Raw genomic sequence first — 53327 nt, 5'->3', positions numbered from 1 at the left:
GCCGCCGGATCCGACCAATGAGGACCAGCCATGACGACTGTCACCATGCCCGGCGGTGCCCGCCGCACTGCGGGGCGCCTGCCGGATCGCCGCCGCAGCGGGCCTGGTCGCCGACGCCTACGTCCACGCGAAACTCGCCGACCAGTACGACGCTGTGACGGCGACCATCAGCCAAGGCGCCTTGTTCCGAGTCGAGGCGGGCCTTGCTTCATTGGCCGCCCTGCTCGTCCTTGCCTGGCGGCGCCCGCCCGCCGACATCTTCGCGTGGCTCGTCGCCGCAGGCGGGCTCGCCGCCCTCTTGCTGTACCGCTACGTCGATGTCGGTGGGCTCGGACCATTGCCCGACATGTACGAACCCATCTGGTCGTACGACAAGAAACTCAGCGCGGCCGCCCAGCTCATCACCATCGTCGGCCACCACCGTCCTCCTGCTCACCCACCGCCTCCGTTCGGCCTCGACACCCACCTCCGAGTGACGGTCAGAACCTTGAGGCCTTGGCGACGCAAACGCCATCGGTCCCCGCGCCATAGCGACCTGCGGCTCCCGGAAGCCGCAGTATCGGTGACCTCGCGCTCGCATGTCCCGGTCGACCTCGCACGAGCTGCGAGCGGCGGCCTTGGCCGGCTGACGCGGCGGCGGGACCGGGACGGCACCGCGAGCGTTCCGCGGCAGGTGACCACGCCGACGGCGGCCCGAGCACAGGATCAGCGCACAGCGCGCCAACCACCATGCCGGAAGCGGGCGACGGACAGGACGAGAGCGGCAACCAGCACTTCGATGACAGCAGGTGGAACAGTCCGTGAGCGACCGCGCCGAGATCGCCGAGCGCGATCGCCAGCAGGATCAGCAGCAGCGCCCAGACCATCACGGAGGGCTCCAGCCGTGTCAGCGACCCGCCATGCACTCAGTGTGGGCGCGGACGGTCGCTGGGCTGTCACCAGCGGTACCAGCGGGCCCTGCCGGAACCGGAGCCGCTGCGGACCAGGAAGCCGATCAGCCACAGGACCAATGCGGCCAGCGCGATCCACCACAGCACGTGGACGGCGAATCCGACGCCGAAGAGGACGACGACGATGAGCAGGACGAATAGAAGAGCAAGCATTGCGTTCACCTCTCTGGGAAGCGAGTGCCCAGATTCTGTGCTGATATGCGGAAATACCGATGTCTCGCGTGGTTTGTCGTGCGGCCGCGAGATCGGGAAATCCGCACGGCCGGCACCGGACGGGGCCCTGCCGAGCGGCGCCCAGCCGGATGCGCACGTATCCAGCGCACGACCGCGCCGTCGCCGAGGCCACCGCCCGGTATCAGGGCCACACGGTTGTCGGAGAACCATGGTCCGCACCACCGGCCGGAGTGTCCCCGGGGCCGAGGACGATGGCGCTGATCGCCTGATGCCATTCGTTGAGAGTGTCGGCCTGTTCTCGGGCCCGCTCCGCGAGGCGGTCCAGCTCTTCCGGGTTCAGGCGGTCGTCTTCGTCGGCAAGGGAGCGCAGCGCCCGCCACACCGCGATCTTGCCCTCGACGCCGGTGCGCATCATTTCCAGCTCGATCAGGTCGCTCAGCGGTGAGCGGCGTATCAGGGTCCCGTTGGGCTTGAGACGGCCGAGCCGCTCACCCGCGAGGCCGAGCCAGGTGCGGTAGCGGCGTACGGGCACGCCGAGGCGGTTCATGAGCCGGATGAGGTCGTCCCGGTCCTCCTCGACATCGCGGGCCAGTCGTCGGAGCTCGGCGGCGCGGCCACTGTCGGCGTGGGTGTCGGCCATGCGGTGGGCGAGCGCAGCGCCGCCGAAGGCGCCGGTCAGGTGATCGTTCAGGTAGATGCTCAGAGGCTCGACCAAGAGTTGGGGAGACATCGTGGGCCCTCCGATAGAGCGGGCTGATCAGGACTGCCGAGTGGCCGGCATGGGCGGGGGATACCGGGAGTCCGAGCGGCATTGTGGTGTTCTTCCATCGTGCCTTGCACCGCCTGTGGCCGCCCGCCCAGCGGCGCCCGGTGCCCGGCCGCGGGCATGCTTGGCGTCGTGGGTTCAGCCCCTTACTGCCCAGGAGGAAGCAGGTGCGCACCGGTCACGTCTGCCCAGAGGGCGGAAGCAGGGTGCCGAGGGGGCCGAGGTCCAGGTTGAGGTCTTCCATGGTCAGGCCGTAACGGGTGCAGAGCTCGGACATGCGGTTGTGCAGGGCCATGAGCGTTGCTCCCAGCCGCTCTTCCTGTTCGTCCGTGAGGTCGCCGACATCGACGCGGTGGAGGGCCTGGCGCTCCATGAGTTGGCGGAGGAGTTCGACGATGGTCAGGACGAGTTTCATCAGGTCCCGCTCGACCGTTTCTTCGTCGGTGGTGATCCTGTGCGGTGCCCCGGTGGATGCATGCGTGGCCGGGAACGGGTTGTTCCGCGGGGTTGTCGGCAGCAGCTGGAACGCGCGGGTTGCCGCGTCGGCGACTTCGTCGAGGCGGTTCGCGGGCCGGCGGCTGTCATCGGTCATGGGCGTCTCGCCGTGGGGGCGCCCCGGCGTTCCAGGGGGCGGGGTTCTGTTCGCTGATGGACACGATGAGCGCCCTGAGTGAGACGCGGACGAGGTCGATGTCCGCGATGGACAGGACGATGTCTCCGGTGAGGACCACGCCGTCGCTGAGCAACCGGTCCAGCAGATCGATGAGTGCTACCTGCCGTTGGGGCATCGGCGCTGCGGATCGTGCCTGCATGGCATCGGGTGTGGTCACGGTGCCGTCTCCTGTGCCTGGTAGGTCGTGAAGGAGTACGGGGCCCATGGACCGGTGACTTCGACATGGACACCGGTCAGGCCGTCGGTCGCGTGCCGGACAGCGGTGCGGAATGGCTCGGTGCGGTCCAGAGGTACGAGGTAGGCGTCGTTGGCGACATTCACGCCCGGGCCGACGGCGAGCTGGCCTTCCTGCGGCCTGTGGCGTACACGGTCGACGGCATAGGCGCGGGCAGCCGTTTCGATCCGTTCGGCAGCCCGCTCAGCCGTCTGGTAGGCGTCCTGTCGTGAGTCCCGTTGTGCCCGTTTCTGATGCAGGTAGGCGCGCCCGGAACTGGGCTCCGGGTCGGGAGGAGGTGAGGGCGTCGTCGGTGGGTCGACATAGAGCTTGACGCCCCACTCCATGTGATCGGCCAGGTGCGACAACTGCTCGTCGAACACGGCCTGCCGGTCGTCGAGCATGCTGCGGACCCGATGGTCGTCGAGGTACACCGTCGCCAGGCGCAGGGGGAGGACGGTGGTGCAGGCCGCGATCGCCTCGACCACGTTATGGTGCGCGCGGGCGAGGCCCTCCAGCCACGCAAGGTCTTCGAGATGCCGACGAAGCGCGCCTTCCTCGAAGTCCTCCTCGGGCACGGGACTGACAACGGCCACCACTTCTCCGCCAGGCATCGCCTCCACGAGGTGCACGGGAGATCCGGCCACGCCGACGACCCCGCGCAGCGTGTCCGCCAAGCCACCGGCATTCCTGGCCACGGCATATGTGTACGTGACCGGCTCGGTCATTCCTCACCTCCCGCGGCAGGCCGGGAGCGGGGCGCCGCCCTCTTGTTGCGCCCTGCGCGGCGGGCGGCGGGGCGCTCGTTCGTGTCCTCACCCGTGGTCAGGGCCGCGGTGCCGGAACGTAGCGATTCGATCTCCTCGCGAAGACGCCGGTTCTCGGCCTCGAGCGAGGGCGCGCGCTCGGCACGGGAGGAGAGCGAGGGATCATGCTCCCACCAGTCGATGCCCATCTCCTTGGCCTTGTCGACCGAGGCGATCAGCAAGCGCAGCTTGATCGTGAGCAATTCGATGTCGAGAAGGTTGATCTGGATGTCGCCGGCGATGACGATTCCCTTGTCCAGGACGCGTTCCAGTATGTCGGCGAGGCTGGACGAGGACTGGCCGTAGGGCGGGGCGGACCGGGAAGGAAAGGAGCCAAGCCGGTTGGCGATGGGATCTGTCACGGCTTGTCGGCCTCCTTCTGTCGGGCTGACAGCGGGTGCTCGGCGATGCTGGTCAGCTCTCCGTGCTGTTCCGGTGGGCTCTGATCTCGTCGAGGCGGTCGAGGAGCTCGTCCTCGCGACGGTCGAAGGTTTCCTCGTCGATCTCTCCGGCGAGGAGCGCCTTCTCCAGTTCGGCGAGTTCCCGTTCGATGGGCGCAGGATCGTAGTACTCGTCCTCGGCGACTTCAACGACGCGTTCCATGACCCAGATGGTGCCGCGAACGGGTGCCAGGGGAAGGGTCAGGATCTGAGTGAGCAGGCCCACGAGGATTCCCTCCTTCACACGAAGCTGTAGACGGGCAGCGGGCCGTGCATGCGGAAGTCGAACTCGTCGCCCAGTTCGTTGGTGATCCCCTTCTCAGCGGCGAGAAACTGCTTCTGGTGTTGCTGGTCAACCAGGAAGGAGATGTTCAGGAAGTCGTCTCCGGTCGGATCGGAAGATCGCTCCTGGCGGGCGTACGGGCTCAATGCCTCGGTGATTCCGGCCGCCAGAGCCTGGTGGCGGGCCTGGACCTCTTGGTGGACGAGTTCGCCGAGGGCCAGTGGCAGGTCGGGGCTGGTGTCACCGGCCTTGATGGCGTCGTTGAGCCGCTGGGCTTCGGGCGATTCCGCGAGGATCTGACGTAGCAGCACATCTTCGTCGATGGCTGCTCTGAGGTGGTACTCGGCACAACCTTCCAACTCCGTCAGGCGTTGCCCGTACTCCTCGCGCCGCTCCTCGAGCGCCGACCGCACAGAGTCGTCGTCCGGGGCGGTGAGGCCGAAGCGCAGCGGAAGGACCGTGCCGCCAGCCATGAGTCGTTCCTGGACGGCTTGGTGGGCGGCGAGGTCGCGGCGTTTGGGCCGCAGGCCATCGGGCGCGTTGCTCACGATGGCGCTGAGCGGACCGGCTCCCACCGAGCGCAGCTGAGCCGGAGGATCGCCGACACCTGTGAGACCGTCCAGCGGCTTGGGGTGGGTGGCGGCGGTGATGGAGTAGACGTACACGGCCATGTCATTCCTCCCGTCGCCGGGTGGGCCGCCGGGTGGGCCTCTTGCGTCTCGGCGCGGGCTCCTTGTCCTCGTCGTCCTCTTCGCGCCCCCCCTTGAGGGAGTCGGTGACGGCCTCGACGGCGCCGCTGAGCGCACCCTTGCTCTTGCCCCGTGCTCCGTCTTCGGTGATTTCTCCGACCACGTCGGTGAGCTGGGCCGGTTGTTTGTTTCCGGATTCCAGGTCGAGACGGTTGCACGCCTCGGCGAAGCGCAGATAGGTGTCGACGCTGGCGACGACGATCCGAATGTCGATCTTGAGGATTTCGATGCCGACCAGGGACACGCGGACGAAGACGTCGATGACCAGGCCGCGGTCCAGGATCAGTTCGAGAACGTCATAGAGATTTCCGGTGTTCCCGCTCCTGGAAACACCTGCTGTGCTCTGCGGCACCACAGTCACGGTGACTCCCTTCGCCGGCCCGCGGCTGTGACGGGGGTGACCGTCTGCCCGTCGGCCGCTGGGCCCTCACATACGCCGATCGATCTGCCCACGGGTGTAGCGGCGGAGCCGCTCGTACCCGACGAGCTCGCCATCCTCGTCGAGGGTCACCCGGTAGCTGGCCATCACACTGGTCGTATCGGGGATGCGTTCCAGTTCAACCACCTCCACGTCTGCCTCCCAGCCGTCCTCGGTGGGCTTCAGCGCCGACACGGATTCCGGCTCGCGACCCAAGAGTTCCGACAGCTGCCCGGCCGCGTAGCGCATGGCTTTCGGTGCCGAGACCCGACGGTGTGGGCGCCGTACCTCGCTGGACCTGCGGCTGCCCTCGCTTGTGCGGGCCGCGGACGTACGTCTGGAACCAGACGTAGATTTCCGGGCGCCACTGCCACTGTCCTTCGCTGCGGCCATGTTCCCTCTCCGGACTCGGAGACGTACTTCTGACGTGCTGCGTGTACTGGGCTGCTGTCGGCGCAGCTTTTATCATAATATCAGGCGGTTTGTGCTCGTCGAGGTGAGGATCTAAGACGCTCTGCCGCGTCATCTGCTGGATCCGAGCACGGGGACGCACACGCCGTCCCTCCGCCTCTGGACCGCCTCGGCGGTGGGACGGTGGGCCGGCGCCCGTGAGGTTGGCCGCCCCGCATGCGCCTACGTCCGCGTTGAGCCAAACTGGTGGTACGGAGCGCCAGTGCGGAAACCGCGCGGAGGGTGCTCGCGGCCGTACGGTGTGCGCCGCCTGCGGATTTTCGTGCGGTGCCATGCAATCGAGGCGGCACATAGTCGCTCGGGTGGCAACTGGTCGGGTCGCTTGTGGGCGCAGTTCGCCGTGGTTCCCGGCCGTTCCGGGTTTGGCGTCAGACCCCTCCGTGTTGTGCGTAAGGCACCTCCGTGTTGTGCCCCTCCGGCCGAAGGGGCACTGGGCCCGGAAGGAATGACCTCATGAAAGACACCGCCAAAGTCGCCCTCGCGGCCGCCGTCGCTGGCGGTTACGTGCTCGGACGTGCAAAGAAGGGGCGGCTAGCGTTCGCCGTTGCGACCTATCTCGCGGGCCGCCGGTTCGGGCTCGATCCGCGTCAGCTCGCCACCGAGGGGCTCCGTCGACTCGGCGAGGTGCCGCAGGTGGCGGAGCTGAACGAACAGGTCCGGGGAGAATTGCTCGAAGCCGGTAAGCACGCGGTGGCGGCCGCGGCCGACCGCCGTATCGGGGAGTTCGCGGACACACTGAGAGAACGCAGCCTCAACATCGGCAAACCGAAGCCCCAGGACGAGGAGGAAGAGGAAGAGGAGGAGCCGTACGACGAGGAGGAGGACTACGAGCCGCAGGATGAGGAGGCGGAAGAGGACGAAGAGGAGCAAGGCCTGGACGAGGAGGAACCGGAAGAGGACGAAACCGAGGCCGAGGAGGAACCGCGCAGCGAGCGGCCGACCCGACGACGCCGCGCCGGTCCCAAGGCTGACGAGGACCGTCCTCGCCGACGTTCCACCGCCCCGCAGGCCGCGTCGAAGAAGTCCCCGGCCGCGCGTAAGCCGGCGAAGAAGGCCACACCAGCGAAGAAGGCAACTTCAGGGGCGAAGAAGGCCCCGGCAAAGAAGGCCCCGGCAAAGAAGGCCCCGGCAAAGAAGGCGCCCCCCGCCAAACGGTCGACGGCCCGCTCCGCCCCGTCCAAAACCGCAGCATCCAAGGGCACGAGAAAGAAGACGGCAGCACCGGCGAAGAAGGCCCCGGCCAAGAAGGGCCCGGCGAAGAAGGCCTCGGCCAAGAGGGCCTCATCGAGCAAGACCGCCGCAGCCAAGACATCCACGCGGTCCACTCGGCGGAGGTAGATCATGGCCAGGACGAAACAGGAGCCCCCCGAGGTCTCAGGTATCGACCGACTGCGGGAAGAAGCCGTCAACTACCTCGGCGCCCAGCTGGAACACCTGGTGGAGAAGGCAGGCGACAAGGTATCCGACCTCACCGACCAACTCGACGATGTCGTGGAGAACGGCGGAGCCCTGCCCAAGGTGGGCGCTCGCGTCCTGCAGGGCGACTCACCGCTCAAGGCGCTCGTCGGTGAGAAGGCGAAGAGCGTCAAGGACAACGTCGTTGGCAAGGTGAGTGAGACCTTCGGAGGCGGGGGCAAATCCGGCCGCAAGGCCGGAAAGAAGGTCATCAACATCGTCGAGACCCTCGACATCGGTATGCCCGTGCGGACTGTGTACGACCATTGGACGCAGTACGAGGAGTTCAGCGAATTCACCAAAGGCGTGCGCAGTGTCTCGCAGGGCGACGAAGTGACCACCGACTGGAAGGTCAAGGTCGGGCCCTCGACCCGCAGCTGGAAAGCGACTGTCCAGGAGCAGGTACCCGACGAACGAATCGTCTGGACGTCCGAAGGTGCCAAGGGCGCCACCCACGGGGCGGTGAGCTTCCACGAACTGGCCCCGACTCTCACCCGCGTCGTCCTCGTGGTCGAGTACTACCCCTCGGGATTCTTTGAGAAGACCGGGAACATCTGGCGAGCCCAGGGCCGCCGTATGCGTCTGGACTTCAAGAACTTCCAGCGGCACGTATCCCTTACCGACGATGAGGCGGAGGGCTGGCGCGGTGAGATCCGCGACGGCGAGGTCGTCCGCACCCACGAAGAGGCGATCGAGGAAGAGGAAGCGGCTGAGAGCGATCAGGCCGAGGACGAGTACGAGGACGAGGAGCAAGAGCCGGAAGACGAGTACGAAGACGAAGACGAGGGCGAAGAAGCCGACGACGAGTACGAGGACGAAGAGGAAGACGATCGGGACGTTGAAGACGACGAAGACGACGAAGAGGAGTACTACGAAGAGGACGAAGGATGAGCGACCGCCGGCTCTCGCTCCGCGCGCCGGCCATGGCGTCGGGGTGACCCGGGCGTAGAAGCACGAGCAGCATCCGAAGCGGAACCGAGCTGCCAGGGATCTCGTTGGTCAGGATTGTGTGTGAATACGAGGAAAGTGGTGATACGAGGAATGACCGCAGAATAGATGGTGCAGGAGGAAACCATGGGTGCTGGAAAGAAGATCAAGCACACCACCAAGGCGGCGAAGGGGAAGGTCAAGGAGGAGACCGGCAAGGCTGTCGGCAACGAGAGCCTTGTGGTCAAGGGCAAGGCAGAGCAGGCCAAGGGAGACGCAGCGCAGGCTGGCCAGAAGGCGAAGGACGCCTTGAAGCACTAGAAGAAGTCGCCGCCCCGCCCGGGTCACCCTGCGGAGGGCCGCAAGCTGCCGCTGCCAGAAGGTACGCAGCGGTAGCCGTCTGTAAGCGTGCTCGAAGCCAAGTAGGGTGGCCCGCCCTTGCCGGGGCATCCCCCGGAGTGCAGCTCTGGAATTTCGGGCGGGCCGGGGTTGCGTCGGCCGTGCCTCGATGTCGCGGGGGCGCAGGAGACCGTGCCCCCTGTTGTGGGCGCGCGCTGCGTCGTGGTCGTCACTCTATGCGAGGGGGGCGTTTATCGGGCCGTCGACGGCCAGCTGACAGCCGCAGGTCATGCGGTCTCCATCACTGGGTCGGCGGCGTGCTTCAGTCCGCGCTCTCGGAGATCATTTCCAAGAGCGCGGAGGTTTTTCTCATCACCTCGAGTGCGGCCTTGTTCCGGGCCAGGCACTTCGCAGCTGCTCGACCTGCTGCCGCAGCTTCTCGTGCTCCACCTCCGCGGCGGACTTCTTCGCACGCGCCGGACTCGTCCGGCGGTCGACCAGGCCTTCCAGGGCTCCGGCGTCCCGGGCGGCCCGCCATTCCTTGACATGCGAGTGGTGCAGGCGTTCCCGGCGCAGGACCGCGCCCTTCTCGTTCCCGGGCGCGGCATCGTACTCGGCGACGATCCGCAGTGTGTACTCCGAGGTGAAGGTACGACGCTTCGGCCTCGGCGCCGGGTCAGACCCGACAGGCTCGGTGCTTGGCATACGGGGCGATTCTCCTGTCGTGCCCTCTCAGGCTAACTCCGCAGAGCGGGACGTCTCACCCAAGGCTGACAGAGAGGGGGCCGTCAGAGTTCCGCCCCCGTAGTGCTGTCGGGTGCCTCCTTCGGCGTTTTGCTGGGTTTGCCGTGAGGCTTCTCCTTGCCCTTTCCGTGCTCTTCCCCGGGGTTCTGGCCGTCGTCGCCGGCCCCCGCAGTCCGGGTGGTAGGGGTGATGGCGTCGGCCCGGGGGTCTGGCAGCGGGGCGGGTGTGGACGTGGCCGGGGACGCGTGTGCCGGAGCGCCTGTCGGCGTGGAAGGAGGAGTTGTCGCCTGGCCGGAGGACAGGGAAGCCGACGCCGGATCGGGTCCGCGCCTGGTGTCCGGGGAGGCGCTGTCGTCGAGGGCCGATAGGGTCCAGGCCGCTCCAGCGCCGGTCAGGAGGATGGCAGCCAGACCCACGGACAGAACGCGGCGTGGTCTTCCCTTGCGGGGGATGGGCGACGGGGGAGCGGCGGAGGAAGAGAGGCTGACGACGCCCTGTCCGGTAGCCGTGCGGACATCAAGGTCAGCTGTAGTTGTTGCAGTCAGGGCGCCCGCTTCGGTAGCGGCGCGGAGAAGTTCGGCGCAGTGGTTGGCGTCGGGTCGCGAGGCGGCGTCCGCATCCATCATGGCCTTGATGATGAGCCCCAGCCCAACGGGCACGCGGTCTGGTGTGATGTCCGGGGGACGCAAGAGGCGGGGCATTCCAGCCTCTGGGGGAGCCCCCCAATATTCCTTCTTGCCTTTGAGTGCTTCGAGCAGGACCAGACCGAGAGCGTAGACGTCGGAGGCAGGTGCGGAGCCGTCGCCACGGACCTGTTCGGGTGCCATGTAGGCGAGCGTGCCGACGAGGGTGCCTGGTTCTGTGCGGGTGGGCTCGTCCGTGAGGCGGGATATCCCGAAGTCGGCGAGGTAGGGGGTGTTGTCGGTGTTGAGGAGGATGTTGGAGGGTTTGATGTCGCGGTGGACTATTCCTGCCGCGTGTACGTGGGCCAGGGCGGAGGCCAGGTGGGCGCCGAGCTGGGCGACTTGGGGCGCTGTCATAGGGCCTATACAGCTGATGTGCTGGCGCAACGTGGTGCCCTGGACGAGTTGCATGACCACGTAGGGGGCGCCGTCCTGGTGGTTGGCGTCGTAGACCGTGACGAGTGAAGGGTGGTGGAGGCCGCCGAGTAACGTCGCCTCGGTGCAGAAGCGTTCGGCCGTCACTGCGCTGGAACCGGGGCGGAACATCTTGACTGCCACCTGGCGCCGCAGCCGCAGATCCGTTCCCTGGAAGACGTCGGCGGTGCCGCCGGCGCCCAGTTGCCGGTCCAGACGGTACCGGTTACCAAGAATGCGCTGCGGCCCATCGCTCGGACGGCGGGCGCCTGGTAAATCGGCCATCTTGCTCCCTCTCCCTGATTTGCCAACACTAGTAGTTCGCCTACCCAGCCGCCCGACCCGGCAACATATCCACTGCGGCGCGAACTGCCGTGCAGCCCCGGCATGGCACCTCGGGATCAGCACTGCTGGCTTCGACAAGGATCAGTACAAGCAGCAGCGCGATGTCGTCGAGCGGACGATCACCTCTTCGGACTCTCAGACGTCCATTACGAACCACACAGTGGGGCTGGGCCCGGCGGAGTGGGACATCAAGCCGGGCACCGCCAGTCGGACCGTTTCTTGAGTTCGCCACGTCCGCCGGTCGGGTTGTTGGTGACCTGCTCGTACTGAGCCTGTGTTACGCCCGGGTAGTCAAGGACGATGATGATCGGCATGGTGACGTCCCACTTTCGAATGGTTGCTGAGGCTGCTCTCAGCTGAGCAGAACGCGAACCGAGACGCTCGGGGAACACCACCAGCCGGAGGTACGCGTCAGTCAGCCGGACCGGGGGCCGACGCGCACGGGGCAGCGCGAACCGGCCGCACACCACGCGCCTGACCTCGGACGTCCTCCCGCAGGGTGAGGCTCCCCCATTACCTTCTTGCTGGCCCCGCAATGGGGCTCCCGGACCTTCGGGCCCGGCATGACTGCTCCCCCTGTTGAACTCGGACAGCCGGGCAAGTATGACCGGGAAGATGGGAGATCAGGTCAGTGGTGGTCGTTGCTGTCGTTGCTGTCGCGGCGGAGTTGGTCGGTGCGGCGGGTGATGCTGTGGATGCGGGTGGCGAGGTCGGGGTGTTTGGGCTGGAGGTAGGTGCACGCAGCTGTGAGCGGGTCGAGGAGGTGGGTGGCGTCGTTGTGCGCGAGGGCGGCGACGAGTTGAGCGAGGGGAGTGCGGGCACGGGCGGGCAGGTCGGTGAGGGTGGTGATCTGTCCGGCGAGTTGGCGCAGCTCGGCTGCGTTGTCCCGGGCCCAGGAGGTGACAGTGCGGTCCGCCGCACGGCGGTTGCGGGTGGCTTGTACGCGTTCTTCGCCGGTGGTTCCGGGGGTTCCGGGGCGTACGCGCAGGTAGCGCCGCTCGGCTGCCTGGCGGCTGGCGACGCCGAGAGGGTGGGCGAGTTCGGCCCAGCTGGCGCCCGCATCACGTGCCGCTTCAATGAGGGATGGTTCCCATCCGGCGAGCTGGTTGCGCAGCTCGCGCAGCAATAGCAGGGCAGCCAGGGCGTGCCCGACACTGGCGTCCCCGGTCTGCGGCGACTGCCCGGGCTGAGGGGTCTGAGCAGTGTGGACGGCTTCGTTGATCACGTCCAGGGCGGTCGCGGCTGCTAGAAGGGAAGAGGGGTAGCTGGGCTGATCGGGGACGGTCATGAACGTTCCTCTCGCGAATGTCACCCTTCTGATGACATCGTTCTTGTCATCGTTTGGATGACATGTTACAACGGAAGCACGTTGAAGCGCATTGGCAGTTTCTGCCTGAACCAACTGGAGGTGTTTCGCGATGTTGATGCGCACTGACCCGTTCCGCGAGATGGACCGAATCGTCCAGCAGCTGACGGGAACGTCCGGGACCTGGTCGAAGCCGGCAGCCATGCCGATGGACGCCTACCGTGCCGGCGACGAGTACGTCATCGCCTTTGACCTGCCTGGCGCGGAGAAGGACGCGATCGACATCGACGTCGAGCGGAACATGCTCACCGTGCGGGCCGAGCGCCGCCCCGTCGCGAAGAAGGCCGACGTACAGGTGGAGCTCTCCGAGCGGCCGCTGGGCGTCTTCTCCCGCCAGGTGATGCTCGCCGACACCCTGGACACCGAGCACATCCAGGCGGACTACGACGCGGGTGTCCTGACCCTGCGCATCCCGATCGCCGAGCGCGCCAAGCCTCGCAAGATCTCCATCGGCGGCCAGACCACCCATCAGCAGATCAGCAGCTGACCGGATTCCAGCCGACGGACCGCGGCGCGGAGGACGGGACGCGAATCGCCCCCTGTCCGGTCCTCCGCACCGCGTAGCCGCACCCGCACCCTTGCGAAGGGGGCTGTGGTGGTCATGTGATGGGAAGCGTTCCTCGACCAGGTCCAGGATTGCGGCGAGTACCGCACCCGCAGAAAGTCGAACAGGCAGCACGTACCGTTCCGGCTCGGCTGGGCGCGCACCTGGCCGGTGATGTTCGGGCCGATCTGGCCGCCCGACTCCCGGAAACATTCGCTGTGATCCTGCTCAATCCCTTGCAGGCAGCCGAACCATTTCTCCCGAGCGGTTCGTGCGGGCCACTGCGGCCTGGATCGAGGGCTCCACGGAGCAAACAGCGGCCTGGGACGTCAGCGCAGTGCTGAGCGTGAGCGCCGATGCAGCGGGCGAGGACCTCACCGCCCGTGTGCTGCTGCAGCTGCCCGCCTACCACAACCTGCTGCTCGGCCGCCCCCAGCACACCTGAGGACCTCGGGTATGGGGCGGCCCGCCGGCTTCCTTGCACGACCACCACGGCCGTTACCCGCAGCAACGGGCGTCCACACCGAGAACGCCCCAGGACGAGAAAGGTAACTACTGATGTTTCACCACCCGGAACCGGAACCAATGCCGGCCCCTGCCATGCCAGGCATGACGTTCGAGCAGATGCTGGAGCGGATCAGGTATGAAGGCGCGTACTCCACTCAGCAGCGGGCCGAACAAACCCTGCATGCAGTCCTGAAGGTTCTCGGACAGCAGCTCACCGGCGACGAACGTGTCGACCTCGCCGCCCGCCTCCCCGTCGAGGCTGCACTCACCCTCACGGCCCAGATCCCCCTTCTCGAACCCTGTGACGGATGGGGCTTCGTCAGCGACCTTGCCGTCCGCACCGGCGGCAGTCCCGCCACCGCTCGTTGGGACACCGGCGCCGTCCTGACCATCGTCGCCGACCTAGCCGGCCCGAACCTCCTCGACCGCATCCTGGCCCAACTGCCCCCCGGCTACGCCCTCCTGTTCGGCCGCGCAGAACTCATGCGAGCCGTCTGACGCCTAGATACGGGTCGTTCCCGCTCGGCTCGGGGAACACTTCACCGGGCGTGGCAGATCGGTTGCCTCGATCATCCGGACCGGGTCGGCGTTCTCGCTGTGCGCGGGTGGCGGCTGGCGGCCAGGTCGCGGGCGAAGGCTCGGAAGGCGTCTGCGGTGTCTTTCGGCAGCAGCGGTTTGCCTTCCGGGCTGGGCGGTCCGCGCGGCAGCAGAGGACGTGGGTGGCCGCCGTTCCCGTCCCGAGCAGCCGGCGACCCTCACGGCGCAGGCTGGGACGCGGGTCCCGGTCCGCCCAGCCGAACCTGCGGGCACCTCGGCGAAGCAGGCGAGCACCGTGTGGCTGCGGAAGGGCAGCCAGGACACGGGACCCGACTCGGGTTCGCTGCGTGCGTGTCGCGCCGCCGGATTCCGGCCGCCCGGGGTCCGGGCCCGATTCGCACCGGCTGCCCCCTCCCCAGCAGGTGTACCCGGCGGTAATGTCGGCACCCGCCAGAGACCCTTATGATCTCCGCCCGGTATCGAGCGGGGTGATTAGGGGGCTCGGGTTCTGATCTTGACACCGCGAAGGGGCCCTCATGTCGACGGATATGCATCGCGCGCATTCGGACGGACCGGATGGCAGCTCGGACGAGCGATGGCAGCGCATGTGGAGCCACCGTGAGCAGCTGCTGAAGGTGGCGCGCCGCCGGTCGATGAGTATCGAGGACGCCGAGGACGCCGTACACGAGGCGATGCTCCGCGCCGTGGAGAACCGGCACGTCGACGGGGACCGGCTGGGCGCGTGGCTGACGACGGTGACGATGCGCCTGTGTGTCGACCGGTACCGGCAGGTCAACCGGGAGGCTGAGGTGCGGAGCCGTTCGACGCTGGCCCCCGGCCCGGTCCCTGTCGAGGAAGCGGTGTGTGATCGCGCCGAGGCCAGGTGGCTGGCGAGGCAGAGCGTGGAGCTGCCCGCCCGGCAGGCGGAGGCACTGAGACTCAAGTCGGAGGACTTGGACGTCGGACAGGTCGCCCGCGAGATGGGTCTGAGTTATCAGGCGGTCGAGTCACTGCTCGCGCGGGCCCGGCGGACGTTGCGGAACTCGCTCGCGGGCACGCTGGCCGCCGCTGTGTGGGTGTGGGGCCGCCGGCCACGGACGGGCGGGAGCGCGCAGGTGGTCGCCCTGGTTTCCACCACGGCGGCGCTGGCCGTTCTCGGGCTGGCCCTTCCCTACGGGGGTGACGCGGACAGCCCCGCCACTTCGCGGTCCGTGCCGTCCCGGACGGTCGGCTCTGCCACTCCGGAGCACGACGAGGCGATACCTCCGGCGTCGGCTGCTCCGTCCCCTCCGGCCGCTGAGCGGGACGCCGGGAGACCGACAGGCCCTGGGGACGCGCCGTCGGGCGCGCCGTCGATACGCCCGGACGTTCAGCTTCCGACGTTGCCGGTGCCGCCCGCCCTGCGGCTTCCACCGGTACCGAGCGTACCCAGCGTGCCGTCTGTGCCGCCGATCCCGCGGGTCGCGTCCGTTCTGCCGCAGCTGCCGCCTTCGCGGGTACCGCTGGTTTCCTCCGCGTCACAGGTCACGCGGGCCCCGTCCGTTCTGCCGACGCCGGGCACAGACCCCCTCCCCACCAGCGACGCACCGCTGCCCCCGCGCTGAAAACCCACGACGATCCGCGCCGTAGAACTCCACCGGAGAACTCCGCCGCAGAACCTCGCCAAAAAAATCTTCCCTTTCCCGCGACGGACGCGCCGCCCGCCCCCGTAGAGCAGATGAGCTGCCGGGTGTGCGGGCCCACTCCCCCGTAAAGTCCGCGCACCCGGCTTGCTCACCCTCGTTCGTCCGTGGCTGAAGGGTGTCGTAGATGGGTGTCGAGATCTGTGTGGAAGGGTTGACGAAATCCTTCGGCCACCAGGTCATCTGGCAGGACGTCTCGCTGACGCTGCCCGCCGGGGAGATATCGGTCATGCTCGGCCCCTCGGGTACGGGCAAGTCGGTGTTCCTGAAGACGCTCGTCGGCCTGCTGAAGCCGGAGCGCGGTTCGATCACGATCGCGGGTCAGGACATCACGCGGCTCCGCGAGCACGACCTGTACGAAGTACGGAAGCTGTTCGGCGTGCTCTTCCAGGACGGCGCCCTGTTCGGCTCGATGAGCCTGTACGACAACATCGCTTTTCCGCTGCGGGAGCACACCCGCAAGCCGGAGAGCGAGGTCAGGCGGATCGTGCTCGAGAAGATGGACATGGTCGGCCTGATCGGCGCCGAGGAGAAACTGCCCGGCGAGATCTCCGGAGGCATGCGCAAGCGGGCCGGGCTGGCGCGGGCGCTGGTGCTCGACCCGGAAATCATCCTGTTCGACGAGCCCGACTCGGGCCTGGACCCGGTACGGGTGGCGTATCTGAACCAACTGATCGTGGACCTGAACGCACAGATCGACGCGACGTTCCTGATCGTCACCCACGACATCGCGTCCGCCCGGCAGGTGCCGGACAACATCGGGCTGCTGTTCCGCCGCGAACTGGTGATGTTCGGCCCCCGCGAGGAGCTGCTGGCCAGTGACGAACCGGTCGTCGGCCAGTTCCTCAACGGCCGGATGCAGGGCCCGATCGGGATGGCCGAGGAGAAGGACGCGGTCCAGGTCGAGCAGGAACTGGCCGAGCTCGGCGCCGGTCACCACCGCGGCCCGAAGGGCGGCAAGGGCGCGTCCGGCGGGGGCGTGACCCCGCGCCTGCTGCCCAGCCCCGGCGTCCCGCGCCCGCCCCGCTGGCAGGCGATCGCCGCACACGAGGCACAGCTGCATCCTGAGCGGAATCCACAGGAGGTGGCAGGCGCGTGAGTCTTTCGCCAAAGGCCGGCCTCGGCCATGCGGGCAGCCTGTTCGCACTGGCGCTGGACGTCATCCGGGCACTGCCGCGCCGGCCCTTCCAGGCACGGGAGTTCATCCAGCAGGCCTGGTTCATCGCCAGCGTCACGATCCTGCCGACCGCGCTGGTCTCCATCCCCTTCGGCGCTGTGATCGCCCTGCAGATCGGCAGCCTGACCCGGCAGCTCGGCGCGCAGTCCTTCGCCGGAGCCGCCTCGGTACTGGCGGTCCTGCGGGAGGCTTCGCCGATCGTGACCGCACTGCTCATCGCCGGGGCCGGCGGCTCCGCGATCTGCGCGGATCTCGGGGCTCGCAAGATCCGCGAGGAGATCGACGCCATGGAAGTACTCGGCATCAACCCGGTCCACCGGCTGGTGGTGCCCCGGGTACTGGCCTCCATGGTCGTCGCCGTGCTGCTCAACGGGCTGGTCTCGGTGGTCGGGGTGGCCGGTGGCTACTTCTTCAACGTGATCCTCCAGAACGGCACGCCCGGAGCGTATCTGGCCTCCTTCACGACCCTCGCCCAGCTGCCCGACCTCTACGCGGCCGAACTCAAGGCGCTGGTCTTCGGTGCCATCGCCGCGATCGTCGCCGCGCACAAGGGCCTGACCGCCAAAGGCGGCCCGAAGGGTGTTGGCGACGCGGTGAACCAGTCCGTGGTCATCACCTTCATGTTGCTCTTCGTGACCAACTTCGTGATGACCGCGGTCTACTTCCAAGTCGTTCCGCAGAGGGGATAGCGATGGCGCTCATCGATCGTTTGCTCGCGCGCCCGCTCAGCTCCCTGGAGGAGCTCGGGGGACAGCTGTCCTTCTACGGGCGCTCGCTGGCCTGGACCGGCCGCACGCTGCGCCGCTACAAGAAGGAGGTGCTGCGGCTGCTGGCCGAGGTGAGCTTCGGCCGCGGAGCACTGGCCGTCGTCGGCGGCACCGTCGGGGTCATCGCGTTCCTGGCCTTCTTCACCGGCACCGAGGTCGGCCTCCAGGGGTACGCCGCACTCAACCAGCTGGGTACGTCCAACTTCATGGCGTTCCTGTCCGCCTACTTCAACACCCGCGAGATCGCACCGCTGGTGTCCGGCCTCGCCCTGTCCGCCACCGTCGGCGCCGGATTCACCGCCCAACTCGGCGCGATGCGGATCAGCGAGGAGGTCGACGCCCTCGAAGTGATGGGCATCCCCTCGCTGCCGTTCCTGGTCACCACCAGAATGATCGCCGGGTTTATCGCGGTGATCCCGTTGTACGTGGTCGGTCTGCTCTCCTCCTACCTCGCGGCCCGGACCATCACCACCGATTACTACGGCCAGTCGACCGGCACCTACGACCACTACTTCCACCAGTACCTTCCGCCCACCGACGTGCTGTGGTCGTTCGGCAAGGTGATCGTCTTCGCCGTCGTGATCATCCTTGTGCACTGCTACTACGGCTACCACGCGAAGGGAGGCCCGGCGGGAGTCGGCGTCGCCGTGGGCCGGGCGGTGCGTACGTCCATCGTCGCCATCAACATCCTCGACTTCTTCCTCAGCCTGGCGATCTGGGGAGCCAGCACGACCGTAAGGATCGCGGGGTAGCAGATGCCGACACAGAATCAAGCCATCAAGCTCCGGCTGTACGGCATCGTCTTCATCGTCGTGACCGCGGCCCTGCTGTCGCTGTCCGTCGCGGTCTATCAGCAGGTGTTCACACCGGCGGTCTTCATCACGCTGCGGGCCGACAGCCTCGGCAACCAGCTGGAGCCGGCGGCGGACGTCAAACTGCGCGGCCTCATCGTCGGCCAGGTCCGCGAAGTGCACGCCGACGGCGCGCGGGCGACCCTCGACATCGCGCTCAAGCCGGAGCAGGTGGCGCTCATCCCGGCCGACGTCAATGCGCGGCTGCTGCCCAAGACGCTGTTCGGCGAGAAGTACGTCGACCTGGTCATCCCCGACAAGCCGTCGTCGCGGCACATCCGTGCCGGAGACGTGATCACCCAGGACCGCACCAAGGTCGGCATCGAACTGCAGAAGCTGCTCGACGATCTGCTGCCGCTGCTGCGTACGGTCGAGCCGGCCAAGATCAACGCCACACTCAACGCCTTCGCGGGCGCTCTGGAGGGACGCGGCGACGACATCGGCGGCAATCTCATCCGGCTGGACGACTACCTGCGCACGTTCAACCCGCACATGCCGTCCCTCCAGGCCGACATCTCGCGGTTCGCCGACGTGGCCCAGGTGTACGCGGACGCCGCACCCGACCTGCTGAGGATCGCCGCGAACGCCATCACCAGCAGCCGCACCGTGGTGGAGAAGAAGGACGCGCTGGCGGCGCTGCTGACCGGGACCACCGCCTTCGCGGGCACCGCCGAGGGCATGCTCGCCGACAACTCGGCACGGCTGATCACCCTGGCCCGCGTCTCCCGCCCCACGCTCGCTCTGCTCGCGGGCTACTCGCCCGAATATCCGTGCCTGCTCAGCGGCCTCACAAAGGCCGAGCCACGGGCCGAACAGGCGTTCCAGGGCGGGAAGTTCCACATCACGCTGGAGGTCGTCCTGCCGCGTTCCCCCTACCGTCCCGGCGAGGAGCCGCGTTATGCCGACCGCTCCGGTCCCAACTGCCGAGGACTGCCGAATCCGCACGTTCCCGCCCCGGCGGTCAAGCTCAACGACGGCACATCGGGGAGCAGCGCCGGCTCCGCCGCCGAGCAGCACCTCGTCAGTTCGCTCGTGGCCCCGGTCATGGGCCTGCCCGCCGACCAGGTGCCCGCGGTGGCGACCCTGCTGTTCGGCCCGATGGCGCGCGGTACGGCGGTGAGTGTCGTATGAGGGCGAGGGACACGACCGCGCCGCTGGTCAAGTTCAGCATCTTCGCGGTGGTGACGGTCCTCGCGACCGCGCTGCTCGCGGCCACCATCGTCAACATCTCCTTCGCCCCGTCGGACACCTACAAGGCGGTGTTCAGCGACGTCACCAGCCTGGAGAAGGGCGATGACATCCGGGTGGCCGGCGTCCGGGTGGGCCAGGTCGAGGGCATCCGGATCAAGGACCGCACGCTGGCCGAGGTCACGTTCAGCGTCTCCCGTGACCGGCCGCTGCTCTCCGGCACCGGAGCCGTCATCCGCTACCGCAGCCTGGTCGGTCAGCGGTACATCGCGCTGACCGAAGGCGCCGGGGACGCTTCACGGCTGCGGCCCGGGGCCACGATCCCGCTCTCCCGGACCCAGCCCGCACTCGACCTGACCGTGCTGCTGGGCGGATTCAAGCCGCTCTTCGCCGCGCTGAGCCCGAACGACGTGAACCAGCTGGCGTTCGAGATCATCAAGACCCTGCAGGGCGAAGGCGGCACGGTCAACAGTCTGCTCGCGCACACCGCCTCGCTCACCTCGACACTCGCCGACCGCGACCAGCTGATCGGCTCCGTGATCGACAACCTCAACGGCGTGCTGGGCACCTTGGACCAGCGCAGCACCCGCTTCTCCGATCTCCTCGGCCAGCTGCAGCGGGTGGTCTCCGGACTGTCCGGCGACCGCGAGGCGATCGGTGACTCGCTGGTGAACATCAGCGACCTGTCGGCCGCGACCACCGGTCTGCTCAACGACGGCCGCCCGGCGCTCCGGAGCGACATCACGGAGCTGTCCAAGGTCTCCGCGACGCTGCAGAAGAACGAGAAGACCGTGGAGGGTGTCCTGCAACGGCTGCCGCGCAAGCTCAACCTGCTGACCGGGACGGCCTCCTACGGCTCCTGGTTCAACTTCTACCTGTGCGACTTCGACGGCCGGATCGTGCTGCCGAAGACGCCCACCGTGATCACTCCCGACTTCCACGTCGGCCAGGCGAGGTGCGGCCGGTGATCCCCTTCCGCGAACGTAACCCCGTCACGATCGGCGCTGTCGGTCTCACCGTGATCGCGCTGCTCATGGCCGCCGCGTTCAACGTCCAGGACCTGCCCCTGATCGGCAGCGGCACGAGGTACACCGCCGCCTTCTCCGAAGCGGGCGGCCTCAAGCCCGGGGACGAGGTCCGCATCGCCGGGGTGAAGGTCGGCAAGGTCGACGACGTCGACCTGGACGGCGACCACGTCCGGGTGGCCTTCCGTATCAAGAGCGATCCGGAGTTCGGCACCGAGACCGGCGCCTCGATCCGGGTCAAGACGATCCTGGGTGCCAAGTACCTCTCGCTGGAGCCGAAGGGACCCGGCCGGCTCAGGTCCGGCAGCGAGATACCGCTGAAACGCACCGTCTCCGTATACGACGTGGTGCAGGCGTTCAGCGACCTCACCACGACCACCGAGCAGGTCGAAACCCAGCGGCTGGCGACCGCCCTGGACACCCTCTCCACGACCTTCAAGGACTCTCCGGCCGAGGTCCGGACGTCCATCGAGGGGCTGTCCCGGCTCTCCAGAACGGTGTCCTCCCGCGACAAGGCGCTGCACGATCTGCTGGGGCACGCCAACGGCGTGACCAAGGTGCTCTCCGACCGGTCCGGACAGCTCACCACGCTGATCGACGACGGCGGCGCGCTGTTCAAGGAGATCGAGAGCAGGCGCAAGGTGATCCACGCACTGCTGCTGAACGCCGCGGCGCTCGGCACCCAGCTCTCCGGCCTGGTCAACGACAACCGGGCGCAGCTCGGCCCCGCTCTGCAGCACCTCAACGCGGTGGTCGCGATGCTCCAGCGCAACCAGACCAGTCTGGACCGCAGCGTCGCACTGCTCGCGCCCTTCGCGCGGGTCTTCACCAACACCCTCGGCAACGGCCGCTGGTTCGACAGCTACATCCAGAACCTGGTCGCCGTCCCCGCGGCCCCGCAGACACCTGCGTCCGCACAGATACCCACCGGAGGGTCCCGATGAGCCGGCGCTCCCTGCGCCGCCTGGCGCTCGCCACCGTACTGCTGCTCGTAGCCGGTCTGACCTTCACGTACTGGCCGCGATCGCAGAACGTCAGGATCACCGCGTACTTCCCCCGCACCGTCGGCATCTATCCCGGCTCCGACGTACGCGTCCTGGGCGTCAGGATCGGCGAGGTCACCAGCATCACACCGGAAGGCCGCTCGGTCCGGGTCGAGATCGAGTACGAGGCCGGGCGCAAGATCCCCGCGGACGCGAAGGCCGCGATCATCAACTCCTCGGTGGTCAGCGACCGCTACGTCCAACTGCTTCCCGTGTACCGCGGCGGCCCGGCGATGAAGAGCGGCACCGTCATCCCCGAGCAGCGGACCGCCGTCCCCGTCGAGTTGGACCGGGTCTTCGACAGTCTCCACACCACGGCCGAGGCGCTCGGCCCGAACGGCGCCAACAAGGACGGAGCGCTGTCCCGGCTGCTCGCAGTCAGTGCGGACAACCTCGGCAATCAGGGCGACCAGCTGCACCGGACCGTCCAGGATCTCTCCCAGGCCGTCACCACCTTGTCCGACGGCCGACAGGATCTGTTCGGGACGGTCACCAACCTCCAAGTGTTCACCGCGGCGCTGGCCGCCGACGACGGCAACGTCCGGTCCTTCAACGACAGCCTGGCCGGGGTCGCCGGTCAACTCGCCGGGGAACGCCGGGACCTCGCCGCGGCGGTCAAGCTGCTGGCGGCCGCGCTCGCCGATGTGGCCGGCTTCGTCCACGACAACAAGAACTCGCTGACGTCGAACGTGAAGGGCCTGAGCGAGATCACCGGCGTACTGACCAAGCAGCGCAAGGCACTTGAGGAGTTCCTGGAGGTGGCACCGGCGGGACTCGGCAACCTGGCGAACGCGTACAACCCGTCGTCCGGCACGCTGGACACCCGTAACAACAGCGAGCTGCCGCAGGACCCGGCAAGCCTGCTCTGCTCCCTGTTGAAAACCACCGGCAAGCCGGCGGACTGCGCACAACTGCGGAAGCTGTTCGACTCGCTGCCCCACCTGCCGACCGCCAACCCGCTCACGGGTGCGGCCAAGCCGGTGACGGCCGCCTCCACGGTGGACAGGACGCTCGGCGGCATCCTGGGAGGCCGCGCATGAGGCACCGGAGCGCCGTGTGGGCGGTGGCCGCGGCACTGCTGCTGGCCGGCTGTTCGTCCAACGGCCTGTACGACGTCCAACTGCCCGGCGGAGCAGCGGCGGACGGGCACGCCTACCACGTCACCGTGGAGTTCCAGGACGTGCTCGACCTGGTGCCGCAGTCCGCCGTGAAGGTCAACAGCGTCACCGTGGGAGCCGTCGAGAAGGTCGAACTGGACGGGTGGCACGCCCGCGTACGGCTGCGTATCGCCGACTCGGTGAAGCTGCCCGGCAATGCGATCGCCGAGCTGCGCCAGACCAGCATGCTCGGCGAGAAGTACGTTTCGCTGTCCGCGCCGTCCGACGCCGCCGCGGTCGGTGAACTCACCGACGGCGCGCAGATCCCGCTGGCCCGCAGCGGTCGCAACCCGGAGATCGAAGAGGTGCTCGGCGCTCTCTCCGCCCTGCTCAACGGAGGTGGCGTGGCCCAGCTCCACACCATCACCGTTGAACTGAACAAGGCGCTCGACGGCCGCGAGGACCGGGTCAAGGACCTGCTCGGACAGCTGGACATCTTCGTCGGAGGGCTCGACAAGCAACGTACCGAGATCGTCCGCGCGATGAACGGCATCGACAAGCTGTCCGTGACGCTCAACAAGCAGAGCACCACGATCGGCAAGGCGGTCGACACCATCCCGCCGGCGCTGAAGATCCTGGCCGACCAGCGCACCAAGCTCACCGCCATGCTGACCGCGCTGTCGAAACTCGGCGCTACGGGCACCAAGGTGATCAACGCCTCCCGGAACAACGTGATCGCCGACCTCCGACAGCTCCAGCCGATCCTCACCCAGCTGAGCCGGGCGGGCAACGACCTGCCCAACGCACTGGAGCTGATGACCACGTACCCGTTCCCTCGCAATGTCGTGGACGCGATCAAGGGCGACTACGTCAACCTCCAGATCACCGCCGACCTCGACCTGAGCAGCCTCTACGGCAACGTCGCCGGCCCCACGCCCGCACCCACGCCCCCGGGCAAGTCAATTCCACCGGCGCTCCCGCTCCCCGGCCTCCCCAGGCCCACCAGCCTCCCCACCCTCCCGGCCATCCCGGGTCTGCCCACTCCGCTCCCGCTCCCGTCTGCCACGCGTCCGCCCGGAGGCGGCGGCCCGCTGTGCCCGCCGGTGTGCACCGTCGGCTACTCCTCCTCCAGCAACGACTCATACGCCGGCGGCGCCGGCGACTCCACCGGTATCGACCTGTCCCTCGCGGCGCTCATGACGAAGGGGATGCAAGGGTGATCACCAAAACGGTCAAGGCACAGCTGCTCGGTTTCGCGGCCGTCACCGCGCTCGGTGTGTCCTACGTGGGCGCCGAATACGTCGGCCTGGCCGACCAGGTACTCGACCGCGGCTACATCGTGCGTGCCGACTTCGCCGATGCCGGTGGCGTCTTCGAAGGCGCTGAGGTCACATACCGCGGGGTGCCCGTCGGCCGGGTCGGCAGACTGCGACTGGATTCCGGCGGCGTCCGGGTGGACCTGCGGATCGACGGTGGCCCGAGGATCCCCTCGGACACGCTCGCCGTGGTGGCCAACCGCTCGGCGGTCGGCGAGCAGTACGTCGACCTGCAGCCCCGTGCCAAGAGCGGCCCCTATCTGCGGGACGGCAGCACGATCGCCCGCCGGGACACCCGCACACCGCTGCCCACCACGACGCTCATCCTCAGCCTGGACCGGCTGGTCAACTCCGTCGGCAAGGACGATCTGCGGGTCACGGTCGACGAACTGGGCAAGGCCTTCGCCGGAACCGGCCCGGACCTGACCCGGCTGATCGACTCGGGCAACGCACTCGTCCGGTCGGCCAGCGATGCGCTGCCGGAGACCACCGCACTGATCGAGAACTCCCGGAAAGTCCTGAAGACGCAGGCCGACCAAGGCTCGTCGATCAAGGCGTTCTCCCGCGACCTGGCGGCCCTCAGCGACCAGCTCAGGACCAGCGACGCCGACCTGCGCAAGCTGATGGACAGCGGGGCGTCCGCCTCCACCGAGCTGGACGGCCTGCTCAAGGCCAACCGGACGGCTCTGCCGGTCCTGCTCGCCAATCTGGTCAGCGGCGCGCAGATCGCCGTGGCCCGGCTGCCCGGCCTGGAGCAGACACTGGTCACCTTCCCGGTGGTGGTGTCCGGCAGCTTCACCGTGCTGCCGGGGGACGGCACCAGCCACTTCGGGATGGTGCTGAACGCCGACGACCCGCCGGCCTGCCGGCAGGGATACGGCACACAGCGGCGTGACCCACAGGACACCCGGGAGCGCAACGCCAACGCCCTCGCCCGATGCACGGCCCCGCGCGGCAGCAGCACCTCGGTACGCGGCGCGCAGAACGCCCCACGGGCCGGGGCGGGCGGAAACGGATCCGGGCAGGCGTCGTACCTCACGCCCTACGACCCGGCGACCGGCGCCGCCCACGGCCCGGACGGAAGACCCATCGAGATCGGCTCGACGGGCGGGGAACAGAGTTTGTTCGGAAAGGACTCGTGGCAATGGCTGCTCGTCGGACCCATGGCATGACCGGCCGGCTGTCGGCCCGGCTGCGCCGTCTCCAGGCCCAAGTGGTAGGCGCCGCCCGCGGCGGCAGGAGGCTGTCAGCGGCGCTCGCCATGGCGGCACTCGTGCTGGCGGCCGCCTCCGGCTACCTCGGCGCGCACCTCTACCAGCAACGTCAGGACGGGCGGCGCGACCAGGACATCGTGGCCGCCGCCCGGCAGTCGGCGCTCAACTTCACCTCGCTCGACTACCGGCACTACGACCAGGACAGCAAGAACGTACTGAACGGGGCCACGGGCGACTTCAAGAAGCAGTTCGCCTCGCAGACCGCGGAACTGACGAAGCTCGTCGCCTCCAACAAGTCGGTCACCGAAGGACAGGTACTCGAGGCGGGCATCGCCAAGGCCGACGACCACTCGGCACGTGTCCTCGTCGTCGTCGACAGCAAAGTGACCAACGTCGCCGCGCCGGAGGGGCAGGCCCGCAACTACCGGCTGCAGCTCGACCTCGTGCGCGAGGGCGGGCGATGGCTGACGTCCGACGTCGAGTTCGTCGGCTGACAGGGAGAGACATCATGAAGACCACGACGCTCAGAGCACGTGCCGGCAACGGTGCGGCGACCCGGCAGCGTTCCGTCGCAGCGGCCGCCCGTGCGGCGGCCAAGCGGGCCGACAAGGCACAGCGGTCGGCGCAGGGCATCGGACGGGTGATCACCGTCGAGCCGCCCGAGGCGGAGGAGCCGCGCAGAGACGAGGGAGAGCGGACGGCGGAGCGGCAGCACCGGTCCGGCATCCTCAGCGCGGTCCTCGCGGTCCTGGTCGCGGCGGGCCTCGTCGTCACCGCGACGCTCGGCTGGCAGTACCACGAGGCCGAACGGACGCGCCAGGCACGGACGCAGGCACTCGCCGTGGTGCGCGACGCGGCGCCCGTGATCCTGTCGTACGACTACCGGCACCTGGACAAGGACTTCGCAGCGGCCAACCGCTACCTCACCGGTTCCTTCCGCGAGGAGTACGGGAAGACGACCACGACCCTGGTCGCACCGACCGCCCGGAAATACCAGGGCGTGGTCAAGGCCACGGTGGCGAAGCCCCCGGCCGGTGGCCCTCCCGCGGTATCCGTCGTGTCCGGATCGGCGGACAAGGTGGTCGTCCTGCTCTTCATGAACCAGGTCACCACCAGCACCAAGGTCTCCGGGCCGCGCCTCGACCTCAATCGCGTCCGGATGACCCTCATGCGCACCGACCAGGGGTGGAAGGTAAGCGCGGTAGACGCGCTGTAGACGGCTTCGCCAGGCTGCCGCGCCGGGGTGACGTTCTGCGACTCCCAGAGCCTCAACCGTTTCCTGCAGCTGCGCCTGGACGCGGAACGCCGCTCTGTCGAGCTGGTCCTGGCCGCGATCAGCGTCCCGCTGCGGCATGTCCTGGAACTCGCTGACGCCCAGCAGGTCTTCGTGCTCGCCGACACCGTCGAACAGGCGCGGCGCGCGACGGGCGTAGCCTCCGGTCCGGGCGGCCCGGCGGCGTAGGGTCCGGCGGGCAGGGCCAGGGTGGCGCGGAGGGATTTGCCGACCGGAACGCGTTCCACCCGCACGTGCGCGCAGCGGTGTTGGACGATCTCCATGCCGTGGCCGCCGTTCCGGGCGGGATCAGCCGGTTTCGGGAGTCTGCTGGTTCGGCTCGTACGGCCGGCGCTGCTGGCGTGTCTTCCAGGCGCGGGCGCGCTGGATCTGCAGGGCGGTGAGTCTGGTGACCTCGGACAGTTCCTGCTGGGTGAGCCCGCGGCGCCGGTTCGCCGTTGCGCGGTCGATCTGGCCCGCCCACAGTTCCTCCGCCGTGAACGGCCGGTCGCGGTACTCGTCCCGCAGGACGGCCAGATGCTCGGGGCAACACGCGACGACCAGGCGCCGCCCATCACGGGCGGGGTCGCGGGCGTGGATGGCGGAGGAGTCCCGGACAACATCCAGGTGGCACCCGTCGGTGAGCGGTCGGGCGCACACATCGCAGATGTCCGTCTCCGGGCCAGAGGCTGGCGCATCGTGTCTCATGCGGTTCTCGTGCCCTTTCGTGCCGTGTCGCCCCCCGGTGACTGCCGAGCGGGAGACAGGATGCCTGTCGGGACGTGCCACGAAAATCTATCCCAGGTGGAGTAGACATTCACGTCCGGGTATGGGTAGTGTTTCGGTCGTAGCCAAGAAGGAAGCAGGGCACGGCAGACACGAACTGCCGCGCAAAGTTTGTGGCACGGTGATGGAATCCGGCGGCTGGTCAGTGCAGTGGGCCGCAGGGTTGGTTGCCGGGCTGGGCGGCCCAGAAGGGGCCGTCACGCAAGTCGCAGTTTGTGAAACGCAGCATGTGAAGTGCAGTTCAGTTGTGATCGCAGGACCGCAGTATCTGAAGTACCAGCAGGTCAGTAGCTTTCGTCGTTTCAGATACGAGCAGGAAAGGTTCGGAGCAACACCATCAGGATCGCCCGCACGGCAGGTGTGTGCGGGCACTCGCAAGGCCCCGGATTGGAAGGTGGTCCCCGGTCAAGCATTCAAGATCCCCGCACCCCGCGTTCCCCCGACGCGGCAATGCGAATACGGCAGGACCGGCACGCACAAGCCGGTAGATGTAGATGGTGTTTGATCCGCCCCACGGGGCCCCGGAAGCCAGGTACGGCTCCCGGGGCCCCTCCACGCGTTTGTCCAGGAGGCCAGATGACCATCAGACACGAAGAGGCATAGTGACCGAACAACCCCCCGCGAGCCCCGCCGACCGGTTCGACGACGAGGACTACCCCGCCTACACCATGGGCCGCGCCGCCGAAATGATCGGCACCAACGCCGCGTTCCTCCGCGCGATCGGCGAAGCCCGCCTGATCACCCCCCTGCGCTCCGAGGGCGGCCACCGCCGCTACTCCCGCTACCAACTGCGCATCGCCGCCCGCGCCCGCGAACTCGTCGACCAGGGCACCGCGATCGAAACCGCCTGCCGCATCGTCGCCCTGGAAGACCAGCTCGAAGAAGCCCTGGCCCTCAACGAACAACTGCGCAACCGCCCTGGCAATCCCGCCGTCTGAGTCCAGAACCGGGCACGCAGCAGGCCCCGAATCTGACAACCCCTGCGGGAAGATGCCGCTTGCTGCGCACTGCATCACGTCAGCGGTGCGCAGGGTGCTGATCGGCCACCAGGACGCTACCCCGCCAATCATTCAGCAGGGCCCGCACGTCTTGTGGTTGCTGGCACCACGGTGGGGTGATGGCGAGGGGACGGTGGTTGCCGGTTAGGGGGTGTGGTCGTTGGTCGGGGGTCGTGAACTGCTGGTGGCTGGGTGTTCAAGGGCGTCTTTTACCGGTGATAAGTGGTGTAAATCTTGGCTTATGAACCTGACGGAATGGGCGCGGGCCCAGGGGATCGCTCCTCGGACTGCGTACCGCTGGTTCCGTGAGGGCACCCTGCCGGTGCCTGCGGAACGGGTCGGGCCGCGCACGATCCTGGTGAACACAAATTCCTCACCGTCCGTGACGGGTGGTGTCGGGCTGTATGCCCGTGTCTCTTCGCATGAAGAAGCCGGATCTTGAGCGTCAGACGGCCCGCTTGTCGGTGTGGGCGGTGAAGGCCGGTCACCGGGTGGTGCGGGTCGAGTCCGAGATCGCCTCCGGGATGAACGGCTCGCGCGCCAAGGCCCGCCGTCTGCTGGCCGATCCGGACGTGACGACCGTGGTGGTGGAGCACAAGGACCGGCTCGGCCGCATGAACGTTGAGCTGGTCGAGGCCGCACTGTCGGCGACCGGCCGGCGTCTGGTCGTCCTTGATGACGGTGAAGTCGAAGACGACCTGGTCCGGGACATGGCGGAGGTACTGACCTCGTTCTGTGCCCGCCTGTACGGCCGCCGCTCGGCGAAGAACCGGGCACAGAAGGCTCTGCGGGCGGCGGCCGAGGATGGCTGAGCCCCAGAAGAAGCAGCTGCGGACCATCGACGTGCCGTTCGTGGCCCCGGCCCGTCCGGCGTGGCTGTCCGCGACCGCCTGGGGCAGCTCACACCCGAGGACGACGCGATCCTGCGCCTGGTGGGGGGCCATCAGGGCGCGCTTGCCTCCCGTGACCTCAAGCGGCGTTGCGCGCACCGATACGAACACTCCAACGAGACATGGGCAGCGCGTAAGCGGGATCTGACGAAAGAGTCGTCCTCGCGGATCGCCGGGACGATCACGAAGGCTACACACGATCAGTGGGCGCTCGCCCGCAGGTGCCAGGCCGCGCACGTGAAGAACCTCGAAGCCGGTATCCGCACGCTGCGGCACCGGCTGTCCCTCCCCCTGGGGGACAAAGGCTCGAAGCGGGCGCCGGGCGGCTACCGGTCGACAAGCGAGTGGCACGCAAAGTCCCGCCGTCTGGCCGCTTTGGAGGCCCGGCGAACCGGGCCGTGGCCTACCACATCCACCTGGACGCGGGGCGCGGGCGCTGGTACCTCACCGCCTCGTGGCAACGGCCCGTCGTCCAGAGGGTTCCGCTGGAGACAGCCCGAGCGGCGGGCATGATCGGCGTGGACACCAACGCCGGCCACTTCGCCGCCTACCGCCTCGACATCCACGGCAACCCGGTGGGTGAACCGCACCGCTTCTTCTACGACCTGTCCGGCACAGCCGATGACACGAGGAAACCCGCCACCCCGTCACGGAGCGTGCACACGATGCACGTGCCCGAACGGAGACAGAACACAGAACGCGGGCGACCAGCGCACCCAAAACCGTTCGGGATGCGCGCAGTGCCAGGACACGAGTCCAAGACTCACTCCTGATCACTGATTAGGAACGGTGAGAGTGATGCAGGAGGCAGTGATGTTGTCCGGCTGTCGGCGCAAGGCAGGCGGTGAAGCGAGTGGCAAAGGGGTTCTGCTCGCAGATGAGCCGCCGTTCCGTGCGGCGCTCGTCCGCCGGTGGTGGGAAGTGGGTGCGGAGACTGCTGGGGGTTTGTCGACCGGCACTGGCCTGACCTGGCTGGTTGCTGGCGTGCCGGTACTCGAGCAGTGATCGCGCCCCGGCTGGAGGGGCGTGGTTGTGGTGCCGCGTCCGCGCGGGTCGCTCTCCCCATGAACCTGGCGTGGGATGAGCATGGATGATGAGAGCGAGCTGATCCGCCTCGTGCGGGAGTGGCACTGCCAGGTCCCCCGGATGGGGGAAGGGGCTGCTCTCAATGCCCTGGTCACTGCTCTTGCAGTCGAGACGGCCTCAGCGGCGACTATCGTCGCACTGAAGGCCCAGTTCGACCTCATCGAGGAACAACGCGATCACGCCCGTGAGGACCGCAGCCCGTGACCGCATGGGCCGGAAGCTGAGAAGGGGTCTGTGGCGGGATGGTCCGGCGGGTGCCAGTACCTCGCTCTCGCTATTCCGCTGCTTTTCGCCGTCGTCTACCGCCGCGGTTCCTGAAGTCGACACCGGCCTGGACCAGCGCGTGATGCACTCCGCCATAGCAGCGGTGGGTTCGCGCGGCGATCTCGCGGATCGATGCGCCGGCGTCATACATGGCCTTGAACTGCGCGTGGGCTGCGTCACGTGCGGCGCCGGTCAACCGCAGGGAGCCCGCCCGCACCTGGGGCACCGCCGTTCCTCGTCCCGGTGTGCTCTGCTCGGGGAGCGGCACCCTGGTCGTGGAGGTCTGGGTGGGCGGTGTCATGTCCGGCATGCACAAGATCTCATCGGTGCGCGTGGACTGCTCCCAGGACTGATCGGGAACAACCGCCGGCACCCGGGGGAACCTCTCGGTGACGCGCTTCGCGTGCGGTGATGAACTCGCGGTCCCGGAGGGCGCCACCCCCTGACGGGACGCCGCGCAATGGCGCGCTGAGGTTGTACGGAAGGCGGGCTGAGACCACGAGTGCGGCGATAGGTGGACTGTGGAACGCTCAGCTGGGTAGCCGGGGGAGAAGCTGGTGCACCGCGGGATGCTGTCCGAGGGCAGAGATTGACCAGGACTCACCTGGCCGAGGCCGAACCTCCCGCCGCTGTACCGGCGGTCGAGGGACTGGTGAGTTTGGTGGAGTTGTACCGGGCCGGGAACTACGGCGGTGAGCCCGGCGGCCTGGGTGCCGCCCGGCAGCTGGCTGATGAGTTCCTTGACTGTCTGGCCGCGGACTTCGCCACAACCGTCAGCGAGGAATTCCACTTCGACGTGATGCTCGTGGTCACGGAGCTGCTGACCAACGCCGAACGCTACGCGCACGGGCCGTCCCTGCTGGAGCTTGCGGGAAGCCGCCGCAGTGTGGTGGTGACGGTATGGGACTCCAGTACCGCTCTGCCGGTCGTGTTCCCGCCCGATCCGACGCGGGTCGGCGGTCACGGCCTGGAAATCGTGAACCGGCTGTCTGTGCAGGTGACGGCGGAGCGACTGCCGGTGGGCAAGCGCGTGCGGGCCGTCCTGCGCGTTCCTGACGGCCCGTAACGACCTCTGCGGGCAGCGCTGATCGCTTCCGGAGCCCCTTCTGGCAGACACTCGGCCGAGTCGGGGCGCCCGTGGGCAGGTTGCGGTGCGGCGGCATCGCCGAGTGGGATGGCCGGCGTGGCGGCAGTCGGCCACGAGAGGATCGGGGCCCGCAGATGTTGAGGCCGCATGGGTTGAGGTGTGGCCGGTCAGCTGTAGGCGGGTGTGTCCAGCATCGCTACCGCGGCCTGGAGTGGGCTGAGAACAGGGGCGGCAGTCACGGCGGCGGGCTCGGGTGCGGGGCGGCAGGTGAAGCCGAGTCGGGTCATGGCCCGGGTGATCTGCTCGGCGGTGAAGTCACGCCGGTCCTGTCGGGTGAGGATCTGGCCGACCTGCTTGACGGGGTAGGTGCGGCGGCTGATGATCACGGATTGTCCGGTGACCGCTTCGGGCTTGATGCCCCGCATCCTGTCCTGCACTTCGCTTTTTACCAGTTCGAAGGAACAGCCGGCGATGACGCAACGCATAGGACCTCAGCAAGGAGAGGGACAGTTGGATACCTCAGAGTCCCACACCCGCACCACCGACGGGAAGATCAACCCGCCGGGGGGAAATCCGGCACGCAGGCCGGTGTTCGTGCTACGTTATTGCCAGTTGCAGTTGTGGTACCCATGAACTTGTGTGCACTCGACGGGCATGACCCGCGGGTGCATTTTTTGTTTTGCCGGTCATCTCCGGATGGGCTCATCGCGGCGACGCGGACTCCGCACAGTGCGGAGTCCGGTTCTGCCCCCTGTCTTAAGGAGACACACATGGCTACTGGCACCGTGAAGTGGTTCAACGCGGAAAAGGGCTTCGGCTTCATCGAGCAGGACGGCGGCGGCGCTGACGTCTTCGCCCACTACTCGAACATCGCTGCCCAGGGCTTCCGCGAGCTCCAGGAAGGCCAGAAGGTCTCCTTCGACGTCACGCAGGGCCAGAAGGGCCCGCAGGCCGAGAACATCGTTCCCGCCTAAGCACTGACGCGCACCACCGGGTAGGGCCCTGACCGCAAGGTCGCGGGCCCTACCCGTCGCCCGCAGTCGCTTCGCCTCGTTCCAGGCTGGCGACCCCGGGTCATATCGCATTCCCTGCGGGGCAGGCCGCAGCCCGCAGCGCTGAGGCTGCGCACCGCTTTCTGCTCCCGGACCTGACCGGTCCGGCGTATCGACCACCCATCCGGTGGTGCGATCTTTCGAAGTGCGTTGGTGCGGATGACTCCGCCCCGCTTCGTTTCTGCTCTTTCTTCCGGTTCGTCTCTGTGATGCCTTCGCGCGGCGTGTTCGCTGCTGGGCCTCCTGGATGCGTGCCGTATCCAGGAAGGTTCTCTGTGAACCCCGTACGTTCCAACCGCTCGTATTCCAGCTCCAGCTCTAGTTTCAGTAGCCGCAGTGGCGCTTCGAGCGCCGGCGGTTACAGCCGTTCGGCCCCGAGCCGCTCCGGTGCGCCGAGCCGTTCCGGCGGCTACTCAGGCTCCGGCCGGTCCGGTGGTTCGAGCCGACGCCCCTCCGTTCAGGGCGAGTTCGCCCTGCCCGTCACCCTCACCCCGGCGCTGCCCGCGGTGGAGACCTTCGCCGCTCTGGACATGCCGGCCGCCCTGCTGCAGACGCTGGCCCATGAGGGCATGGCGGTGCCGTTTCCCATCCAGGGCGCGACACTGCCCAACGCCCTGGCCGGCCGCAACGTCCTGGGCCGCGGGCGTACCGGTTCCGGCAAGACGCTCGCCTTCGGTCTGGCGCTGCTCGCAAGGACCGCCGGGCAGCGCGCCGAACCGCTCCAGCCCCTCGCGCTGGTCCTGGTGCCGACCCGTGAGCTCGCCCAGCAGGTCACCGACGCCCTGACCCCGTACGCCCGCTCGTTGCGCCTGCGGATGGCCACCGTGGTCGGTGGCATGTCCATCGGACGGCAGATCCACCTCCTGCGCGGTGGCGCCGAAGTCGTCGTCGCCACGCCGGGCCGGCTGAAGGACCTGATCGACCGGGGCTCGTGCCGCCTGGACCAGGTCGGCATCACGGTCCTCGACGAGGCCGACCAGATGGCCGACATGGGCTTCATGCCCCAGGTCACCGCGCTGCTGGACCAGGTGCGGCCGGACGGGCAGCGCATGCTGTTCTCCGCCACCCTGGACCGCAACGTCGACCTTCTCGTGCGCCGCTACCTGCACGACCCGGTGGTCCACTCCGTCGACCCGTCGGCCGGCGCGGTCACGACGATGGAGCACCACGTGCTGCACGTGCACGGCGCGGACAAGAACGCCGTGACGACGCAGATCGCCGCCCGTGACGGCCGGGTCATCATGTTCCTCGACACCAAGCACGCCGTGGACAAGCTCACCGACCATCTGCTGAACAGCGGAGTGCGGGCCGCGGCCCTGCACGGGGGCAAGTCCCAGCCGCAGCGGACCCGCACCTTGGAGCAGTTCAAGACCGGACACGTCACCGTGCTCGTCGCCACGAATGTCGCCGCTCGCGGCATCCACGTCGACAACCTCGACCTGGTCGTCAACATCGACCCGCCGAGTGACCACAAGGACTACCTGCACCGTGGCGGCCGCACCGCACGCGCCGGTGAGTCGGGCAGTGTCGTCACCCTGGTCCTGCCGAACCAGCGCCGCGACATGATCCGCTTGATGCGGGACGCCGGCATCACCCCGCAGACCGCACAGGTCCGCCCCGACGAGGCCGAACTGACCCGGATCACCGGCGCCCAGGCTCCTAGTGGCGTTCCGTGTGTCATCGCCGCGCCGGTCGTGGAACGTGCCAAGCGCAGCGCCTCCGCCACCCGCGGCCGGCGCAGCCGCTTCGCCCAGGCCCGCCGCTCCGCATCGGGCGACCGCCCGGCACCTCGCACGACCATCGCTGCGTAACGCCACAGCCGACCCCCGCTGAAGAGCGATCCCGTCCCCGATGCAGGGGATGGGACAGCTCTCGGTGTTGGCCTGGACGTGCGGCCTGTTCCGGTCGAGCGCAGAGCGGAAGGCCGGCAGCAGGTGGCAATGCTCGCGCGCTGGGCCGACTGGGAGCCCCCGTGATCCGGAGGGGCTCGGGCAAGTGACGGATGGTAGCCGGGGCACACTGACAGTCACTGATTTCGTGCGGGGAAGGTAGAGCCGATGATGATTGATTCCGGTACTGCGATGCTGGTGGAAGAGCTGCGTGAGCGTGCAGGCGCGTTCGTGAACTCCCACGTCGACCTGTGGGTCACGGTGGAGGACGACGGGACGTTGGTCCTGGCCGGCCAGGACCCCACGGCCCTGTTCCAGGCAGCTGCGGACTGGCTGGGAGAAGGGCCGGCCTGCACGGTCGTCGATACCCGCTGGGGCTGTGGGACCACCGAGCCCGCCTACGCGCTGCGCCTGTTTCTTCGCCAGCCCGGCGCGGCGCTGACGCTGCAGCGAACGGCCGAACGGGTCTAGGCCTCTCCCACTCCCAGCGAAAACCGGCACTGGACAGCGGCGGCGCGGATTTCCGCGCCGCCTAGGTCGTCGGGGAGATGTCGGCCTCGGGGTGGGTGCTGGGGGAGGCTTCGGTGACGTCGGCGCCGTGGTCGGCGTGGCGTCGGGTGTCTTGGGTGCCGTACCAGTCCAGGCACATCACGGTGGCGTCGTCCTGCAGTTGTCCGTCGTGGGCTTGGACGACGTGCTCGATCAGGACGCGGGCGGCTTCGCGCGGGTGCAGGTGGTGGGTGTTTTCGATGAGCGTGGGCAGGTCGAGGTTCGCGGCGTTGCGTTCCAGCATTCCGTCGGTGAGCATGACCAGCCGGTCCCCGGCCCGCAGGTCCAGGTGCTGGACGGTGTAGGTGTGGGGGGCTATGAAGCCGAAGGGCATGTCGATGGTCGGCACGAGCTGTTCGACCTTCCCCTCGCGCAGGCGCAGGGGCCAGGGGTGGCCGGCGTTGATGAACTCGGTTCGGCCGTCGTGCAGGCTGATGCGTAGGAGTTGGCCGGTGACGTAGCGGCCGCCGCTGTGCTCGGCCATGGCCTGGTCGGCCTGCCGTGCCTGTTCGGCGAGGTCGGCGCCTTGCCTTCGGGCGCGACGCAGGGCGCCGACCAGGAGGGTGGCCAGCAGGGCGGCATCCACGTCGTGGCCCATGGCATCGGTGACGGACAGCTGGACATGGTCGCGGTCTATGACGTAGTCGAATGTGTCGCCACCGACGAGCTCGGCCGGCTCCAAGGCGCCGGCAACCGCGAACTGGGCGGCTTCGCAGGCCAGGGACGCGGGCAGCAGTCGGTGCTGGATTTCGGCGGCCAGACTCAACGGGACGGTGCGGCGACCCCATTGGTAGAGGTCGGTGAAGGGTCGATTCGCGATGACGATGTACGCCAGCGCGTGGGCGCTCCGGCTGATCTTTCGCAGGGTGTTAGGGCCGGGATGATGGGGCAGGTAGAGCTCCAGAAGCCCGATGGCGTCCCCGCGGTTGGTCACCGGCGCGATCACCCGCGTCCAAGCACCGTCCCCGACTCGCTCCACATGCGGTTGCTGGGTGCGGATCACCTGCTCGTACACGGTGCCGGATACGGCGATCGGGTCAGCGGGACGGTCCAGGTCGATGTCGTCAGCGGCGCCCAGGCGCACAACGGAGGCACCGGTGAAGTCGGTGATCAGGAACGACACCGACCGGGCCCCGAGCCGTCTTCGCAGCGTGCCGGCGATGACGTCAACGGACTCCACCGGCGGCGCGGCCTCCGCCGCGGCCAGCGCCTCACCCAGCCCGTCGGTTCCGCTGTCCCGCATGGGAGCCCCCTTCCCGCTGTCGTGCCCGCCCCAGCACATACCCGGTTGCTCGAACTCCGGGTAGGCACGAAGAGGCAAGTTACCCCACTGCAGGACCGGGTTCCCACCCGGTCGAGCGATACCGCCGCGCCCGGCCTTACGGATAGGTGTAGGCATGCACTTTGACCCGTACCCTCCGCCACCATCCGCTGGTTGTCTGCGAGCTCGTCGAGGGCATCGTGGACGCTGTCCGCGCCGCGGACAGCCCCGCATCCAGGACCTGCTCGAGTACTTGCGCAAGTCGTCGACCCGGCCGCTCAACTTCTGATGCGCAGCCGCCTCCACGACGGCCTCGGCCACCGGGCTGACGGGCCCGTCGGCGAGGGGCCCTTCGGAAGCGCTTCCTCGCGCGGGGTGAGTCCGGCCCAGGAAGGGCCCATCGATGTAGGGGGCACGGCTCCGGGTGGCTACCAGCGGTCTGCGTAGGGTTCCGGGGCGCCGCGCAGGTGCGCGAGACCGCCGAGCAGCATCCCTCCGGCGGAAGCGGCAACCATGAGACGGCGCTGCTCGTGGGAGCCCTTCTCGCCCTCGATGGTGTCGGCGGGCCAGGTCCCTGGTCCGACGAGGGCGAGTGCGACCAAGCCCCGGTCGGCGGCCTTCTGCCAGAGCGGTGACACGGGGCGTTGCTCCGGGCACAGCAGCCGGGAGCGTCCGGTGTGCAGTTGCGTGAGTTTCCCGTCCTGGACCGTCACCGAACATCTGGTCACCGGCCACAGTCCGGCGCTCCACGTGCGAGCGGCCATCCGTGCCAGTCCGGCCGCCTGCACGCACACCGCCAGCTCGCCGTACGCCGCCTGATCGGGAGGCTGGACGGTCACCACCGGCCACCAATCGCCCGCACCCAACGCCATCACGGCCCGACCCCAGCCCGTCACCATCGTCTCCATGCTCGTCCAACGACCTGTTCGGGCTGCGGAATCGGCCGGTAGGCCGTGCGGGTGAGCGAACCCGCACGCCGGCGCTCGTATCGCGGGGGCGGTGGTTCGGGTCCGGGAATGGAGGTGGCCTCCAGCGCGAGCTTTGTGCGCGGGCGGGGGAATTGGGAGTCTGTGGTGCGCCGGGCTGGAACGGGAACTGCTGTGCGGATGACGGCGGTTGTGGTGGAGGGGTGGTCGGGGGTTACGCGGGACCGCCGCGCGAGGTACTGCCACGGGTCGGCGCGATCCACGCCTTCCCACTGCGCTGGGCCGACGAGCGGTTCTGGGCGGCCGCCGTGCTCTACGCCCAACCCTGCGCCACCCCATGGGCACAGACCCGGCAGGCCGCTGTCGCTGTGGCGCGGCCGCCGTCCTCCTGGACAGCTACCGGACGGAGTTTCTCCACGGGGCGGACTTGCCGTGGGAACCGGCCCGCCTCCTCGACACCCACTGGGGCGCCACCCACCGTGCCGCGGGAGCCCTGGTCCTGCGCCTGGGGATCCCCTTCGACGAAGCCCTCGCTCGCCTGCGCGCCCTGGCCTTCCGCACCGGACATTCCCTGCGCGACGTCGCCACCCACCTGCCATAACCGCCCGGTCCCACCGGCCGAGGCCATCACCCAGTCTCGGGAAGTGCAGGTGATGCTCCCAGGACTGTTCGGGGTGCCGCGCCCGGTGCTGCTCCCACTCCACGGCACGTTGGATCTGCAGGTCGTCCAGCCCCGTCGCGTCGGACAGCGACCGGGGAGTGAGTCCGTTGCGCTGCTGCGCCAGGGCGCGCAGGATCTGTCCGGCCCATAGCTCTTGGGGGACGAACGGCCTTTCGTGGTACTCCTGCTGGAGCGCCATGAGATGTTCGGGAGAGCAGGCGGCGATCAGGCGCTGGCCGTCACGCGCCGGATCGCGGGCGTGGATGGCGGAGGAGTCGCGGACGACGTCCAGGTGGCACCCGTCGGCTGCTCTCCTGCCCTTTCCTTGTCATGTCGTGCCCCCGGTGCCGCTGAGTGGGAGACAGGATATTTGTTGGCTGGTGCCATGAAAATCTATCGTGTGTGAAGTAGACATTCGCTTCTAGGTGTGGGTAGTGTTCTGGTCGTAGCGAAGAAGGAAGCAGGGCGCGGCAGACACGAACTGCCGCGCAGAGTGTGTGGCACGGTGATGGAATCCGGCGGCCGGTAAGTGTAGGTGGGCCGCAGGGTTGGTTGCCGGGTCGGGCCGCCCCGGGAGGGGCCGCCGTGCAAGATCGCAGTAGGGCAGTACGGCAAGTGCAGTTCTGACACGCAGTACCCGCAGTACCCGCAGTTCAGCAGTACCGCACCATGCAGGAAAGCAGGATGCAGTTGCAGTACCAGCAATGCAGTAGATGAGTGGTTTCTCGGTGAAGGCGTCGGGCTGCGGGCGCGCGTGCCGGGAGGTTCGGCAGTGGGGTTCTAAGCCAGAGCAGTTGCACATCGGGCGACGGGGCTGGCTGCCGGACGGTGGTGCAGTGAAGGCCACCAGTAGTTCGCAGTACCAGTAGTTCGCGGTACCGGTTTGGTAAGTGATCGATTCAGAGGGAACGGAGGGGTTGAGCGCCATCGGGATCGCCCGGGCGGAGTTGTGGCCCGGGTACCGCAGGACATCGATAGGCAGGTGGTCTCCGGTCACGTATTTGCGATCCCCGCACCCCCGACCACGGTCGGCAGTGCGGACACAGTAGGCCGGCGTCGTTCCAGGCCGGCAGGTGGTGTTTTCCGTCCTTCGGGGCCCTGGTGCTACGGCACCAGGGCCCCTCTACACGTCACCCTCAGCCCTTCACCTGTTCCACAGTGAGGTGAGATCACAGCAGACGATTCCTTCACCCGTCTCAACGACGACAGCTACCCCGCCCACACCATCGGCCGCGCCACCGGGATGATCGGCGCCGTCACCGCCTTCCGTCTCTACGCCCGCGCCCACATCAACAACTCGTCCGCCTGGCCTGCGAAATCGCTGACGGCACCTTCAACCCCGCCGCCAACCCCACGCCGCCGCCGACAGGGGCAGGCCGGCAGAAGCCTGCGCAATCGCCCCCCGCCGCGCGCTGATCGCGTGCACCTCGCGTGTCAGCTGATGGTGAAGAGCGGCCCCGTGAGGGTCAGCCCCAGATCGCTCCCGGCGTAGGAGAAGAAGGCGAGGAGCATCAGCGCGGCACCGCCGAGGGCGACGTCCTTGAAGAACATGACCAGTTCCATCTGGCGGGCGTCGGTCTCGCTCTCCTTCCAGAAGGCGTGCATCAGCACCGCCGTCGGGAAGAGAAAGACGGCCAGCAGCAGCGCACCGAGGTCCGCCCAGGCGCCGAGCGCCACGCTGAGCCCGCCCGCCAACAGCAGGACGCCGCTGCCGAACGTCGCGGGGACGGCCGCGGGCACACCACGGCTTGTGGCGTAGCCGGCCATGGCTTTGGTCTGGGTCATGTGGTTCACCGCGGAGCTGAGGAAGAGCACGGCGAACAGGATGCGTCCGACGAGGACCAGAACGTCCATGGCGACCTCCGGAGGAAGCCGGTTGAACACTGAACTACATGCTCCTCAGATTACTCCTCAACGAGCCGGATCCCCGGGATACGACACTGGGGTATCGCCACGTCAGGGCCGCCCCGTCGGTCGGCACGGCTCCGGCGCGTCACCGGGGCCGGGAGCGTCCCCGGGCCTCGAACAGCAACGGCAGCAGCGCGACGATAAGGAGCAGATAGGGCTCGATGCCCGGGACGGTGGCGCCCAGCCGGTACCCGGCCAGCACAAGACTCTGTGACCAGGCCAGACCCCGACGATCTGCCAGAGGCAAAAGTGCGCACGGGTACCTTCAGCGCGCCGGCCAGCAGGCTCAGGACGGTACGGACCATCGGGATGAAGCGACCGATCACGATCAGCTTGGGGTAGCCGTTGCGGCGCAAAAGCTCGTCCGTGCGGGCCGCCACCGGCTTCAGGTCGCTCCGGCTTCGGCCGGCGCCGCAGGCCCCCGTGCTGCCGTATATAGAAACCGGCCTGGCGCCGGCGATGGACCCGACGGCGGTGCAGACCAGCACCTGCCAGCTGGGGCGGCGCCGTGGGAGAGTTACCGAACCCTGTGCGGGCCGGCGGTCTCACCCCGGAGGACGTGAACTGGAACGGGCACTCCATCGCCGCCGGGACGATGGTGCTCCTAGACCTCTACGGCCACAACCACGACCCCGACGTGTTCTCCGAGCCCTACACCTTCGACCCCGGCGGTTTCGCCGGCCGGGATCCCGGCCGGCGACGAGCTGATCCCGCAGGGCGGAGGGGACCCTGCCGCCGGGCACCGGTGCCCCCGGGAGGACGTCACTCTCGCGGTCCTCGCCACGATCGCCCCCCGCCTGGCGCGGAAGACGTACGCGGTACCCGAACAGGACCTGCGCATCCCCTCTGCAGGATCCCCACCCGTCCGCGCAGCGGCGTTGTCCTGATCGACGTCAAGGCGCCCTGAAACGCCGACGCGGTCCGCCGCGGGCAATCCACGGTGCGTGCCGCATCGTGCCGCATGCTGGCCCCTGACACGGGTCGGCGCCCGCACCCACGGGCGCAGGGAAAGGACTGGGACTCGATGCACTGGGACTCGATGCGCGGACGAAGAATGGTGGGACTGCTCGGAATCGTGGTCCTCACGGCGACTGCTTGCGGTTCGCTGCCTGAGCGCCGCACTCAGGTGGACGACGCGGCGGCGCGTTTCGAAACGGCTGTTCAGGCGGCTGACGCCGCCGCGCTGTGCGACGGGCTGGCGCCGGGCACCCGCGAGGAGCTGGAATCCTCCTCGCGTCAGGCGTGCGAGAAGGCGATCAAGGATGAGGGGCTGGTCCCGGCCGGCAGCGTACGGGGGACCGACGTCTACGGCAACCAGGCCCGGGTGGTGCTGGAGCACGACACGCTCTTCCTGTCGCGCTTCGCCTCCGGGTGGAAGCTCACCGCGGCGGGCTGCACGCCACAACCGGGTCAGCCCTACCAATGCGCGATCAAGGGAGGCTGAACGGATATGCGCACGATGTTCGTCAGCTGCCTGCTGATCGTCACCTGTGGCCTGGCCTATTTCATCGCGTTGGGGTTGATGCACCGATGAAGCGCTTCCTGCGCGAGAACGCCATGGGGCTCGCTTTCGGCGTCGCTTTCCTTTTCGCCCTGGGCGGCCAGGCAATCGCCGGGTACGCGGAGTTCAACAACCAGCTCGCCATCGATCAGCTCGCCACGATCGGCTTCGGCTCCTATCTGGCGTCCTCCGACTTCGCCGTCGACGTCACGGAGAACTGGCAGTCGGAGTACCTGCAGTTCACCCTGTACATCGTTGCGACGGTCTGGCTCCTGCAACGCGGCTCCCCGGAATCCAAGTCACTGGACAAACCCGGCCGGGAATCCGACAAGGACCAGAAGATCGGGCCGCACGCCCACGAGGACTCGCCGCGCTGGGCCGCCCGTGGCGGCTGGCGACGGCGTCTGTACTCCAACTCCCTCGGACTGGTCATGGGCGCGATCTTCTTTCTGTCGTGGCTCGCCCAGTCCATCGCCGGCACCGCCGCCTTCAACGAACAGCGACTGCGGCAGCTCCAGGCGCCGATGAGCTGGGCCCAGTACGTCTCGTCGGCCGACTTCTGGAGCCGCACCCTGCAGAACTGGCAGTCCGAACTCCTCGCCGTCGCCTCGATGGCCGTCCTGTCGATCTACCTCCGGCAGCGCGGATCACCCGAGTCCAAACCAGTCGGCGCCGCCCACACCTCCACCGGCATCGAAGGATAGGGCTCCATCGCAGCGCCAGGCCGGTGTCCTCGCGCCTCGAACTGATTCAACGCGGACGGGTCGACGTTGTGATCTCCGCGCAGGACGCGGCGCCGAGCGCCGCCGGAGAAAAGCTGCGCTCCAGCGGCGCCGACATCCACCAGGTGCGGGCAGATCTGCGTACCTACGAGGGTGTCGAAGCCGTGTACGCCGCGATCAAGGCGACGCCGCCCGGTGGCCGCCGCGGCGCTCAACGCGGGTGTCGGGACAGGGGGTGCGTTCGTCGCGACGGAGCTGTCGACGAGTTGGACGTCGTCGACCTCCGCGTCCGCTCCACCGTTCAGCTGACCAAACGCCTGCTGCAGGACATCGTCGCGCGGGACGAATGTCAGGTGCCCCAGCGGGGGGTCTGGGTCGTTGGGGAGCAATACCTCTACCCGGCGGTCCATGGACACGTGAAGAGCGGCGAGAGCCTGGCCAAGGAGCTCGCCGACCAAGAACTGCCCGGCGTCGGGGAACTGCGTTCGGTCAGCGTCCGCCGGACCGGCCAGGCTCGCCCCCCGCCGCAGGCGGTTCGGGACTGTCGTCCTGGCCGCTCGTGGCGTTGTCACGGCTCTCGTCGGAGTGCCGTGCAGTGACCTCCCCGATGTAGGGGTTGCCGGCTGGGCCGCGGTCTTGATGGCCCGGGCCGTGATCAGGTGGTGTGGGCTGGTCGAGTTCGTCCCGGGTTTGCCAAGAGCCCGAGCGCGGCTGCGGGCCGGCCGGGGGCGGTGGCTTGCGGCGGCGCAGCCGCATGCCGTAGGGCACCGCCGCGATCAGCAGCGCCACCATGACGACACCGATGGTCAAGGGCGCGATCCCCACCAGGAAGTCATGGGTCACGGCCAGCTCGCGGAATCCGACAGCAATTGCCTTCATACTCGACAAACTACCCTCCGGTTCGCGCCGTACGCAGCTGCGCCGGCCAGGCGTCGCGGTGGCTCGGGGCGGGCGGCAGCCCTCTGAGGCAGGTCGGCATTCTGCCCGGTATTTCGGGCAGGCGACTTCGCAGGGCAGTGCGGAGAGCGGTCTTCGTGCGGCCGACGAGATGATGAGAGGAAAGGGCTGGTTCGACATGGGGCACGGCGGAAACGTGATCGCGGAGCTGACTGCCGACCACCGGGAGGTGGACGCTCTGTTCGCCCAGATCGAGAAGGAGCCGTTCGGTCATGCCGCGCGGCGGGAACTGGCGGACGAGCTGACCACGGAACTGGTGCGTCACTCGGTTGCCGAGGAGCAGTACCTCTACCCGGCCGTACGGGAACTCGTTCCCGGTGGCGCGGAGGTGGCGGACAAGGAGCTCGCGGACCATGCGGCGGTCGAGAAACTCCTGAAGGACCTGGAGGGGTTGTCCGCGGACGACCCGCAGTTCGACGCCTTGATCGGGATCCTGAAGTCCGAAGTGACCACGCACGTGCAGGACGAAGAGGAACGGCTCTTCCCGACGCTGGCCGCCGCCTGCAGTCCCGAGATGTTGGAGGAACTGGGGGACAAGGTGCGCCGCGCCAAGCTCATCGGGCCCACCCGCCCGCACCCCTCCGCCCCGGACACCCCGCCGGGCAACAAGATCCTGGGCCCCGGTGCGGGCCTGGTCGACCGGGCCCGAGACCTGCTCACCGGTCGCGGCCGTCACTAGGCACAGCCACGAGACCGCCAGCGTGGTGCGGTTGCGTTCACCTTCGACCGCACTACCCTGGTGCGGCTGACAGCCCCCGGCGACGCCATGCCCGGCCCCCCGGGGGCTGTCGGACCACCTTGAACCGCATCCCGAGGCCCTGTTCGAGGCCGAAGGCGCCAACCTGCGCCAGGGCGGGGTTCGCGGCTGATCGGGTGAGGTGGTTTCCGCCATCCGGCCGCGCTCCGTGCAGGGCGGTGGTACCTGGATTGAAGATCGGTTCACCGTTTCCGCAGTGTAGGAGCCGACAATCATGCTGGAGCGTATGCGGCGTAAGAAGGCCACTGACGTCATGTTCCCCGCGGGCCGATCACTGGTTCATTGACGAGGCCGCTGACGGCTACGAGGACCCAACAGCCTCCTGTACACCTAGGACAGGCAGTGAGCCCCAGCCGACGCTCCCGCACCAGCCGTCCCATCCTCTTCTCGCAGAAATGGAGCCGCCGTATGTCCGAGTTCGAGATCTGGGAGTTCGCCCCCGAGGTGCAGTACACCACCGGAACGGAGCTGATCGGCTTCAAGGTGGAGGCGAGCGATGGCCATATCGGCAAGGTCGACAGTTCCACTCACGAAGTCGGCGCCGCGTACATCGTGGTGAATACCAAGCCGTGGCTGATTGGCAAGCATGTGGTGCTGCCCGCCGGCACGATCCGGCAGATCGACCCCGACAGCGAGACGATCCACGTCGGGCGCACCAAGGAGCAGATCAAGAACGCCCCGGAGTACGACCCCGACGTTCAGGGCGGCGGAACCGCAGCTCGCGATTGCCTCGGCACCTACTACGGCTCACGGGACTAGGCCGACTGGGTCGCGGCCCGAGGGCAGGCGAGTCTCCGCCAGGGCCCGAGGGACGCTGCGACGCAGGTGAGGCAGCAAGAACGATGTCAACAAACGAGCAGCAGCGCCTGATGACCGGCGAGGGCGAAACCGATGTTCACGCATGTCACGGCTGAGACCTCGGCCCGTCCCGGCCCCGTTGCGCCCGCGTGGTCGGGGCCAGCAGGCGCGGTAGGTCCGAAGGAAGCCAAGGCCCTTTCCTACGAGTTGTTCGCCCAGTTGCGGATCCTGGAGGAAGGCAGCGATCAGTACCAGCAGGTCCGGACGGCGCTGATCGAGATGAATCTGTCGCTGGTGCGGTTCGTCGCCCGCCGGTTCCGCGGCCGGGACGAGGAGTGGGACGACATCGTGCAGGTCGGCACGATTGCCCTGATCAAGGCCGTGGACCGCTTCGATGTGGGCCGAGGGGTCGAGTTCAGTACCTTCGCGATCCCGTACATCAGCGGGGAGATCAAACGGTTCTTCCGCGACACCAGCTGGGCTGTGCGCGTACCGCGCAGCCTGCAGGAACAGCGCACCGTTCTGGCTCGGGCGAGAGATACGCTCACCGGACGGCTGGGCCGCGACCCGTCGACCGCGGAGCTGGCCCGGCACATGGAACTGCCGGTGAAGCAGGTCATCGAAGTCATGGTGGCCTGCAACGGCTACACCGCGGACCGCCTCGACGCCCCCAACAGCAACGACGACGAGCGCCCTTTGGACTTCACCACCGCCCTGGGCGTGAGTGACCCAGCCCTGGACAACGTCGAGGACGTGCAGACCCTGAAAGTTCTCCTGGCCCGCCTCAGCGTCCGCGACCACACCCTGATGCGGCTGCGCTTCGGGCGCGGCCTGAGCCAGTCCCAGATCGGCGCGCAGCTGGGTATGTCCCAGATGCAAGTCTCCCGGCTCCTGGCCCGTGTCCTGCGCGACCTACGCACGGGCATACTCGCTGAAACCGCCGACTGCTAGGTGAGGTGCCGCCGCCTCGGCACGCGGGTCACGTGTGGCGGCCGCGGCCGGTCAGGTTTGAACGGATCCGGCCGAGCAGACCTTTGCCGGCCGCGAAGTGTTCGCGATCCTTCGGGTTGTCGAGTGCGGGGATGCGGGGGCGGTCGGGGGCGGTCTGTTGGGCCCGGCGTGCTTGTTCGCCCAGGTCGAGAAGATCTTGGGGCGAAAGGGCGGCGCGCAGGCGGGGGAAGAGGTTGTGTTCTTCGTCCTGGGCGTGCGCGCGGACCTGGCTGATCAGTTGCTCCAGCAGCTCGTCGTAGCGCGGCTCGCCCGCCTGCGCCCGCTCCAGGTTCTGCAGCAGCCGTTCGACGCGGGCGTGGTCGTCGATCTCCTTGTCCGCCACCGCGTCACCACCTCGCAGGTGTCGGCGGACCGCAGGGTAGAAGAACTGCAGCTCCGTCACCGCGTGGACCGCCAGCTCGGTGGCCGCCTGCTGGGCGTACTCCGCGCGCTGCAAATCTCCGGCGGGGAGCTTCTCGATCAGGGCGAAGAGCTGCTCGAACCGACGGTGATCAGCCGACAGCTCATCGATGAGGTTGCCCTGCTCCACCATGATCGTCCCTCTTGCGGCGTCGGACAGCGTCGGTGGCGGCCCTTGCGCCTGGTAAGGGGTATGGAACCGTGCCCGCCGCGATCCCGCCAACCGGGAGCGCTGGGTTGTGGGAGGTTCGTCCGCCGTATGCATCAACCGCTCTCCATCCAGGGATGCCCGTACCAGCGCCCCCGTATGGGCGCATCCGTGCGCCGGACGTCGGGTTCAGACCGAGACTGGCGGGGCAGGCGAAGTTACACGTTCCGGTTCCAACGGATGAAAGTGGTGAGGTAGATGCCCAGGGGATCGAGCGCGAAGCGGGAGCGGCAGTACGAGCACATCAAGGACAGCGAGAAGAAGCAGGGCAAGAGTACGAAGCGGGCGACGGAGATCGCGGCGCGGACAGTGAACAAGGAACGGGCCCGCTCGGGCGAGTCCAAGACCGCCAGCCGCAGCTCCACCCGGGACATGTCGTCCGCCAAGCGCGGTGGGCAGCGCTCCCACTCCGGTGCCGGCGGCCCCACCCGGGACCAGCTGTACAACGAGGCCCGCCAGCGCAACATCCACGGCCGCTCCACCATGAACAAGGCGCAGCTGGCCAAAGCCCTCGGCCACTGAACCAAGCACGGCGTTCGGGCCGGCTCCGCTGGGCGCCGCAGCACGACTTGGCCCGTGTGGGACCGGCGAATCCAGCCCACATACGCGGCCCGCATAGCTGCGGATGCGGGGCGCGGGGGTGGATGGCAGGGTAAGGCGATGAATGAGCATGCTCGGATCGTGGTGCACCCGATGCTGGACGGGGAGCGGCGGGTCACCGTGGACGGAGAACTCGTGGGCCGTGCCGTCGTGCCGGACGACATAGTTGAGTTCGCCGCTCTGGCCGGCCTGAACGCCACCAGGGCGTGCTTGTCCGACCCCACGATCGTGGAGTGGCGCGGCGACGGCCCGGAGGTATGGAAAAGCCCTTCCCCCCACGAAGACGCCGAGCCTGCGGGGCGGCCAACCGAGTGATCAGGACGGAAGCGAAGCGGGGCGGCTTCATTCGGACCCAACGGGTGCAGTACACAGGTGGCATGGGGCCGGCGCGGGAGACCATGCCCAGGCTGGCCCCTGTCGCTCCGGGCGCGGATCCATCTCCCACCCCGGAGCGGCCAGAGCCGCCGGTGCGTCGGCTCGCGGAGCTGCCCCCGCGAAGATGCGCCAGCTTCAAGATGGCTGCCGCTCCGGCGGGTGGCAGCCATCTGGCCGGTTCGCATCAGAAGCCGGCCGAGCGCGCCCGCATCCGCAGCGAGAAGGATTCGTTGGGGCGGACGCCCCCTCGCCGCCGCTGTCTGACGTGAGGGATCCCGCCGTGCCCGGGTGTGGAGATCAGACAGAGGCCAGGCCCTTCGCCATGACCCGCTCCCTTCCAACGCCGTCGGGTAGAAGATCGCCGGGCTCATTCGTGTCCGTGAAACCGTGCCGCTCATAGAGCGCAGTCGCCTTGCGGTTGTCCGGCATGACGGACAACCGCAGCGTCGTGGCACCGCGCTCCGCCCCCCACAGCTCGACCGCCTGGATCAGGTAGTCACCCACGCCCTTGCCCCGAGCGGTGGGGGCGACCCACATCGAGATCAACTCCACATGATCTGATCCCTCGCCCGGTACTCCGCTGGCGATGCCCACCGGAAGGCCGTCGAGGAGCGCGACGAGATCGTGCGCTCCAGGAATCGAGAGACGGGCACGCCAGCGTTCCTCCCGGTCGCCGGCACCCTGCCACTGGGCCAGTGTCGATCCGAACGCGTAGGGCGCCTCAGAAAGCGCGGCTAGCCGCAAATCCCGCCAAAGAGGCCAGTCGTCTGATGTCAAACTGCGTAGTTCAAGCATGATCCACACCTTGCCTGCCGGCCGGGGTGGGCAGCAAATCGATTACAACCATCCAAACGAGGTCGTCCGGCCCGGTGGCCATCCAAAACCGGGGAGCAGCGGTGGCTCACGAACTCGCAGAACACGAGACCTCGGTGAACCTGTCCGGTCACGGCACTAGCGGGAGTATTGGCAGGTCACCGGGCGCGGCGGTCGAGAGATTCTGAGAAGTGCTCTGGCCTGAGAATTCCTCGGACCGCCTCACCCAGGTCCGCTTTCCACCACGGGCCGCACGTCCCCCTGACCGTGTCGACGTCAGTGACCGAAGAGGTGCCGGTGGCGGGGTGTCGTCGGCGTCGGTGCGGCGGGCTGCCCGGCGGGCGTCGCGGTCTCATCCCTCCGGCTCTGGAGCGCGTCCCGGTCGGCTGTGGCCTGGCGGGCTTGCGCCCGGGCCTCGCGAAGTTCGACCGCCCGGTGGCGCATCCGCGCGCCACCGCCGAGTGCGAGGGCGCACCCTAGGCAGAAGACCAGCGCCAAGGCGAGCCCGGACAGGAAGACCTCCAGGGTGTTCATGGTGGCGAGATCGTTGCCGAACATGGTCACGGTGTAGTCCGGGCCGCTGGATGTGTTGTAGGCGATCAGCAGCCCCGTGAAGGCTCCGGTCGCACCCAGCAGCAGAATCCCGAGCAAAATCATCGTCTGACTCCCTTCCTGAGGCGCAGCTCCTACTGTGCCCCTGCCCGTTTGGACACCTCCATAACAGCCTCGACGCCGCCGGCACCCCGAGGCGCCACCGTTCGGCCGAGAAACAGAGGGCACCCGGCCTCGCCGTGCGGGCGGGGCCGCCTCGGCACGCTCTGCCACGCAGATGGGGAGAGACTGGAAAGTGGGACCGAAGCCGAGGGGAGGAGACCATGACTTCGACGGGCGCCGCTGTCCGAATACCACGGCCATCGTGACCTCTCGAAGACCGCCGAGCCGGAGGGCACCGGCGGCGAGCCGTCCGATGAGCACCCCTCGTTCGTAGTGCAGATCCACGACGCGACCGCCATGCGTTTCGACTTCCCTCTGGAGGTGGACGGCGCGCTGAAGTCCTGGGCGGTGTCCAAGGCGCCGTCCAGCGAGCCGCACGACAAGCGGTCGGCGATGCCAACGAAATGAACGAACTACTGGACCGGCTTCCCGCCGCACAGCGGCGCCTGCTGCGCGAGGCACCGGGTGCGCCTGGCTCCCCGATGCTTGCGGTCCTCACCGACCGGCGGGACTTCAATGAGAACTGGATCTTCGAGCGGAAGCTGGACGGCGTGCGCGTCCTCGCCTCCCGCGACGGTGGCTCGGTGCGGGTGATCTCGCGAGGGCGCAAGCCACTGAACGCCACGTACCCGGAGGTCGTGGACGCGCTGACCGCCCAGCGCTGCCGCGACTTCACCGTGGATGGCGAGATCGTCGCGATGCGTGACGGCCGTACGGACTTCGCCCTGCTCCAGCAGCGCATGCAGCTCACCAAACCGGCCGCAGTACGCGCCAGCCGGGTGTCCGTCCTGTACTACCTCTTCGACCTGCTGCGCCTGGACGGCCGCGACACCACCCACCTGCCGCTGCGGACCCGCAAAACCCTGCTGCGCGACGCCCTCGACTTCTCCGCACCCCTGCGCTTCACCCCGCACCGCAACCAGGACGGCCATGACCTGCTGGATCAGGCCTGCTCGCGCGGTTGGGAGGGACTGATCGCCAAACGCGCCGATGCCGGGTACGTCCACCGCCGATCCTCCGCGTGGCTCAAGCTCAAGTGCTCCGGCGGCCAGGAGTTCGTCATCGGCGGCTTCACCGAACCCACCGGCAGCCGGGTGGGTTTCGGAGCCCTCCTGCTCGGCTACTACCAGGACAACCTGCTGCGCTACGCGGGCAAGGTCGGCACCGGCTACGACAACGCCACCCTTCACACCCTCAGGCGCCACCTCGACGACCTCGAACAGGAACGCTCGCCGTTCGTGGACGGGATCCGGGAACGCGCCGTGTACTGGGTGCGCCCGCACTTGGTGGCGCAGATCGGGTTCACCGAGTGGACCACCGCCGGCCTGCTGCGCCATCCCCGATTCCTCGGCCTGCGCGATGACAAGACGGCCAGCGAAGTGATCCGCGAAGAGCCCGTCGGGAGAACGTGATGACGGCGACGAAGATCGTCCGGGTCGGCGGTCGCGCCGTCGAGGTCAATCGTCCTGAGAAGGTGCTCGTGCGCAGCGGAATCCCGCGGCCCGGGCGGGGGAGCGTCGATGTGACTGGCGGACCGTGCCGGAAGGTGGTGGGCACGCGCTCCGGGGGACTATCTGAGTGAGCCCGTTTTGGTCGGAGGATCACGGGCAGTCGCAGTACGCGCAGTGGCGGAGCAGGACGCGCGATGCCCATCGTCGTCATCGCCTGGGCCCCCAGGCGGTGAGGGATCCGGGCAGCGGTGAGCTGCGGGAGGAGCGATGAACAGCACCACACTCGACCGGGTCGACGAGGTCCGCGCCGGCGCTCTGCCGCTCACCGGGTGGGAATCGCTGGATCCGCTGCTGACACGGATCGGCGATGCCCGGTTCGTTCTTCTCGGCGAGGCGTCGCACGGCACCGCAGAGTACTACCGCTGGCGCGCCGTGCTGACCCGACGATTGATCGAGGAGAAGGACTTCTCTTTCGTCGCGGTGGAGGGTGACTGGCCGGACTGCAACGCGGTGCACGACGCCGTGACCGCCGCAGCCGGTGCGCCGTCCGACCCGCTGGACGCGCTGCACGGATTCGCTCGCTGGCCGGCCTGGATGTGGGCGAACACCGAGGTGCTCCGCTTCACACGCTGGCTGCGGCGACACAACAGCGCACTGCCCCAGGACCGGCGGGTCGGCTTCTTCGGGCTGGACGTCTACAGCCTGTGGGAGTCGCTGCACGCCGTCCTGGACTATCTGGCTGAGTACGCCCCGGACCAGATGGAGCATGCCCGCCAGGCCTGCCGGTGCTTCGAGCCGTACGCCCGTGACCCCCAGTCCTACGCCCGGGCGACCCGGCTTGTGCCGGATGCCTGTGAATCGGAGGTGCTGACGCTGCTGATGCAGTTGCGAGAGCGCTCCGAACAGGCCTCATCTGCCGATGGCAGCCTCACGGACTTCGCCGCCCTGCAGAACGCCGAAGTGCTCGCAGGCGCCGAACAGTACTACCGGGCCATGGTGCGAGGCGGGCCGGATTCATGGAACATCCGGGACGTCCACATGGCCGACACCCTTGACCGCCTGATGGTGCACCACGGGCCGGAGGCGAAGGCAGTGGTGTGGGAGCACAACACCCATGTCGGGGACGCCCGGGCCACCGGCATGTCCGGGGCAGGCATGGTCAATGTCGGCCAACTGGCACGCGAGCGCCACGCCGCTGAGGGGGTCGTCCTGGTGGGCTTCGGCAGCTACCAGGGCACGGTGACCGCTGCCGGCCACTGGGGAGGCCGGGCCCGGACGATACAGATGCCTGCGGCCCGCGCCGGAAGCGTCGAGGACCTGCTGCGCCAGGCCCTGCCGGATGGCCGCGCGCTGTTCGTCTTCCCGGTCGCCCACCGCTTCGCGATCCCGACCGGCGGCGATGGCGACTGGCTCTGCGAGGTACGCGACCACCGCGCGATCGGCGTGGTCTACCGGCCCGGGCACGAGACGTGGGGCAACTACGTGCCCACCGTCCTCGGCGAACGCTACGACGCGTTCTGCTTCCTCGACCGCACCACCGCCCTCACCCCGCTCGCCACAGCCCCCGCGGACACAAAGGAGGAGGAGACCTGGCCCACGGGGATGTGACACCGCTTGACGAAGGGAAGGAGCGATTGCGATGCGGTTCCAAGACCGACAGGAGGCAGGCCGACAGCTCGCCGCCCAACTGAAAGAACTGCGAGCGACGCAGCAGTGGGCCGATCCCATCGTGCTGGCTCTACCGCGCGGTGGCGTCCCCGTCGCAGCCGAGGTCGCCCGCGCTCTCGACGCGCCCCTGGACCTACTGGTCGTCCGCAAGATCGGCGCACCCGGCCAACCCGAGGCCGGAATCGGCGCGATCACGGGAGACGACCCACCGCTGTTCAACCAGCGCGCGCTGAAGATTCTCCATCTCACCCCCGACGAACTCGCGGCCGACGTCGCCGAAGAGCGAACCGAACTGCATCGCCGCGAAGCCCTCTACCGGCACGGCCGCCCCGCACCCACTCTCAGGGACCGCACGGTGATCCTCGTCGACGACGGGCTCGCCACGGGCGTCACCGCTCGAGCCGCGCTGCGCCGGATCCGCGCCCAGCAGCCCGCTCAGCTCATTCTCGCGGTGCCGGTGTGCGGCACTCGGGGCGCTGACGAGCTCCGCCAGGACGCCGACCTGGTCGTATGCCTCCAGCCCCACCGGTACCTGCACGCCGTCGGCGCCTGGTACGAGGACTTCCACCAGGTGTCCGACGGCGAGGTGAGCGATCTTCTGGAACTCGCCGGCACACCATCGGCCGACCACCCCCAGGGTGCGATGCCCGGCAACCGCGTGTGAGCCGCGGTCGAACGGCTCCGGGACACCCGCTGGGGCGCATCGTGCCGAACATCCCCTGTCAACGGCCGACCGGCGAACCGCGAACCGCCGCGAAGCACGGACCTACGCCACATTTTGGAGGACATCATGACCCAGAAGATCCGAGAGATCATGACCGAGAGCCTGGTCACCGTCGGCGAGCTGACCTCCGTCCACGCCGCCGCCCAGCGCATGCGCGACGCGGATGTCGGCGACGTACTGGTCACCGACGACGGGGGCTTGCGCGGGGTGGTCACCGACCGGGACCTGGTCGTCCGTGCCGTGGCCGAAGGCAAGGACCCCGACCAGACCACCGTCGCCGAGGTCTGCAGCGGCGAACTCGTCAGCGTCGGCCCCGACGACGACATCGACCGCGCCGTCGATCTCATGCGCACCCACGCTCTGCGCCGCCTGCCCGTCATCGAGAACGATCAGCCGGTGGGCATCGTGTCCCTCGGCGACCTCGCCATCGACCGAGACCCGACGTCTGCGCTCGCAGACATCAGCGCCGCCGGCCCCACCACCTGATCGCGGGGAAGGGCGAGTCCCCTGTCAAGGCCGTCGAGGTGGTGGCGCAGGGCGCTGGCGGGGCCGGCGCTGCCTGGCGCGGCCCCCACGTGCTCGGCCGACGAGCCAAGTCGCGGTGCGCTGCAGGAGGGGTGATCTCGATGCGAGACTGGTGATGCAGGCCGCTGGGCACAGGAGGGCGACGGCAGGGAGTGCAAATGGTGGACACGGACGGCTTCACCAACCTGCTGGACTACCCGATGTACGTGGTGACGGCGGCGGCCGGCGGGGAGCGGTCGGGCTGTCTGGTCGGGTTCGCTTCGCAGTGCTCTCTGGATCCGGTCCGGTTCGTGGTGTGGCTCTCGAAGG

The 53327-nt window shown here is 68.3% G+C and carries 64 protein-coding genes and 4 pseudogenes (1 of these 68 only partly in view); 43 read left to right on the top strand and 25 right to left on the bottom strand.

Features of this window, described 5'->3' with window-relative positions:
- Positions 1-208: 208 nt before the first annotated feature.
- The 11 genes from AC07DC_RS32000 to AC07DC_RS31950 all read right to left on the bottom strand — a co-directional run bounded on the left by AC07DC_RS32000 (position 209) and on the right by AC07DC_RS31950 (position 5866).
- Positions 209-418 (bottom strand): hypothetical protein, encoded by a 210-nt coding sequence (locus tag AC07DC_RS32000; RefSeq protein WP_478917976.1) that lies wholly within the window; start codon positions 416-418, stop codon positions 209-211.
- 517 nt (positions 419-935) lie between these two features.
- Positions 936-1103: a hydrophobic protein gene (locus AC07DC_RS31995; protein ID WP_478917975.1), complete on the bottom strand. Its 168-nt coding sequence runs from the start codon at positions 1101-1103 to the stop codon at positions 936-938.
- A gap of 202 nt (positions 1104-1305) precedes the next feature.
- Positions 1306-1854, bottom strand: a complete 549-nt coding sequence (locus tag AC07DC_RS31990) for a hypothetical protein (protein WP_478917974.1) — start codon at positions 1852-1854, stop codon at positions 1306-1308.
- A gap of 214 nt (positions 1855-2068) precedes the next feature.
- Complete coding sequence (locus AC07DC_RS31985) at positions 2069-2482, bottom strand: gas vesicle protein K (protein WP_478917973.1); 414 nt, start codon at positions 2480-2482, stop codon at positions 2069-2071.
- Complete coding sequence (locus AC07DC_RS31980; protein WP_478918001.1) at positions 2472-2702, bottom strand: gas vesicle protein; 231 nt, start codon at positions 2700-2702, stop codon at positions 2472-2474. Before AC07DC_RS31980 ends, AC07DC_RS31985 begins: the two co-directional genes overlap by 11 nt.
- A gap of 14 nt (positions 2703-2716) precedes the next feature.
- Positions 2717-3505 (bottom strand): GvpL/GvpF family gas vesicle protein, encoded by a 789-nt coding sequence (locus AC07DC_RS31975; RefSeq protein WP_478917972.1) that lies wholly within the window; start codon positions 3503-3505, stop codon positions 2717-2719.
- Complete coding sequence (locus AC07DC_RS31970; protein WP_478917971.1) at positions 3502-3945, bottom strand: gas vesicle protein; 444 nt, start codon at positions 3943-3945, stop codon at positions 3502-3504. Before AC07DC_RS31970 ends, AC07DC_RS31975 begins: the two co-directional genes overlap by 4 nt.
- A 52-nt stretch (positions 3946-3997) precedes the next feature.
- Entirely contained in the window at positions 3998-4249 is a 252-nt protein-coding gene (locus tag AC07DC_RS31965; RefSeq protein ID WP_478917970.1) for a gas vesicle protein GvpG, read from the bottom strand.
- Between the two features lie 14 nt (positions 4250-4263).
- Positions 4264-4977, bottom strand: coding sequence for a GvpL/GvpF family gas vesicle protein (locus AC07DC_RS31960; protein WP_478917969.1), 714 nt, complete (start codon positions 4975-4977; stop codon positions 4264-4266).
- Between the two features lies 1 nt (position 4978).
- Positions 4979-5416: a gas vesicle structural protein GvpA gene (locus AC07DC_RS31955; RefSeq protein WP_478917968.1), complete on the bottom strand. Its 438-nt coding sequence runs from the start codon at positions 5414-5416 to the stop codon at positions 4979-4981.
- A 66-nt stretch (positions 5417-5482) separates the two neighbouring features.
- The gene (locus AC07DC_RS31950) at positions 5483-5866 is read right to left on the bottom strand and encodes a gas vesicle protein GvpO (RefSeq protein WP_478917967.1); all 384 of its coding nucleotides are present in this window, start codon (positions 5864-5866) and stop codon (positions 5483-5485) included.
- Positions 5867-6397: 531 nt separating this feature from the next.
- Between AC07DC_RS31950 and AC07DC_RS31945 the strand changes: the two genes are divergently transcribed.
- From AC07DC_RS31945 to AC07DC_RS31935, 3 genes are all read left to right on the top strand, one after another.
- Positions 6398-7282 (top strand): histone protein, encoded by an 885-nt coding sequence (locus AC07DC_RS31945; protein WP_478917966.1) that lies wholly within the window; start codon positions 6398-6400, stop codon positions 7280-7282.
- Positions 7283-7285: 3 nt separating this feature from the next.
- Positions 7286-8290, top strand: a complete 1005-nt coding sequence (locus AC07DC_RS31940; RefSeq protein ID WP_478917965.1) for an SRPBCC family protein — start codon at positions 7286-7288, stop codon at positions 8288-8290.
- A 183-nt stretch (positions 8291-8473) separates the two neighbouring features.
- A complete protein-coding gene (locus tag AC07DC_RS31935; RefSeq protein WP_478918000.1) occupies positions 8474-8647 on the top strand; it encodes a CsbD family protein in 174 nt (57 codons plus the stop codon).
- A 390-nt stretch (positions 8648-9037) separates the two neighbouring features.
- Here AC07DC_RS31935 and AC07DC_RS31930 read toward each other — a convergent pair whose 3' ends face one another.
- From AC07DC_RS31930 to AC07DC_RS31915, 4 genes are all read right to left on the bottom strand, one after another.
- Entirely contained in the window at positions 9038-9370 is a 333-nt protein-coding gene (locus AC07DC_RS31930) for a transposase (protein ID WP_478917964.1), read from the bottom strand.
- Positions 9371-9453: 83 nt separating this feature from the next.
- Positions 9454-10791: a serine/threonine-protein kinase gene (locus AC07DC_RS31925; protein WP_478917963.1), complete on the bottom strand. Its 1338-nt coding sequence runs from the start codon at positions 10789-10791 to the stop codon at positions 9454-9456.
- Between the two features lie 248 nt (positions 10792-11039).
- Positions 11040-11165 (bottom strand): hypothetical protein, encoded by a 126-nt coding sequence (locus AC07DC_RS31920; RefSeq protein ID WP_478917962.1) that lies wholly within the window; start codon positions 11163-11165, stop codon positions 11040-11042.
- A gap of 314 nt (positions 11166-11479) precedes the next feature.
- Positions 11480-12139 (bottom strand): type III effector protein, encoded by a 660-nt coding sequence (locus tag AC07DC_RS31915; protein WP_478917961.1) that lies wholly within the window; start codon positions 12137-12139, stop codon positions 11480-11482.
- 130 nt (positions 12140-12269) lie between these two features.
- Here AC07DC_RS31915 and AC07DC_RS31910 point away from each other — a divergent pair, with 130 nt between their 5' ends.
- From AC07DC_RS31910 to AC07DC_RS31835, 16 genes and pseudogenes are all read left to right on the top strand, one after another.
- Positions 12270-12704 carry an Hsp20/alpha crystallin family protein gene (locus AC07DC_RS31910; protein ID WP_478917960.1) on the top strand — a complete coding sequence of 145 codons (435 nt, stop codon included), beginning with the start codon at positions 12270-12272 and terminating at the stop codon, positions 12702-12704.
- A 120-nt stretch (positions 12705-12824) separates the two neighbouring features.
- Positions 12825-13206: pseudogene (locus tag AC07DC_RS31905) on the top strand (DUF2267 domain-containing protein); the annotation flags it as partial.
- A gap of 164 nt (positions 13207-13370) precedes the next feature.
- Positions 13371-13766 carry a DUF2267 domain-containing protein gene (locus AC07DC_RS31900; protein ID WP_478917959.1) on the top strand — a complete coding sequence of 132 codons (396 nt, stop codon included), beginning with the start codon at positions 13371-13373 and terminating at the stop codon, positions 13764-13766.
- 575 nt (positions 13767-14341) lie between these two features.
- The gene (locus AC07DC_RS31895; RefSeq protein ID WP_478917958.1) at positions 14342-15409 is read left to right on the top strand and encodes an RNA polymerase sigma factor; all 1068 of its coding nucleotides are present in this window, start codon (positions 14342-14344) and stop codon (positions 15407-15409) included.
- Between the two features lie 205 nt (positions 15410-15614).
- Entirely contained in the window at positions 15615-16586 is a 972-nt protein-coding gene (locus tag AC07DC_RS31890) for an ABC transporter ATP-binding protein (protein ID WP_478917957.1), read from the top strand.
- Positions 16583-17353 (top strand): MlaE family ABC transporter permease, encoded by a 771-nt coding sequence (locus tag AC07DC_RS31885; protein WP_478917956.1) that lies wholly within the window; start codon positions 16583-16585, stop codon positions 17351-17353. Before AC07DC_RS31890 ends, AC07DC_RS31885 begins: the two co-directional genes overlap by 4 nt.
- A 2-nt stretch (positions 17354-17355) precedes the next feature.
- Entirely contained in the window at positions 17356-18183 is an 828-nt protein-coding gene (locus AC07DC_RS31880) for an MlaE family ABC transporter permease (protein ID WP_478917955.1), read from the top strand.
- A 3-nt stretch (positions 18184-18186) separates the two neighbouring features.
- Positions 18187-19413: an MCE family protein gene (locus AC07DC_RS31875; RefSeq protein WP_478917954.1), complete on the top strand. Its 1227-nt coding sequence runs from the start codon at positions 18187-18189 to the stop codon at positions 19411-19413.
- Positions 19410-20438: an MCE family protein gene (locus tag AC07DC_RS31870; RefSeq protein WP_478917953.1), complete on the top strand. Its 1029-nt coding sequence runs from the start codon at positions 19410-19412 to the stop codon at positions 20436-20438. The genes AC07DC_RS31875 and AC07DC_RS31870 overlap by 4 nt, the downstream gene beginning before the upstream one ends.
- The gene (locus AC07DC_RS31865) at positions 20435-21439 is read left to right on the top strand and encodes an MCE family protein (protein WP_478917952.1); all 1005 of its coding nucleotides are present in this window, start codon (positions 20435-20437) and stop codon (positions 21437-21439) included. Before AC07DC_RS31870 ends, AC07DC_RS31865 begins: the two co-directional genes overlap by 4 nt.
- A complete protein-coding gene (locus AC07DC_RS31860; protein ID WP_478917951.1) occupies positions 21436-22578 on the top strand; it encodes an MCE family protein in 1143 nt (380 codons plus the stop codon). The genes AC07DC_RS31865 and AC07DC_RS31860 overlap by 4 nt, the downstream gene beginning before the upstream one ends.
- Positions 22575-23855: an MCE family protein gene (locus tag AC07DC_RS31855; protein ID WP_478917950.1), complete on the top strand. Its 1281-nt coding sequence runs from the start codon at positions 22575-22577 to the stop codon at positions 23853-23855. The genes AC07DC_RS31860 and AC07DC_RS31855 overlap by 4 nt, the downstream gene beginning before the upstream one ends.
- A complete protein-coding gene (locus tag AC07DC_RS31850; protein WP_478917949.1) occupies positions 23852-25123 on the top strand; it encodes an MCE family protein in 1272 nt (423 codons plus the stop codon). The genes AC07DC_RS31855 and AC07DC_RS31850 overlap by 4 nt, the downstream gene beginning before the upstream one ends.
- Positions 25096-25659: a hypothetical protein gene (locus AC07DC_RS31845; RefSeq protein ID WP_478917948.1), complete on the top strand. Its 564-nt coding sequence runs from the start codon at positions 25096-25098 to the stop codon at positions 25657-25659. The genes AC07DC_RS31850 and AC07DC_RS31845 overlap by 28 nt, the downstream gene beginning before the upstream one ends.
- 14 nt (positions 25660-25673) lie before the next feature.
- Positions 25674-26381 (top strand): hypothetical protein, encoded by a 708-nt coding sequence (locus AC07DC_RS31840; RefSeq protein ID WP_478917947.1) that lies wholly within the window; start codon positions 25674-25676, stop codon positions 26379-26381.
- Between the two features lie 27 nt (positions 26382-26408).
- Complete coding sequence (locus tag AC07DC_RS31835; RefSeq protein ID WP_478917946.1) at positions 26409-26627, top strand: STAS domain-containing protein; 219 nt, start codon at positions 26409-26411, stop codon at positions 26625-26627.
- A 120-nt stretch (positions 26628-26747) separates the two neighbouring features.
- Here the strand turns inward: AC07DC_RS31835 and AC07DC_RS31830 are convergent, their stop codons facing one another.
- Positions 26748-27146: a hypothetical protein gene (locus AC07DC_RS31830; protein ID WP_478917945.1), complete on the bottom strand. Its 399-nt coding sequence runs from the start codon at positions 27144-27146 to the stop codon at positions 26748-26750.
- 746 nt (positions 27147-27892) lie between these two features.
- Here AC07DC_RS31830 and AC07DC_RS31825 point away from each other — a divergent pair.
- From AC07DC_RS31825 to AC07DC_RS31810, 4 genes and pseudogenes are all read left to right on the top strand, one after another.
- Complete coding sequence (locus AC07DC_RS31825) at positions 27893-28162, top strand: MerR family transcriptional regulator (RefSeq protein ID WP_478917999.1); 270 nt, start codon at positions 27893-27895, stop codon at positions 28160-28162.
- 301 nt (positions 28163-28463) lie between these two features.
- Positions 28464-29034 (top strand): annotated as a pseudogene (locus tag AC07DC_RS31820) (IS607 family transposase).
- Positions 29027-29732, top strand: a pseudogene (locus AC07DC_RS31815) (IS200/IS605 family accessory protein TnpB-related protein); the annotation flags it as partial. The pseudogenes AC07DC_RS31820 and AC07DC_RS31815, both read left to right, overlap by 8 nt.
- Before the next feature lie 466 nt (positions 29733-30198).
- A complete protein-coding gene (locus tag AC07DC_RS31810; protein ID WP_478917944.1) occupies positions 30199-30402 on the top strand; it encodes a hypothetical protein in 204 nt (67 codons plus the stop codon).
- A gap of 70 nt (positions 30403-30472) precedes the next feature.
- On the opposite strand, the gene AC07DC_RS31805 is transcribed toward AC07DC_RS31810, so the two are convergent.
- Positions 30473-30772, bottom strand: a complete 300-nt coding sequence (locus AC07DC_RS31805; RefSeq protein WP_478917943.1) for a helix-turn-helix domain-containing protein — start codon at positions 30770-30772, stop codon at positions 30473-30475.
- 279 nt (positions 30773-31051) lie between these two features.
- On the opposite strand from AC07DC_RS31805, the gene AC07DC_RS31800 reads away from it, so the two are divergent.
- Positions 31052-31528 (top strand): ATP-binding protein, encoded by a 477-nt coding sequence (locus AC07DC_RS31800; RefSeq protein ID WP_478917942.1) that lies wholly within the window; start codon positions 31052-31054, stop codon positions 31526-31528.
- A 188-nt stretch (positions 31529-31716) separates the two neighbouring features.
- Here AC07DC_RS31800 and AC07DC_RS31795 read toward each other — a convergent pair whose 3' ends face one another.
- The gene (locus AC07DC_RS31795; RefSeq protein ID WP_478917941.1) at positions 31717-32034 is read right to left on the bottom strand and encodes an SCO5918 family protein; all 318 of its coding nucleotides are present in this window, start codon (positions 32032-32034) and stop codon (positions 31717-31719) included.
- 285 nt (positions 32035-32319) lie between these two features.
- On the opposite strand from AC07DC_RS31795, the gene AC07DC_RS31790 reads away from it, so the two are divergent.
- The 3 genes from AC07DC_RS31790 to AC07DC_RS31780 all read left to right on the top strand — a co-directional run bounded on the left by AC07DC_RS31790 (position 32320) and on the right by AC07DC_RS31780 (position 34961).
- Entirely contained in the window at positions 32320-32523 is a 204-nt protein-coding gene (locus tag AC07DC_RS31790) for a cold-shock protein (RefSeq protein ID WP_034275260.1), read from the top strand.
- Between the two features lie 353 nt (positions 32524-32876).
- Entirely contained in the window at positions 32877-34412 is a 1536-nt protein-coding gene (locus tag AC07DC_RS31785; protein WP_478917940.1) for a DEAD/DEAH box helicase, read from the top strand.
- 246 nt (positions 34413-34658) lie between these two features.
- Entirely contained in the window at positions 34659-34961 is a 303-nt protein-coding gene (locus AC07DC_RS31780) for a hypothetical protein (RefSeq protein ID WP_478917939.1), read from the top strand.
- A gap of 61 nt (positions 34962-35022) precedes the next feature.
- On the opposite strand, the gene AC07DC_RS31775 is transcribed toward AC07DC_RS31780, so the two are convergent.
- On the bottom strand, positions 35023-36282 hold the full coding sequence (locus AC07DC_RS31775) for a PP2C family protein-serine/threonine phosphatase (RefSeq protein ID WP_478917938.1): 1260 nt from the start codon (positions 36280-36282) through the stop codon (positions 35023-35025).
- Between the two features lie 446 nt (positions 36283-36728).
- Positions 36729-37208: a hypothetical protein gene (locus AC07DC_RS31770; RefSeq protein WP_478917937.1), complete on the bottom strand. Its 480-nt coding sequence runs from the start codon at positions 37206-37208 to the stop codon at positions 36729-36731.
- 445 nt (positions 37209-37653) lie between these two features.
- Here AC07DC_RS31770 and AC07DC_RS31765 point away from each other — a divergent pair, with 445 nt between their 5' ends.
- Together AC07DC_RS31765 and AC07DC_RS31760 are read left to right on the top strand one after the other, a co-directional pair.
- Positions 37654-37827 carry an ANTAR domain-containing protein gene (locus AC07DC_RS31765; RefSeq protein ID WP_478917936.1) on the top strand — a complete coding sequence of 58 codons (174 nt, stop codon included), beginning with the start codon at positions 37654-37656 and terminating at the stop codon, positions 37825-37827.
- Positions 37828-39055: 1228 nt separating this feature from the next.
- A pseudogene (locus AC07DC_RS31760) lies at positions 39056-39154 on the top strand (MerR family transcriptional regulator); the annotation flags it as partial.
- Between the two features lie 167 nt (positions 39155-39321).
- Here AC07DC_RS31760 and AC07DC_RS31755 read toward each other — a convergent pair.
- Positions 39322-39741: a DoxX family protein gene (locus tag AC07DC_RS31755; RefSeq protein ID WP_478917935.1), complete on the bottom strand. Its 420-nt coding sequence runs from the start codon at positions 39739-39741 to the stop codon at positions 39322-39324.
- 562 nt (positions 39742-40303) lie between these two features.
- Here AC07DC_RS31755 and AC07DC_RS31750 point away from each other — a divergent pair.
- The 3 genes from AC07DC_RS31750 (at position 40304) to AC07DC_RS31740 (ending at position 42000) form a co-directional block, all read left to right on the top strand.
- A complete protein-coding gene (locus tag AC07DC_RS31750) occupies positions 40304-40702 on the top strand; it encodes a cytochrome P450 (protein ID WP_478917934.1) in 399 nt (132 codons plus the stop codon).
- 147 nt (positions 40703-40849) lie between these two features.
- Entirely contained in the window at positions 40850-41239 is a 390-nt protein-coding gene (locus tag AC07DC_RS31745; protein ID WP_478917933.1) for a hypothetical protein, read from the top strand.
- An 86-nt stretch (positions 41240-41325) separates the two neighbouring features.
- Positions 41326-42000: a DUF6766 family protein gene (locus tag AC07DC_RS31740; protein ID WP_478917932.1), complete on the top strand. Its 675-nt coding sequence runs from the start codon at positions 41326-41328 to the stop codon at positions 41998-42000.
- Positions 42001-42507: 507 nt separating this feature from the next.
- On the opposite strand, the gene AC07DC_RS31735 is transcribed toward AC07DC_RS31740, so the two are convergent.
- Positions 42508-42897, bottom strand: coding sequence for a DUF6479 family protein (locus AC07DC_RS31735; protein WP_478917931.1), 390 nt, complete (start codon positions 42895-42897; stop codon positions 42508-42510).
- A 196-nt stretch (positions 42898-43093) separates the two neighbouring features.
- On the opposite strand from AC07DC_RS31735, the gene AC07DC_RS31730 reads away from it, so the two are divergent.
- From AC07DC_RS31730 to AC07DC_RS31720, 3 genes are all read left to right on the top strand, one after another.
- Positions 43094-43654 carry a hemerythrin domain-containing protein gene (locus tag AC07DC_RS31730; RefSeq protein ID WP_478917998.1) on the top strand — a complete coding sequence of 187 codons (561 nt, stop codon included), beginning with the start codon at positions 43094-43096 and terminating at the stop codon, positions 43652-43654.
- Positions 43655-44140: 486 nt separating this feature from the next.
- Positions 44141-44491 (top strand): PRC-barrel domain containing protein, encoded by a 351-nt coding sequence (locus AC07DC_RS31725; protein WP_478917930.1) that lies wholly within the window; start codon positions 44141-44143, stop codon positions 44489-44491.
- Positions 44492-44623: 132 nt separating this feature from the next.
- A complete protein-coding gene (locus AC07DC_RS31720; RefSeq protein WP_478917929.1) occupies positions 44624-45481 on the top strand; it encodes a SigB/SigF/SigG family RNA polymerase sigma factor in 858 nt (285 codons plus the stop codon).
- A gap of 28 nt (positions 45482-45509) precedes the next feature.
- Here the strand turns inward: AC07DC_RS31720 and AC07DC_RS31715 are convergent, their stop codons facing one another.
- The gene (locus AC07DC_RS31715; RefSeq protein WP_478917928.1) at positions 45510-46073 is read right to left on the bottom strand and encodes a hemerythrin domain-containing protein; all 564 of its coding nucleotides are present in this window, start codon (positions 46071-46073) and stop codon (positions 45510-45512) included.
- A 273-nt stretch (positions 46074-46346) separates the two neighbouring features.
- On the opposite strand from AC07DC_RS31715, the gene AC07DC_RS31710 reads away from it, so the two are divergent.
- Entirely contained in the window at positions 46347-46670 is a 324-nt protein-coding gene (locus AC07DC_RS31710; RefSeq protein ID WP_478917927.1) for a plasmid stabilization protein, read from the top strand.
- 138 nt (positions 46671-46808) lie between these two features.
- Positions 46809-47063, top strand: a complete 255-nt coding sequence (locus tag AC07DC_RS31705) for a hypothetical protein (protein ID WP_478917926.1) — start codon at positions 46809-46811, stop codon at positions 47061-47063.
- A 357-nt stretch (positions 47064-47420) separates the two neighbouring features.
- Here the strand turns inward: AC07DC_RS31705 and AC07DC_RS31700 are convergent, their stop codons facing one another.
- Together AC07DC_RS31700 and AC07DC_RS31695 are read right to left on the bottom strand one after the other, a co-directional pair.
- Positions 47421-47918: an N-acetyltransferase family protein gene (locus tag AC07DC_RS31700; protein WP_478917925.1), complete on the bottom strand. Its 498-nt coding sequence runs from the start codon at positions 47916-47918 to the stop codon at positions 47421-47423.
- Between the two features lie 294 nt (positions 47919-48212).
- The gene (locus AC07DC_RS31695) at positions 48213-48593 is read right to left on the bottom strand and encodes a hypothetical protein (RefSeq protein WP_478917924.1); all 381 of its coding nucleotides are present in this window, start codon (positions 48591-48593) and stop codon (positions 48213-48215) included.
- A 330-nt stretch (positions 48594-48923) separates the two neighbouring features.
- On the opposite strand from AC07DC_RS31695, the gene AC07DC_RS31690 reads away from it, so the two are divergent.
- The 6 genes from AC07DC_RS31690 to AC07DC_RS31665 form a co-directional block, all read left to right on the top strand.
- Positions 48924-49058, top strand: a complete 135-nt coding sequence (locus tag AC07DC_RS31690) for a DNA polymerase ligase N-terminal domain-containing protein (RefSeq protein WP_478917923.1) — start codon at positions 48924-48926, stop codon at positions 49056-49058.
- Positions 49055-50062 (top strand): non-homologous end-joining DNA ligase, encoded by a 1008-nt coding sequence (gene ligD / locus AC07DC_RS31685; RefSeq protein WP_478917922.1) that lies wholly within the window; start codon positions 49055-49057, stop codon positions 50060-50062. Before AC07DC_RS31690 ends, ligD begins: the two co-directional genes overlap by 4 nt.
- Positions 50063-50368: 306 nt before the next feature.
- Positions 50369-51709, top strand: a complete 1341-nt coding sequence (locus AC07DC_RS31680; RefSeq protein ID WP_478917921.1) for an erythromycin esterase family protein — start codon at positions 50369-50371, stop codon at positions 51707-51709.
- 31 nt (positions 51710-51740) lie between these two features.
- Positions 51741-52433 (top strand): phosphoribosyltransferase, encoded by a 693-nt coding sequence (locus AC07DC_RS31675; protein ID WP_478917920.1) that lies wholly within the window; start codon positions 51741-51743, stop codon positions 52431-52433.
- A 126-nt stretch (positions 52434-52559) separates the two neighbouring features.
- Positions 52560-52979 carry a CBS domain-containing protein gene (locus tag AC07DC_RS31670; protein ID WP_478917919.1) on the top strand — a complete coding sequence of 140 codons (420 nt, stop codon included), beginning with the start codon at positions 52560-52562 and terminating at the stop codon, positions 52977-52979.
- A 197-nt stretch (positions 52980-53176) separates the two neighbouring features.
- Positions 53177-53327: the beginning of a flavin reductase family protein gene (locus tag AC07DC_RS31665; RefSeq protein WP_478917918.1), read on the top strand. The gene runs 335 nt beyond the window's last position; 151 of the gene's 486 nt are visible here — the first part of the coding sequence; the start codon lies at positions 53177-53179; its stop codon lies off the right edge, out of view.

Source organism: Streptomyces sp. NPDC045021, assembly GCF_056432645.1.
This window is presented reverse-complemented; position numbering and strand designations above follow the sequence as displayed.

Excerpts from the sequence above, each read along its gene's own strand:
- AC07DC_RS31995 (WP_478917975.1), bottom strand. The coding sequence starts at position 1,103 with ATGCTTGCTCTTCTATTCGTCCTGCTCATCGTCGTCGTCCTCTTCGGC.
- AC07DC_RS31990 (WP_478917974.1), bottom strand. The coding sequence starts at position 1,854 with ATGTCTCCCCAACTCTTGGTCGAGCCTCTGAGCATCTACCTGAACGAT.
- AC07DC_RS31985 (WP_478917973.1), bottom strand. The coding sequence starts at position 2,482 with ATGACCGATGACAGCCGCCGGCCCGCGAACCGCCTCGACGAAGTCGCC.
- AC07DC_RS31980 (WP_478918001.1), bottom strand. The coding sequence starts at position 2,702 with ATGCAGGCACGATCCGCAGCGCCGATGCCCCAACGGCAGGTAGCACTC.
- AC07DC_RS31975 (WP_478917972.1), bottom strand. The coding sequence starts at position 3,505 with ATGACCGAGCCGGTCACGTACACATATGCCGTGGCCAGGAATGCCGGT.
- AC07DC_RS31960 (WP_478917969.1), bottom strand. The coding sequence starts at position 4,977 with ATGGCCGTGTACGTCTACTCCATCACCGCCGCCACCCACCCCAAGCCG.
- AC07DC_RS31950 (WP_478917967.1), bottom strand. The coding sequence starts at position 5,866 with ATGGCCGCAGCGAAGGACAGTGGCAGTGGCGCCCGGAAATCTACGTCT.
- AC07DC_RS31945 (WP_478917966.1), top strand. The coding sequence starts at position 6,398 with ATGAAAGACACCGCCAAAGTCGCCCTCGCGGCCGCCGTCGCTGGCGGT.
- AC07DC_RS31940 (WP_478917965.1), top strand. The coding sequence starts at position 7,286 with ATGGCCAGGACGAAACAGGAGCCCCCCGAGGTCTCAGGTATCGACCGA.
- AC07DC_RS31935 (WP_478918000.1), top strand. The coding sequence starts at position 8,474 with ATGGGTGCTGGAAAGAAGATCAAGCACACCACCAAGGCGGCGAAGGGG.
- AC07DC_RS31930 (WP_478917964.1), bottom strand. The coding sequence starts at position 9,370 with ATGCCAAGCACCGAGCCTGTCGGGTCTGACCCGGCGCCGAGGCCGAAG.
- AC07DC_RS31925 (WP_478917963.1), bottom strand. The coding sequence starts at position 10,791 with ATGGCCGATTTACCAGGCGCCCGCCGTCCGAGCGATGGGCCGCAGCGC.
- AC07DC_RS31920 (WP_478917962.1), bottom strand. The coding sequence starts at position 11,165 with ATGCCGATCATCATCGTCCTTGACTACCCGGGCGTAACACAGGCTCAG.
- AC07DC_RS31915 (WP_478917961.1), bottom strand. The coding sequence starts at position 12,139 with ATGACCGTCCCCGATCAGCCCAGCTACCCCTCTTCCCTTCTAGCAGCC.
- AC07DC_RS31910 (WP_478917960.1), top strand. The coding sequence starts at position 12,270 with ATGTTGATGCGCACTGACCCGTTCCGCGAGATGGACCGAATCGTCCAG.
- AC07DC_RS31900 (WP_478917959.1), top strand. The coding sequence starts at position 13,371 with ATGACGTTCGAGCAGATGCTGGAGCGGATCAGGTATGAAGGCGCGTAC.
- AC07DC_RS31895 (WP_478917958.1), top strand. The coding sequence starts at position 14,342 with ATGTCGACGGATATGCATCGCGCGCATTCGGACGGACCGGATGGCAGC.
- AC07DC_RS31890 (WP_478917957.1), top strand. The coding sequence starts at position 15,615 with ATGGGTGTCGAGATCTGTGTGGAAGGGTTGACGAAATCCTTCGGCCAC.
- AC07DC_RS31880 (WP_478917955.1), top strand. The coding sequence starts at position 17,356 with ATGGCGCTCATCGATCGTTTGCTCGCGCGCCCGCTCAGCTCCCTGGAG.
- AC07DC_RS31875 (WP_478917954.1), top strand. The coding sequence starts at position 18,187 with ATGCCGACACAGAATCAAGCCATCAAGCTCCGGCTGTACGGCATCGTC.
- AC07DC_RS31870 (WP_478917953.1), top strand. The coding sequence starts at position 19,410 with ATGAGGGCGAGGGACACGACCGCGCCGCTGGTCAAGTTCAGCATCTTC.
- AC07DC_RS31860 (WP_478917951.1), top strand. The coding sequence starts at position 21,436 with ATGAGCCGGCGCTCCCTGCGCCGCCTGGCGCTCGCCACCGTACTGCTG.
- AC07DC_RS31855 (WP_478917950.1), top strand. The coding sequence starts at position 22,575 with ATGAGGCACCGGAGCGCCGTGTGGGCGGTGGCCGCGGCACTGCTGCTG.
- AC07DC_RS31845 (WP_478917948.1), top strand. The coding sequence starts at position 25,096 with ATGGCTGCTCGTCGGACCCATGGCATGACCGGCCGGCTGTCGGCCCGG.
- AC07DC_RS31840 (WP_478917947.1), top strand. The coding sequence starts at position 25,674 with ATGAAGACCACGACGCTCAGAGCACGTGCCGGCAACGGTGCGGCGACC.
- AC07DC_RS31830 (WP_478917945.1), bottom strand. The coding sequence starts at position 27,146 with ATGAGACACGATGCGCCAGCCTCTGGCCCGGAGACGGACATCTGCGAT.
- AC07DC_RS31825 (WP_478917999.1), top strand. The coding sequence starts at position 27,893 with ATGGGCCGCGCCGCCGAAATGATCGGCACCAACGCCGCGTTCCTCCGC.
- AC07DC_RS31810 (WP_478917944.1), top strand. The coding sequence starts at position 30,199 with ATGGATGATGAGAGCGAGCTGATCCGCCTCGTGCGGGAGTGGCACTGC.
- AC07DC_RS31805 (WP_478917943.1), bottom strand. The coding sequence starts at position 30,772 with ATGCCGGACATGACACCGCCCACCCAGACCTCCACGACCAGGGTGCCG.
- AC07DC_RS31795 (WP_478917941.1), bottom strand. The coding sequence starts at position 32,034 with ATGCGTTGCGTCATCGCCGGCTGTTCCTTCGAACTGGTAAAAAGCGAA.
- AC07DC_RS31790 (WP_034275260.1), top strand. The coding sequence starts at position 32,320 with ATGGCTACTGGCACCGTGAAGTGGTTCAACGCGGAAAAGGGCTTCGGC.
- AC07DC_RS31780 (WP_478917939.1), top strand. The coding sequence starts at position 34,659 with ATGATGATTGATTCCGGTACTGCGATGCTGGTGGAAGAGCTGCGTGAG.
- AC07DC_RS31775 (WP_478917938.1), bottom strand. The coding sequence starts at position 36,282 with ATGCGGGACAGCGGAACCGACGGGCTGGGTGAGGCGCTGGCCGCGGCG.
- AC07DC_RS31770 (WP_478917937.1), bottom strand. The coding sequence starts at position 37,208 with ATGGAGACGATGGTGACGGGCTGGGGTCGGGCCGTGATGGCGTTGGGT.
- AC07DC_RS31755 (WP_478917935.1), bottom strand. The coding sequence starts at position 39,741 with ATGGACGTTCTGGTCCTCGTCGGACGCATCCTGTTCGCCGTGCTCTTC.
- AC07DC_RS31745 (WP_478917933.1), top strand. The coding sequence starts at position 40,850 with ATGGTGGGACTGCTCGGAATCGTGGTCCTCACGGCGACTGCTTGCGGT.
- AC07DC_RS31740 (WP_478917932.1), top strand. The coding sequence starts at position 41,326 with ATGAAGCGCTTCCTGCGCGAGAACGCCATGGGGCTCGCTTTCGGCGTC.
- AC07DC_RS31735 (WP_478917931.1), bottom strand. The coding sequence starts at position 42,897 with ATGAAGGCAATTGCTGTCGGATTCCGCGAGCTGGCCGTGACCCATGAC.
- AC07DC_RS31730 (WP_478917998.1), top strand. The coding sequence starts at position 43,094 with ATGGGGCACGGCGGAAACGTGATCGCGGAGCTGACTGCCGACCACCGG.
- AC07DC_RS31725 (WP_478917930.1), top strand. The coding sequence starts at position 44,141 with ATGTCCGAGTTCGAGATCTGGGAGTTCGCCCCCGAGGTGCAGTACACC.
- AC07DC_RS31720 (WP_478917929.1), top strand. The coding sequence starts at position 44,624 with ATGTTCACGCATGTCACGGCTGAGACCTCGGCCCGTCCCGGCCCCGTT.
- AC07DC_RS31715 (WP_478917928.1), bottom strand. The coding sequence starts at position 46,073 with ATGGTGGAGCAGGGCAACCTCATCGATGAGCTGTCGGCTGATCACCGT.
- AC07DC_RS31710 (WP_478917927.1), top strand. The coding sequence starts at position 46,347 with ATGCCCAGGGGATCGAGCGCGAAGCGGGAGCGGCAGTACGAGCACATC.
- AC07DC_RS31705 (WP_478917926.1), top strand. The coding sequence starts at position 46,809 with ATGAATGAGCATGCTCGGATCGTGGTGCACCCGATGCTGGACGGGGAG.
- AC07DC_RS31700 (WP_478917925.1), bottom strand. The coding sequence starts at position 47,918 with ATGCTTGAACTACGCAGTTTGACATCAGACGACTGGCCTCTTTGGCGG.
- AC07DC_RS31695 (WP_478917924.1), bottom strand. The coding sequence starts at position 48,593 with ATGATTTTGCTCGGGATTCTGCTGCTGGGTGCGACCGGAGCCTTCACG.
- ligD (WP_478917922.1), top strand. The coding sequence starts at position 49,055 with ATGAACGAACTACTGGACCGGCTTCCCGCCGCACAGCGGCGCCTGCTG.
- AC07DC_RS31680 (WP_478917921.1), top strand. The coding sequence starts at position 50,369 with ATGAACAGCACCACACTCGACCGGGTCGACGAGGTCCGCGCCGGCGCT.
- AC07DC_RS31675 (WP_478917920.1), top strand. The coding sequence starts at position 51,741 with ATGCGGTTCCAAGACCGACAGGAGGCAGGCCGACAGCTCGCCGCCCAA.
- AC07DC_RS31670 (WP_478917919.1), top strand. The coding sequence starts at position 52,560 with ATGACCCAGAAGATCCGAGAGATCATGACCGAGAGCCTGGTCACCGTC.